Origin of the sequence: Mucilaginibacter sp. AK015 (assembly GCF_014200785.1) — a bacterium.
In the GTDB taxonomy this organism is placed as follows: Bacteria; Bacteroidota; Bacteroidia; order Sphingobacteriales; family Sphingobacteriaceae; genus Mucilaginibacter.
In genome coordinates this window covers 346029-403699 of the sequence record NZ_JACHCV010000004.1, presented here as the reverse complement: position 1 = coordinate 403699, position 57671 = coordinate 346029, and the positions used below count along the sequence as shown (strand labels likewise).

Genomic DNA, 57671 nt, shown 5'->3' with positions numbered 1-57671 from the left:
CTATGCGCAACCAGCAGTTTGCCATGACCAGTATGAATAATTTGGCATTGCTATTGAGCGAAGCGCTTGATCAATTGCAAAAGCAGCAAAATAAAAGCGGAAAGGGAAAGGGGAAGCAGCCGTCGCTATCGCAGTTAAGCAAAATGCAGGAGCAGTTAAATAAGAACATGCAAAAAGCACGCGATGAAATGCAAAAAATGGGTAACCCGCAGCAGGGCAAAAACGGCAAACAAGGCATCAGCGAGCAATTTGCTAAAATGGCCCGCGAGCAGCAAATGATCAGGCAATCGTTACAACAGCTAAACCAGGAAAACAATAAAGACGGAACAAACAGTTTGGGAAATTTGGATAAAATTGCAAAAGAAATGGAACAAACTGAGAACGATCTCGTAAACAAGAGAATTACAAACGAGGCGTTGAAACGGCAACAGCAAATACAATCGCGATTGCTGGAGGCTGAAAAAGCGGAACAGGAAAGAGAGCAGGACCAAAAGAGAGAAAGCCGGGCGGCAAATGATATGCCGCCGGGGTATATTAAAGCTTTGCAGGATTACGAGAGGGTTAAGACAAAGCAAACGGAACAGATAAAAACCGTACCGCCAGCACTTAACTTGTACTACAGGCAAAAAATTAAACACTACTTTGATCAACTTAATGGAAAATGATATGGAACAGGCAAATGTTCAAACAGCTCAGCTTTATACACTGCAACTTCCGTCGAAGCACGAAAGCATAACCTTGCTTGAAGCTTTGATAGAAGAAGTAGCGGATAGATACCAGGTGAGTGAGGATACATTTGCCAACATGATGACCTGCCTTAACGAAGCGGTGATGAACGCTATAATCCACGGTAATAAATTAGATCCGGAAAAAACCGTGTTTGTTAATGTAGACGTTGATGCTAAACGCATTGTATGGACGGTGACCGACGAAGGCGCCGGATTTGACTATAACAACCTGGCTGACCCAACCGCACCCGACCGCCTGGAAGAATTAACCGGGCGGGGAGTATTCATTTTAAAACACCTGGCTGACCAATGTATATTTAATGCTACCGGTAACGAGGTTGAACTACATTTTAAAATATAATGCCCGCAATTACCTTCCACGAAGAAGACATAACGTATAAATTAAAAAATAAAACAGCCGTACGCAAGTGGATAACCGACGCCATTGTTACCGAAGGTTACAAGCTGCGCGAGCTTACCTACATTTTTTGTACCGACGAATATCTGCTGCAAATAAATCGCCAATATCTTAATCACGATACTTATACGGATATCATCACGTTTGACAATTCGGATCAGGAAGGCTTTATTGCCGGTGATATATTTATTTCGATTGAACGCATACGTGATAATGCCGCTAAATTTAATGTTACCGAAGCCCAGGAGTTGCATCGCGTTTTGATACACGGAGCCCTGCATTTGGTTGGGTACAAAGACAAATCGCCGGCGGATAAGAAAAAAATGACATCTAAAGAAGATTTCTATTTGGAAAAAAGAAGTTTTTAATAATTAACTTTACATCTGTAAAGCAACTATCTGCGTAAATCACTCGTTACCAATTTAAAAACATGAAATTATTGACATTAATATGCGCCATGATGTTTATTACATCGGCCCCATCATCAGTTTATACATTTAAGCTGAAAACCATCGATGGTAAGGATTTTTCGCTTGCCAAATACAAAGGCAAAAAGCTTCTTATCGTTAACACGGCGTCTAAGTGTGGTTACACTCCGCAATACGCCGAACTGCAAAAGTTGGCAGATCGATACAAAGACAAAGTTGTTGTTGTTGGCTTTCCGGCAAACAACTTTGGCGGACAGGAGCCCGGCACCAATAGCGAGGTAAAAGAATTTTGCCAAAAAAACTATGGGGTTACTTTCCCGCTCAGCTCAAAAGTAAGTGTTAAAGGCGACGACATCGACCCGTTATTTGCTTACCTGACCACTACGGCCAATCCTGATTTTACAGGTGAGATAAAATGGAATTTCGAAAAATTCCTTATCGATGAAAATGGTAAGCTGATACACCGCTACCGCTCAAACGTTAAGCCTTTATCTGAGGATATTACCAGTGCATTATAACAAAAAAGGAGGCTTTCGCCTCCTTTTTTGTTTACTTATACAGCATCATTGTCAAAAAAAATGGTGTTGTGTGCTGATCTTTTTATTAATTATTCTTTTTCTTCTTCGCGGCTTCTTTTGCTGCCTTTTCTTTGGCTTCTTTTATCTTTTTTAGCGAATCTTGTTTGGCCTTTTCTTTTTTCTTAAAAAATCCCTTAAGCAAAAAGTTATTCTGTGCGGCTTTTAAATCCTCGTTCAATGTTTGGGTGGTAGCATGCACACCCTTAATTGTGGTTTTAGCCTGCTTTACAGTCCCTTCCAGGTCCTTAGCCATTTGTTCACTATTCAGCAGGCGCCCAATACTGCCTTTTCCGTTATTAATTTTGGCTACAATATCCGCAAGGTCGCCTGACAGGCTTTCGGCGTTATCCGCCACCTTAGTCAGCTTGGTTACTATCTTATCCACATCAACCGGGTTCACCGATTCCAGTTGGTTGCCCTCCTGAACCTCGGTGTTGCTTTTAACGCCTCCCGGTGCTATAACAACAAGCTTATCACCCATTAAACCGTCGCTGCCAATACTCATTTTCGAATCGGTTTTGATAAACTTTTTAACTGAGTTGTTTAACGTAAGGTCAACCCGTACCGAGCTATCTGTTACAATGTTTATTGATTCTACCACGCCTACATTTATACCGGCAAAGCGCACATTGTTGCCTACGGTAAGGCCGTTAACGTTTTTAAACGTTCCGTAAACTCTAAAGGTAGAGCTGAACATGCTTTTTTGGTTGCCGATGTAAAATACAGCAAGAAATAGTACCAGCATCCCCACTACGGTGAACGCGCCTATTCTTATTTTTTGTGATGATGTGGTTTTCATGTTGTTTCGTTAAAAAATGATCTTACCAATTCGTCGTCCGAGTTTTTTAGCTCATCAAACAAGCCTTCGGCTATATATGTCCCTTCGTTCATGATCACTACGCGGTCGGCCGTAATTTTGGCGCATTCCATGTCGTGGGTGATGATGATAGAGGATGTTTTGTACTTTTTTTGAATTTTCAGGATAAGCTCGCTTATTTCGCGCGAGGTGATCGGATCAAGTCCGGTCGTAGGTTCGTCGTAGAGCATAATTTCGGGCCGTACGATCATTGTTCTGGCCAGCCCCGCACGTTTGCGCATCCCGCCCGAAAGGTCTGATGGCAGCTTATCTATAGCATCCAGGAGGCCCACACCATCCAGTGCTTCTTCTACCCGCTTATCTAATTCGGCCTGATCCGTGATCTTAAGGATTCGGGTAAGCGGAAACTCAAGGTTATCCCTCACGGTCATAGAATCATACAGCGCCCCGCTTTGGAACAGGAAGCCCACCTTAGTACGCAGGTTTTTCAACTCATCATCGTTCATCAGGGCCACATCATCGCCAAAAACCTTCACAGTACCGCTATCGGGCGTAAGCAGGCCAACAATACATTGTATAGTAACGGATTTGCCCTGGCCGGATTTACCGAGCACCACTACATTTTCGCCGCGTTTAACCTTCAGGTTTATATCCTTAAGCACTTCCTTATCGCCGAACGATTTGGAAATATGATCGATATCCACCACTACCTCGTTTGCAGTTTCGGCCATGTCTGGATTAGTTTGTTTTATCTTTTCCATGGTTTACCTGTAAAATAATATGCTGGTGATCTGTACGGCAACCGCGTCGATAACAAATATCCACAGGGATGCGGTTACCACGGCCGAGTTTGCGGCGATGCCCACACTTTCGGTGCCTTTGTTAGAATTATATCCTTTATAGCAGCCCACAAATCCAATGGCGAAACCAAAGAACACGGTTTTGATAAGCGCTGGGAAAAAATCATAGAATTCAAGTGATGAGATGCATTTATGAAAATAAAGCGGAAAACTAACGTCATCGGTAAAGTTTAACGCTAAATAGCCGCCGAAAAGCCCTATCGCGTCGCCAATAAGTGTTAATAAGGGAATCATCAGGCTGGTTGAAATAATGCGGGTCACTACCAGGTACTGCAATGGGTTTGCTCCTGATACTTCCATGGCATCTATCTGCTCGGTAACCTTCATGCTGCCAAGCTCGGCACCAATGCCCGATGCTATTTTACCCGCGCAAATTATGGCGATGATAACCGGCCCTATTTCGCGCACAAAGGCTACCGCCAGCGTTTTTGGCAAAATGCTTTCGGCCCCCATTTCTAACATAGACGGCCTGAGCTGCAGGATGAGCACCAACCCCATGATAAACGAGGTGATGCCCACCAGCATCATTGAGCGATAACCTATTTCGTAACACTGGCGCACAAACTCCGACCATTCAAAACCGCCCCTGAAAATATTGCGGAAAAAGCCTTTGAAGAAAACGCCTTGTTCTCCTATGCCTTCAAGCCATCTTTTATATCCGGGAATTGCCTGTTCTGCCATAAGTTTCTTATTACTTGCCAGTTATAAACAAATCATCGCCAAATTGTTTTTGGCTACCCGAATTTTATTTTGATGCAGCTTACAGCATCGGTACTTCTATGATCAAAATCCGGCTTTCACTATTTGTTTCTATTGTGAAAGTATTTGTGTCATAAACACCAATAGCATCTCTTTTGTTTAAAACACTACCGGCAATTGTGGCGTTACCGTCAATCAAGAATACATAAGCGCCGTTCCCGGCTGTTTTCATCGTATAATCCACCTTTTGCCCCGCATCGAATTTCCCCTGCGAGAAGGTAGTATCCTGGTTCAACCAAAGCGTTTCCTCGCTTTTTACAGGCGATATCATGGTGGTAAACTGGTTCTGAACCATTACATCGCTAAAGTTTTTTTGGTCGTACCGGGGTTGTATATTGCGCAGTTTAGGGAATACCCATATCTGTAATGCTTTAGCAGGCTCGGTTTGCGATGGGTTATATTCTGAATGCACCACTCCTGTGCCGGCTGACATTACCTGCACATCGCCCGGTTTTATAATACCTTTGTTACCCATACTGTCTTTATGCTCAACCGCGCCTTCCAACACTATAGTAGTTATCTCCATATTGTCGTGCGGGTGGCTGCCAAAGCCCATCCCCTGGGCAATGGTATCATCATTTAATACCCTAAGCGCACCAAAGTGAACTTTGTCGGGGTTATGGTAAGGACCAAAACTGAATGAAAAATTTGCCTTTAACCAGCCAATATCATTGTGGCCTCTTTCGTTTGCGGGATGAAATACTGTTTTCATTTTTTTATCTTGTTGGCTATATAAATAAACGTTATGTAATTAAATACATGTTTAAACATACAATATTTATTCCACAATTTAATTATGCGTATTTTTGTGCGTAAAACTGACCATTAATGGCATATAGAGCAATTATAGCAGGCGCAAGCGGCCTTATTGGCAGTAATTTACTAAATATATTACTGGAGGCGCCCCGGTATAGCGAAGTTTTGGTGCTCGTACGGCGCCAACTGCCAATTCAGCATAAAAAGTTGACTCAATTGGTAATAAACTTTGACGAGTTAGAAAAGTATCACGCAGCAATAGCCGGCCACGCCGTGTTCTGTTGCCTGGGTACTACCAAAAGTCAAACTCCTGACGAAAAAAGATATCGGCAGATAGATCACGACTACCCGCTGCTGCTGGCTAAATTTGCACAGCAAAACCAGGTTGATCAGTTTCATGTGGTATCGGCTATAGGGGCCGATAAAACGTCGGTGTTTTTTTACACAAAACTAAAGGGAGAACTTGAAGACGATTTGAAGCAGGTGGGCTTAAAAAGCCTTCATATTTACCAGCCTTCAATGTTAACAGGCCACCGGGATAAACCCCGGCCGGCAGAAAAGCTTATCGGCGGCCTGTTTAAAATAATAGACCCGCTACTGCTTGGGCGATTAAAAAAATACCGCAGCGTTAACGGCGCTACGCTTGCCCATGCCATGTATAAAAAATCATTAGAAGACGCTGCGGGCATTTTTACATATACATCTGATAAAATAAATAAGATTTAGTGAGCACTTATATATCGGCCGAAAATTTAGGCCACTCTTTTCATGATAACTGGTTATTTAAAAACCTTACCATCGGTATAAACAGGGGCCGAAGGGTTGCGCTTGTAGGCATTAACGGTGCAGGCAAGTCTACCCTGTTAAAGATCCTCTCAGGTTCGTTAAAACCAACTGAGGGTAATGTTGCGCAAAGTAAAGACCTTAATGTTGGCTACCTGGAGCAGGACCCGCATTTTAAAGGGGCGGTAACCATAAGCGATTACATTTTTCACGCCGATAACATACAGCAACAGCTGATACGCCGGTACGAGGAGTTGTTAGAAAACGACCCCGAAAACATGAGGGAAATGGATAAGGTGATGGAAGCAATGAGCGAGATAGATGCCTGGGAATATGAATATAAGATCAAGACTATTTTAGGCCGGCTTGATATACATCATCTTAATCAGCACATTAGCACGCTTTCAGGCGGTCAGAAGAAACGTTTGGCTTTAGCTAAACTATTAATTGAGGATCCGGAGATCTACATTTTAGATGAGCCTACCAATCACCTTGATATTGACACTATTGAGTGGCTGGAAAAACTATTGACAGAAGGCAGCAAGACCATTTTGATGGTTACGCACGACAGGTATTTCCTGGATAACGTTTGTAACGAGATACTGGAGATAGACCGGGGCAAGATCATCCCCTATGTAGGCAACTACGGCTATTTTTTAGAAAAAAAAGCCGAACGCGAAGCAGTGGACGAAGCAACATTCCAAAAAAACGCCAATTTATTACGCAAAGAGCTGGAATGGATGCGCAGGCAGCCTAAAGCACGTGGCACCAAATCAAAATCAAGGATAGATGCTTTTTATGACCTGGAATCGAAGACGAAGAACAACGGGCCTAAACAAAATGTTGAACTAAGTGTAAAAACAGCGCGCCAGGGCAATAAGATAATGGAAATGCACCATATCAGCAAAGGCTTTAATGGCACCACCTATATAGAAGATTTTAGTTATGTATTTAAAAAGGGCGATCGCATAGGTTTAGCCGGTAAAAACGGAAGCGGCAAGTCGACGTTATTGAACCTGATCACTGGGGGGTTACCGCCGGATAGCGGGGAGATCGTAAAGGGAGAAACAACTGTTATCGGTTATTTTAACCAGGCCGGTTTAAGTTTTAAAGAGGATGAACGCGTAATTGATATCGTAAAAAATGTAGCTGAATTTATTACGATGGCCGATGGCAAGCTAATATCAGCTTCGGCGTTGCTAACCTTGTTCCTGTTCCCTCCTGCCAAGCAGTACGGCATGGTTTCAAAATTAAGTGGTGGAGAAAAGAAACGGCTGCACTTGATGAGCATCCTGATTAAAAACCCAAATTTTCTGATACTGGATGAGCCAACTAACGATCTTGACATTGATACTTTAAATGTGCTGGAGGAGTTTTTGACAAATTTCCCTGGAATTTTGATCATGGTATCGCACGACAGGTATTTACTTGACAAGTTAACCGATCAGTTATTTATTATGGAAGGCCAGGGAAAGGTTTTAATTTATAACGGTAATTATACTTCGTACCGGTTAGAACTTGAGGAAACCAAGCAACAAAACAAGAAACCTATCGCCCCCGCTATGGTTGCATCGCCACAGCCGGCACAAAAAGTTAAGTTGAGTTTTAAAGAAGAAAAAGAATTTGAGGGGCTTGAAAAAGAGATAGAAGACATTGAAGCGAAATTGAAAGAAACGGCCGATGCATTGAATACAATAAACATCGACCCGAAGGAGTTGAATAAGCTTACCGACAAGATCGCTTATTTAAATAAACAACTCGATAGCAAAACTGCCCGGTGGATGGAATTGGGAGAATTAAAAGGGGCTTGATCATGAAAGAATCAGACATCATAGCATCAGTTGGCGTTATTATTTTATTGATCGCATTTCTGTTAAATATGTTTAAGAAAACTTCGGCACAAAGTCGTTTATATACAGGCATGAACTTTATTGGTGCCGGGACATGCTGTTTTGCGTCATTTTTGATCGATTTTTACCCATTTGTGGTATTAGAGGGCATTTGGGGCTTATTTGCTTTATACTCGTTTATAAATGTTCCACGTGGAACATCTAAATAAGAAAATACATAATGTTCCACGTGGAACATGGAGGTTATATGTTTAAAAAATATAATGTAATAGTTGTTGGCGCGGGGCACGCCGGCTGTGAAGCTGCTGCTGCCGCTGCAAATTTAGGCTCGTCTGTTTTACTTATCACCATGAATATGGGGACAATAGCACAGATGAGCTGCAACCCTGCTATGGGTGGCGTAGCCAAGGGACAAATTGTTAGAGAAATAGACGCGTTAGGAGGTTATTCAGGAATCATTACCGACAAGACCTCGCTACAATTCAGGATGTTGAATTCGAGCAAGGGCCCTGCTATGTGGAGCCCACGGGCACAAAGCGACCGTATGCGTTTTGCAGAAGAATGGCGGATAGCCTTAGAGAAAACCCCAAATGTCGATTTCTGGCAGGATACCGTTACCTCCCTATTGGTTAAAGGCAATACTGTGGTTGGTGTAAAAACATCAATAGGTATAGAAATTGAGGCAGATTCGGTAGTACTTACAAATGGCACATTCTTAAACGGCGTTATTCATATAGGTGAAAAGAAGTTTGGCGGCGGCCGTACGGGCGAAAAAGCCGCAACGGGCTTGACCGAGCAATTACTAACCCTGGGCTTTGAATCGGGCAGGATGAAGACCGGTACCCCACCCCGCGTGGATGGCCGAAGCCTTAACTACTCGTTAATGGAAGAGCAATGGGGCGACAAAGAACGCGGCCGTTTCTCATATACCGACGTACCATTAGCAACCGACCAGCGCTGCTGTTGGATCACCTATACAAACACCCACGTACACGAAACATTAAAAGAAGGATTCGAAAGATCGCCCATGTTTACCGGTCGCATTAAAGGTTTAGGCCCACGCTACTGTCCGTCTATAGAAGACAAAATAAACCGTTTTGCAGAGCGCGACCGCCACCAGATATTTGTTGAGCCTGAAGGTTGGAACACTGTAGAAATATATGTAAATGGCTTTTCAACTTCGCTGCCCGAGGATGTACAGTACAAAGCGCTGACACAAATACCCGGCTTTGAGGCTGCAAAAATGTTCAGGCCCGGCTATGCGATCGAGTATGATTTCTTCCCGCCTACCCAGTTAAATTTAACCTTGGAGACTAAATTGATAAGCAACTTATATTTTGCCGGACAAATTAACGGTACTACCGGTTACGAGGAAGCTGCCTCGCAGGGTTTTATCGCAGGCATTAATGCCCATCAAAAAATCAACGATAAACACGAATTAATATTAAAAAGGTCGGAGTCATATATTGGTGTACTTATAGATGACCTGGTAACAAAGGGAACAGAAGAACCCTATCGTATGTTCACTTCAAGAGCCGAGCACCGACTGCTGCTTCGCCAGGATAACGCTGATATACGGCTTAGCCCACTGGGACACGAACTTGGTTTGATAAGCGACGAACGACTGGACAAGGTAAGCCGAAAGGTCAAAAATTCTGACGAGATAGTTGCGTATACAAAGATCAAGAGTATTAACCCTGCCGAAGTTAATGGCTTGTTAGAAGAAAATGGCACCTCTCCTATTAATCAAAGCGCCAAATTATTCAACTTATTAACCCGGCCGCAGATTGGCTTTAATGAGTTAAAGCGGGTAGATGCCTCATTGCAAGATAAGTTATCGCTTCATGATAAAGAAACTATTGAGCAAGCTGAAATAAAAATCAAGTACGAGAGTTACTTTATTAAAGAAAGGGAAATTGTGGACCGGATGAAAAAAATGGAAGACCGGGAAATAAATCCGGATTTTAATTATCAACAGCTTGTTTCGCTTTCAAAAGAAGCGCGTGAAAAGCTGATGCGGATAAAACCCCGAACATTAGGGCAGGCATCACGCATTTCGGGCGTTTCGCCGTCTGATGTATCGGTTTTAATGGTCCATGTGTCCAGATAATATATAACACGTTGTAAATCAAATAATTATAAAATATTGGCTACAATGCATTTTTTCAGATTTTTAATATCACAATTCATCAAAACATAAAAATCGTTTATAGGGCATAAAAACAATGTTAAATCCAAAATCGGTTATTTTCAGCAAAAATTTCATTTTCATACTGGCGGTGTTAACGTTTGTTGGTTGTGCAAGCATCCAAAAACCAATGGGTGGCCCACGCGATCTCACCCCGCCAAAATTAATAAAGGCCACGCCCGAAAACATGACCCGTAATTTTAAGGCGAAAGAAATTATATTAGAGTTTGACGAGTTTATTAAATTGAGCAACGCTTACCAGGAAATAAGCATTAGCCCAGCACAGGAAAAACCGGCCGAGTATAAAGGAAACCGGAAAACCCTGACCATTGACTTTAAAGACTCGCTTGAAAAAAATACAACCTACGTTATCAACTTTGGTAAAGCTATACAGGATGTAAATGAAAGTAATGTGCTCACCAACTTTACTTACGTTTTCTCAACAGGCCCCCACATCGATTCGTTAAGCATGTCGGGAACCGTTATAAACAGCACAACCCAGGAAAAGGAAAAGGACGCAACAGTAATGATATTCCCGGTAAGTCAGGATTCGTTGATATTTGGCAAAAAGAAACCAAGCATTTTTACAACAACCGATTCGTCCGGTAACTTTTCTTTGAATAACCTTCACGACGGCGAGTACAAAATTTACGCGCTAAAAGAACAAAGCCCCAATAAAATATTTGATAACGATAAAGAGCTGATCGCCTTTTCAAACAAAACCATAAACCTTACTAAAGACAGCGCCAACATAAAGCTATCATTGTTCCAGCAAATACCCGAAAAATTCCGGCTCACGGAAAAGAAGTTTACGAATGATGGTATCCTTTCGCTAATATTTAATAAGCGCTTAGACAACCCTTCACTAAAAATAATTTACCCGCCGGCGCTTGATAATCAAAAGATTGTTGATATCAGCAAAACTAAAGATACCGCGCTGGTTTTTATGCGTAATATGGAGTTTGACTCGTTACGTGTGGCTATATATGATAATAATAAACCTATAGATACAATTTACCAGCTTAAAGGGCTCAAGGAAAAATTTGCACGTAACGTCACTTTTAAATATAACATAAACCGGGATAACAAATTAAGGCCTAACGCAGACCTGCGTATTACAGCTAATTTGCCTTTAGAAACGTTCGACCAGGGCCTTATAGTCTTAACACAAGATTCGGTTAACATTACCAACTTTACAATTCAAAAAGATACCGCAGATGCCCGCAGTGTTCTGCTAAAGTACCGCTTCAGACCCGGTAGTAAATATCAGCTGCTTTTAAATGAATCGGCATTTACCGACATCTACGGAGACAAAAATAAACGTACAGGGGCCAACTTTGAAGGCGATAAGCCGGAAAATTATAGCCAGCTCACCCTTAAAATAACGGTACCTGATACCAGTAAGCGCTATGTGGTAGAGCTGCTGAACGAGCAAAAGACCGTAATGCGCAGCGACCCTGTACGCGGTAATACTTCTGTTGTATATAAAAACTTTTTGACCGGTAAATACCGGGTAAGGGTGATATATGATGCCAACAGGAACGGCCGCTGGGATAGTGGGAATGTACGGTTAAAGGCCCAGCCCGAAAATATTTGGTTGTACGAAAAGGAAATAACTTTACGCCCAAACTGGGAAGCTGAAGAGCCTGTAAGTATCCCGAGGGAGCAGGCTAATCCATAAACCAACCCGAGTACATGATATAGTTTTGAGGTAACTTGTTCAATAAAGCCTTTTGCTCATCAGTAAGGGGCTTTATTTTTTTAGCGGGCGTGCCCGCATACAGGTATCCCGATTCGCAGATGGTCCTTTCCAAAACTACAGATCCTGCCCCAATAACCACATAGTCTTCCACCACGGCATCATCCATAACAATGGCGCCCATACCGATTAAAACATTATCTTTAAGTGTACAGCCGTGTACAATGGCATTATGGCCAATAGATACGTTGTTACCGATGTTAGTTGGCGCTTTCAAATATGTAGCATGTATAACCGCTCCATCCTGGATGTTGGTATTATCTCCTATTCTAATATAATGCACATCACCCCTGATAACCGCGTTAAACCATACCGAGCAGTTATTACCCATTACTACATCACCAACAATGGTGGCGTTCTCGGCAATAAAACAGTGGGTACCCCACTGAGGCGATTTATCTTTTACGGGTAGTATAACAGGCATGTTTATTTGAGCTAAAAGGTGAAAGGATAAAGGTAAAAGCTTTTGAAAACTTATCTCAAAAATTGTTATGTTTGGGGGCTATATAAGCGGAAATAGCTCAGCTGGTAGAGCATCAGTTTCCCAAACTGAAGGCCGCGGGTTCGAATCCCGTTTTCCGCTCTTTAAAATATCCAACTGTCATTGCTTTACCCGCTATGGCGTTCTTCCGTTAAAACACCGTATCCTCCAAAACCTCCTGATGTTCCGGATAATCAGTGGTATAATGCAAACCCCTGCTTTCGTGCCTGGCCATGGCCGATTTTACGACCAGGTAGCTCACCTGAATTAAGTTCCGTAACTCGCAAAGTTTCACAGAAAGCTTTGTTTTTTTATAAAAATCTTCAGTTTCTTCATATAATAACCGCAAACGGCGCATAGCCCTTTCCAAACGGAAATCAGAACGAACGATCCCCACATAGTCATTCATCAGCTTTTGCATCTCGCGTATGTTGTGGGTAACCAAAATATCTTCATTCAATAATTTTACGCCGTGTTCATCCCAGTCGGGTATATTAACTGGTATCTCCAGTTCGTTAAAACCGACGATGGCATCTTTATAAATACGATGGGCGAACACTAATGCTTCTAATAAGGAATTAGAGGCCAAACGGTTAGCCCCATGCAAACCTGTTGACGAGCATTCGCCGCAAGCATAAAGGCGGTTAATAGATGAGCGCCCCTGGTGATTAACCATTATTCCCCCGCACATATAGTGGCAGGCAGGTGCTACAGGTATCATGTCGCGGGTCATATCAATACCTATATCTAAACATTTAGCGTATATATTGGGGAAATGCGCTAAAATATCCTTCTTCTTTTTGTGGCGGACATCCAGGTAAACGAAATCCTCGCCCGATTTCTTTATCTCTGCATCAATAGCGCGTGCAACAATATCCCGCGGCGCCAATGATTTACGCGGATCATATTCCTGCATAAACTCCTCTCCATTGGTACGTCGTAATATTCCGCCGAATCCGCGTACGGCTTCTGATATTAAAAAAGACGGATACTCTCCGGGGTTATATAATGCAGTTGGATGAAACTGGATAAACTCCATATTACGCACTTTACCTTTTGCACGATATACCATAGCTACACCGTCACCGGTAGCTATAACGGGGTTGGTAGTTACCGAATAAATATGCCCGGCCCCGCCAGACGCCATAACAGTAATTTTTGATTCTATCCTTTCTACCTGGTTATCTTCGGTATTAAAGGCATAAATACCATAACACTTTATATTATTTGATGATTTATCAACAAACTCCCCGAGGTGATGCTGTGTGATCAAGTCGACCGCGAAGTAATGGGTCAGTATTTCGATATTGGGTTCGCGGTGTATCTCTTCTAACAACGACCGTTCAATTTCAAACCCGGTAATATCCTTGTAATGCAGTACCCTGAATTCGCTGTGCCCACCCTCTTTTGCCAGGTCATAAATACCTTCGTTGGTTTTATCAAAGTTTGTTCCGTAGTCAATTATTTCACGAATACGCTCCGGTCCTTCTTTAACCACAGCCTCCACAACTTCCTTATCACACAGCCCATCGCCGGCTATCAGCGTATCATTTATATGTTTTTCAAAAGAATCTTCTTTTTTATCAACAACCACAGCTACACCGCCCTGGGCATACTTAGTGTTACTTTCATCTTCGTTAGCTTTTGTAACTATCAGTACCTTACCATGCTTCGCGGCCTTTAGTGCAAAACTTAATCCGGCGATACCCGATCCTACAACAAGGAAATCAACAGTTCTGGTCATCTTTAATATATGTATTGTGTAAAATTAGCCTTTATGTTAATAAGGGGCGCAAAACATGTTAACTTTGTGTAAGTAATTTTCTAACAAATATTCAGATGGTTGATAACTCTTAAAACTGACTATTTTGACAGTTACTTTTGAGCAATTTGTAAGACGATTTTGAGAGATAACTAACATTTTATTGAGCAGCTAATTATTAACAAATAAGTATTTAAATTAAAACTTGTTTGGCATAGCAATCTTATAATCAATTAAATAAAAAATAAAATTGAATTGTTAAATGTTAGTAAACAGTGAAAAACAACATTTACCTTAAAACGTATTACAACTTTTAAACATAACTAACACCATAATAACAATAGTTTTATTTTATATATAAAAAGAAGTTATTATTAATTGATTTGTTGAATGGATATCTTCGAAGAAATAAAAGCGAAAGGTTTTGCTGACGAATATATTGATCCGTCGCTTGATCTGTTTGCCGAAATAGAAAGACTTAAAAAGGAAAAAAATGCTGTTATACTGGCCCATTATTACCAGGAAGGAGATATACAGGATGTTGCCGATTATATTGGCGATAGCCTGGGCCTATCTCAGCAGGCAGCAAAAACAGATGCCAGCATTATTGTGTTTGCCGGAGTGCACTTCATGGCCGAAACAGCTAAAATATTATCGCCCAACAAAAAAGTTCTTTTACCGGATCTGAAAGCCGGCTGCTCGTTGGCCGACAGCTGTCCACCGCATTTGTTTAAAAAATTTAAGGAGAATTATCCTGACCATTTGGTGATCACCTATGTAAATTGTACGGCAGAGTTAAAAGCTTTAAGCGATATTGTTTGCACATCGAGCAATGCGGTACAGATAGTAGAGAGCCTGCCGCCAGAGCAAAAGATAATATTTGGGCCGGACAGGAACTTAGGTGCATGGGTAGCAAAAAAAACCGGTAGGGAACTGGTACTTTGGAATGGTGCCTGTATGGTACACGAGATATTCAGCCGTGAAAAGATAACCAGGCTAAAGGAACGTTACCCCAACGCAAAAATACTGGCACACCCTGAATGCGAGGAAGTTATATTACAACTGGCCGATTACATAGGATCTACCACCGGTATTTTAAAATATGCTACACAAAGTAGCGAAAAAGAGTTTATTGTAGCAACTGAGTCAGGTATATTACACCAGATGCAAAAGGACAACCCGGATAAAATATTTATTCCGGCGCCGCCCAATAATACATGTGCCTGCAACGATTGCCCGCACATGAAGCGCAATACGCTTGAAAAACTGTACCTGTGTTTAAAAAATGAAACGCCCGAAATAGAAGTGCCTGCCCACATCATTGAAAAGGCGGTAAAACCTATTGAGCGCATGCTGGAGATATCGGCAAGATTGGGGTTGTAGGTGATTCCACTGCGTCATTGCGAGGTACGAAGCAATCTCTGAACTATACTTACCATTTATGCTTAAATGGAGATTGCTTCGTACCTCGCAATGACGATTTTATAAATAAAAGATAATCATGTTCGAGAACGAAGAAAAAACCAATATAGAAAGCTTAGGTGAGTTTGGATTGATAAACCACCTTACAAAAAATATAACGCTTACCCAAAAGAGCACCGTAAAAGGTGTGGGCGACGATGCCGCGGTGCTTGATTTTGGAGGTAAGAAAACACTCATATCAACCGATATGCTTTTGGAGGGTATCCATTTCGATCTGGCCTATACGCCGCTTAAACATTTAGGTTACAAAGCCATACAGGTTAACCTGAGCGATATTTATGCCATGAATGGTACAGCCAGTCAGGTAACAGTTTCTATAGGTATGAGTAGCAAATTTCCTTTAGAGGCTATAGAAGAACTATACGAAGGTATTTACCTTGCCTGTGGAAATTATAACGTGGATATTGTGGGCGGCGACACTTCGGCATCTAAACAAGGTTTGGTCATTAGTGTTACCGCTATTGGTTATGCTGAAGAAAACGAGATTGTTTACCGTAATACTGCCGAGGAAGGCGATCTGATATGTGTATCGGGCGACTTGGGCGGTGCTTACATTGGTTTACAATTGTTAGAACGTGAGAAACTGGTATATATAGAAAATCCAAATATCCAGCCTGACCTGGAAGGAAAGGACTATATTGTAGAACGCCAGTTAAAACCCGAAGCGCGTAAAGACATCATTGATCTGCTAAAAGAATTGAAGGTTAAACCTACTTCGATGATAGATGTATCAGACGGTTTGGCATCAGAGATATTGCATATTTGCAAACAGAGTAATAAAGGTTGTAAACTTTACGAAGAAAAGATACCTATCGACCCGATGACCTATGAAACCGCCCGGGAATTTGGCCTTGACCCAACCGTGTGTGCGCTAAGCGGAGGCGAAGATTACGAGTTACTTTTCACGGTAAAACAAGCCGATTATGATAAAATAAAGCATAAAATGGACTTCTCTATTATTGGCTACATAACCGAGCCAAATGAAGGGTGCAGTTTGATAACAAAATCAGGCAACCTGCATGAGTTGAAAGCTCAGGGTTGGAATGCGTTTAACGCGCCTGCCCCCTGAAGCCAGGGAAATTCTTATTTAAACAACCTTTAGTCCATACTTAGCTAGCAAGCCCTCTAAGCCCGATGTTGAAAACATTGCCTTTTTAAGCACATTCAATTCCGGGTCGAGGATGAAATTGTAGGCAGTAGTAAAATTTACGGCCGAAAGATCGGTGCGATTAAATACGGCATCCAGCAGGTCGCTTTCATCAAATACTGACCCGGCTAAATTGGTTTCGGTAAAACTTACCTCTTTTAACGATGACTTTTTGAAACGTGTTTTCACCATCTTCTTACCTGCAAAGGAAGCATAATCCAGTATGCACGCATCGAAGTTTACACTAAATAAAAAATCTTGGCAAAGGCTGAAATTTACAGCCAAAATTTTGCAGCCTTTAAAAAAAACATCATTAAGGGTCGATGCATCAAACTTGATCATCGACAGATTGCACTCTTCAAATACACAATCAAGAAATTTATTATGAGCGAAGTTGCTGTTGCTGAAATCGCAATTGCGAAACGTACAGCTTTGAAACTCTTTGCGGTTTATAAAGGCGTCGTTTAAGATAGTTTTATCAAAGGTTATATCGTCGTAATGTAGCTGATCGAACATGGATATAAAGTTAACACGTTTAATAAATTAACGCCAGCCCAATTTTTATTATATATGTTTATACCAAATAAAAACTTGAAAAATAATATATGAAGCCTGCACTGAAAACTAAAAGCAAAATAGTGCTTACACTGCTGATTATATTGTTGCTTGTATCGTTACTTACCGTGTTTGGGGCACCTGCCTATTATTTGTGGTTACTTGCCGTATTGGTAACCGGGTTTCCATTACTTTTTATAGGCGTTACATGCATTTTATTAGCCAGCCTGTTCTGGATAAAAAAATACCGTGTTATTTCAACAATTATAGGTGTATTGGCCTTAATATTTTTTTGTTCGCCGGTTATGCGTGCTTGTTTGGTTTCTAAGGTTATAAGAACGGAGTTTAACGCTGCTTTTGGGTTAGGCAATACCCGTTTCACTGGCGATAAGAGCCAGCCGGTGTTCAGCTTTTCCGGGCTATTTAAAACGTACGGCATAAAACCGGGTGATTACAAGACATTTGCTTACGGTGGCGGCTCTACCCAAACACTTGATTTTTACCCTTCCCGCGTTGCAGGTAAAAGGCCCTGTATTATTGTAGTACATGGCGGATCGTGGAGCAGCGGCGACAGTAAGCAACTGCCCGAATTAAACAGTTTACTTGCACATGCGGGTTACAATGTAGCCTCAATCAATTATCGCCTGGCGCCAAAATTTCAGGCGCCCTTAGCTATTGCTGATGTTGAACAGGCGTTTATTTACCTGCGTAAAAATGCCGGCACGCTGAGCATAGACACCAATAACTTTGTGTTATTGGGCCGCTCGGCGGGAGCACAAATAGCACTGCTATCCGCATATAAGTACCCTCAAAACGGATTAAAAGGTGTGATAGATTTTTATGGCCCAGCCGATATGGTTTGGGGGTACTCGGTGCCGGCCAGTAAACTGATTATGGATTCGCGCGCGGTTATGGAGCGCTATCTGGGTGGCACTTATAAGACAGTTCCGGATAAATATTTTGCCAGCTCGCCTATCGAGTTCGTAAACAGGCAATCTGTGCCAACCTTGATTATTCATGGCGATAACGATGTACTGGTATCGCCCGTTCATAGCCAAAAACTCAATAAAAAATTGAGGGATAATGGTATTAAACATTATTATCTTAAACTGCCCTGGGCAACGCATGGTTTTGATTATAGTATCAACGGCCCGGCCGGGCAACTTTCAACCTACCTGGTTGAGCGGTTTATAAGCACTGTTTGTAAGTAACTTTATAATCCCGAATAATAATCATACCCCTGTTCGGCCCAGTAATCGGGTGGGCGCTGGTCGCTGAAGGTGATGCTGCCAATCCGTTTCAGGTTTTTTATTCCATATTTTACAGGGATGATCAACCGCAATGGCTGCCCGTGTTTAGGTGGCAGCGGCCGGGCGTTTACTTCGTAAGCCAAAAGGGTTTGCGGGTGCATGGCGCTGGGCATGTCAAGGCCAACATAGTATTTTTTATCAGGCGTAGCCAGGCCAACATACGCCAGTTGGGTTTGATCTTCAAGATTAAAGTGTTTAATAAAGTCTGTGAACTTCACCCCGCCCCAGTACGATATCTGATCCCAACCCTCTACACATTTAAAATCGAAAACTATCTCGGTCTTGGGTAACGATTTGAGATCATCCAACGTGATATTTAGTATTTCACCGGATTGTTTTTTAACAACCAGTTTCCAGTTCTGCAGGTCGGGCTGTCCGGCCGACCCTATATCGCTATTATGGCGCACCACTTTTGCTGCCATATGTTTAGGGTAGGTTTTAACCAGGTTATTATTGCTGAAAAAGTTTCTGAAGAAAAGCTCGGTTTTATTAAGCGCCCTGCGCAGCGGGGCCTTTGCTCCGGCGGTTACCGTGCGCATTTCTTTAGGCGAATTTTTTAGCCAGGCCCAACCCCCGTATGCAGCTCCGGATAGCAGGGCGAATGTACCGAACGAAACAAAGGTTCGGCGGTTTATTTTCTGCTCGATGGTGAGCGGCTTTTTGGGTTTCTTATTTTTCATCGGCCGCGGGTGTATTTATATGCTTTGGTTTTTGGTTAATAACTTCGAAGCCGGTGATCACTGATTGAAAGTTTCCCCAGCCGGCAAGTATTACCTGTATAACGTGCACTAAAAAGAACAATACATAGCCAATGGTTAAAACAAAATGTTCAATGCGCGCGGCATGGTAACCGCCGCAAAGCCAGGTAAGCGTATTAAATTGCACGGGCTTATAAATAGCAAGGCCGGTAATGAGCGAGCCAAACCCCATGATGATAATAGCCGTGTACGAAATGCGCTGCGCGGCATTGTACTTATTTTGCGGCGGCGCAATCTTACGGATATGCAGATCGTGCAGTATCACCTGCCAGGCTTCTTTAAACGAGTTGCGTTTGGGCACCAGCTGGCGCCATTCTCCCGAAAAGAGCGTGTACAATACATATAATGCGCCGTTGATGGTAAAAAACCACATAAATAAAAAGTGGAAAGCCATACCCTCGGCCAAGCGACGCGGGATATTAAAAGTAGTGTAAAACCAGTTCGGGAAAAACTTGATATAGGTATGTCCAAAAAGCGTAATGGAGTAAGTGTCGCTGGCCCAGTAAATAAGCATTCCGCTCCATATCATAACGGTAAGTATTGGGAAGTTTACCCAATGGCACCACCGCATTGCTAATGAGTGTTTCTCTTTTATCGATTTCATTCTCATCAATTATTTGCCACAGCGGTGCCCGGGAACGGCGCGCGCGTAGCGGCTGTTATTTCTCCAGTCTTAGCGTTTTGTGTAAAAGCTATCAGTTCGTATCCACTAGGCACAAAATTAGCCGGAAGCTCCATCATTATTGTACCCTCAGGTTTTTTACCTAACCGGACGCTCTTAAAATTATTTACTATTTGCACGTGCGATAAAACACGCCCGCCGTTCTCTCCGCTTTTTACAGTAGTTTGCGCTTGATTTTGAACAAGGGCCACTTGCAGCAAGCCATCATCAATTACTCCCGCTGTTTTATATTGCAGGGTGGCGCTATAACCATTAACAGATACGCCGCTTAAAGTTACGTGGGTTTTTGTATCTGTTAAAAGACCGGCCTGTATGGCATTTCGCAACGAGCCTTGCGCCGATCCAACAAATTCGATTTTTCCGTTAACAACGACTTGGGGGGTATACACGCCGCGTAGGTTCAGCCATTTTGCATAAGCGCTTTGTCTCCGGCTGTATTCAGCCTTGCTGAACACGTCTTTCCAGCCTAAACGATTCCAATAATCAACATGGTAAGCTAAAAGGTAAACCGGTTTACCGGTGCTCTCCTTCCGTATCTTAGCAAGCAATTCGTCGGCCGGGGGACAGCTTGAGCAACCTTCAGAGGTGAATAGCTCGACTACCGCAAACCCCTGGCTGTTGCTGATGATAGCCGGTTTACCCGTGTTCTTATTTACGAATGCCAATACAAGCACTGCAATGGCAAGGCATAAGATAACCGCATATATTTTGTTGGGTTTCATTAATGTTTTTTTGCGTAGTCGGTTGCCGGCCTTAATCCTTACAATAAATATTTAAATTTAAATGGGATTTAATAAATATACTAAATGTTACGGTTAGGTGATGAACCGGAATAAGAGCATAGATGAAATAAGTTGTAAGGATGCTGAGATTTTCACGACTAACACGCGTTAACTATGGATAATATAGAACTAATTGCCGAAGCCGCGCCGCTTAAACCCCGGGAGTGGGTTAGCGCCCATGCTGATTATTTATACGCCTATACCATTACGCGCGTGAACAACGAAGAACAAGCCCGCGACCTGGTGCAGGAAACCTTTTTAGCCGCGCTGGAAGGCATAGACAAATTTGAAGGAAAAAGCTCGGAACGGACCTGGCTTACTGCCATATTGCGCAACAAGATCATCGACACCTATCGAAAAAAAACAAAGGGGCTTAAAACACTTAGTATAAATGATACAGGCGCCGGCGAAACCGAATTTTTTTGGGACCAGGAAGGACACTGGCACCAGGAGCACTGGCCGGCACCATTTGGCATAGATGATACAGACCCGATGCTTACCAAAGAATTTAACCACATACTGCAAAAATGCATGCATAAGTTGCCGTCGCTTTGGCTATCTGTATTTACCATGAAACATATGGATGACCAAACAACCGACGTAATTTGTGCCGAATTGAAAATAAGCGCGTCTAATTTTTGGGTGATCATCCACCGCGCTAAATTAAACCTGAGGGCTTGTCTTCAAAAAAACTGGGTATAAAATGAATAAGCTGACAAAAATACTTTACAACTGCCGCAAAGCCACTTTCATGATCGAAAAAAGGATGGAACAGCCGCTTAGCTTTCAGGAAAATTTTGAACTGCGCCTGCACTTAATTACCTGCGGCGTGTGCCGGCTATATATCAAGCAAAGCCGGAAGATAGATATAATGGTTAAGCAATTACTCAAAAGCCCGCCGCCGTCAAATATTCGCCTGGATGATAATTTTAAAAGAGAGTTGAAACTGCGGATAGACAATGAACTGAATAAAAGTTAACCCCGCTTGTAAGGTTTAGTAATTACCTGCGACAAAGCCGGCAAATTAAAAAACCATAACAATGAAAACGTACCACAGATCAATTTTAAAAGGCACCGTATTAGCGGCGGCCATCGCCTTATGTTTTAGCCTTAATCTTCACGCAGGCACCATCAATCATTCTTTACCATCACTTACCGCCGTTAGCGATACCGGCAAAATGCAAAAGATGGATAAAATGAAAAAGAAGGATATAAAAATGAAGAAAAAGAAATCGGCTGGCACGGAGAAGTCTAAAATGGAAGCTGAAAAAGCGGATAGCAAAATGTAATTAACGAGCGAATTTTTTGTTAAAAACGAGGGGGTGCCAACCCTCGTTTTTTTAAAACTGTCAATTTTTGAAATAATGAAGAAATATATTTTAGCAGCCCTGGGGCTTATGTTCTCGGTGCAGATAATGGCGCAAGCCGGGTTAAAAATCGGCGATACAGCCCCCAACTTTTCAGCAAAAGATAATTCGGGTAAAACGGTTGATCTGAAAGAATTGCTCAGATCGCACAAGTCGGTGGTGTTATTTTTTTACCGCGGGCAGTGGTGCCCGTATTGCAACAAGCAAATGCAGCACATCCAGGATTCGTTGCAGCTATTAACCGATAAAAAAGCTTATGTAATTGGTGTAACGCCCGAAACCTCCGAGAATATCACCAAAACTGTGGCAAAAACAAAGGCGGCTTATTCTATCGTACAAGATAAAGGTTATGCCATTATGAAAAGCTATGGCGTAAATTATGTAATGGACGAAGCCACAGTTGCCAAATACAAGGGTTACGGTTTAGACATGACCAAGGCTAATGGCAATGCCGACAATGTGTTGCCCGTACCCGCAACCTATGTAATAAACAGCGCGGGTAAAATAGCATTCGTGCATTTTGATAAGGACTACAGCAAGCGCGCAGCTGTAAAAGATATTTTAGCTGTGCTTTAGTTTTAACTGTATTTATAATTGCCCGGGGATAGTTAATATCGGCCGGGCAATTTATTATCTTACTTTAACACCTCTCCAATAGCGGTACCTACATTTCCGTCGGGTGCCTGTATATGTAATAGCTGGGCAACGGTTGGCGCAATATCTGTCATATGCGTTTCGCGCGTGAGGCTGCCATGTTTAATTCCCCAGCCCATAAATACTAATGGTATATGCGCATCATACGGGTTCCAGGAACCATGGGTTGTACCTGTTTGCCCGCCGCTGAACCATCCGGGTTTCAAAATGATCTGAATAGATCCGCTGCGCTCAGAATTATACCCGTTTTGGATGCGTGTTCTAAGTTCATCGGGTATGGTAGCGGTCTGTACGCGCTCCATATCTATGGCGTGAGCAATTTGTGGCTCCTGTTGCAAAAACTGAATACAGTCGAACTTTAGAGCATCCGTATTCAACTTTTCTGTCTTGACAATTGTATTGTTAAAATTCACCTGGTAATTGCCCAGGTTTAGTATTACGCCTTTAACTTTATATTTATCCTCTAACATTTTGTTTAAGCGCGTTTGCAGGTCGTTGCCGTTCCAAACTCCTGCCGGGATATTATGGTCCGTTAAAAAATTAGGGTTATGAGCAGCGCCATGGTCAGCACTCAAAAAAACGGTATAGTTTCCTTTACCCAATTTGCCATCTAAATAAGTAAAAAAAGCGGCCAGGTCTTTATCCAGGCGCAGGTAGGTATCTTCAACTTCCACGGAGTTTGGGCCAAATTGGTGCCCAACGTAATCTGTTGACGAAAGACTTACCGCCAGGAAGTCGGTAACCGTGCCTGCGCCCAGCTTTTCATTTTCGATAGCGGCTTTGGCCAAATCGAGTGTCATACTATTGCCGTAAGGTGTAGAGCGGATCATCCCGGCCTTACCCTTGTACAGTTCTGATGTTTTTATAGGAAATACAGGGGCCGCAGCGCCTGAAAACTTACCCTCATATTTTGGGCTGTTATCGGGCGCGCTTTGCACATAGGTATCTATCGGATAAAGTGTGTTCCAATCCTGTTTTAAATATCTTTCAGCCGGCTTGCCGGCGTTAAAAGTTTTTACCCAGGAAGGCAGGTCGGTCATATAATACGTGCTGCTTATCCACGCCCCGTTAGCATCGTCAAACCAATAAGCCGCATTTGCCGCGTGGCCTGCCGGCAAAATACCACCACGGTCTTTTAATGCTATGCCGATAACTTTTGAACGGAAGTTAGTAGCTAACCTTAGTTCATCGGTAACGGTGCTTACCAACAAATTGCGTGGCGACATCCTGCCCGCCTTTGAATCGCTGCCGACTGATCGTGCCGTACTATCATCTGTGCAGTACATTGATTTGCCGGTGGCCTGTACAATAAAATCATTACCGGCTATGCCGTGTATAGCCGGGACCGAACCTGTGTAAATAGAGCTATGCCCAATGGCAGTAACTGTTGGTATATAAGGTATCAGCGTGTTTTCGCAAGTAAAACCTTCGTTGAGCATGCGTTTAAACCCACCGGTCTGGTACCTGTCGTAAAAACGATAAAGGTAATCCCATCGCATTTGGTCAACCACAATACCCACCATCAGCTTAGGGCGGGGCAGCATACTATTTGCAATTACCGGCGATTTTGCCGCATTGGTATGATGTTTTTTGTTTTGCCCCCACACACCAAAAACGGCGGCGGATAACGTTAAGGTAAGCAGTATTTTTATCTTCATAACAGATGAGTTTAATGGGCAAATATCACCATTGCAGTATTTAAACCATGTGATATTTATGTTACTTAATTAAAAAGCAAAGCTAAAATTAATTAAGAAAAGTGAGTAAACTGTGTTGGCTGGCAGTGTGCAGGTCCCGCCAGGCCCGGTTTATCTCGCTATCGGCCGATGCCGCCTGCAGCCCGCAGTAAGGATATAATTCATCCACACATTTACGGGATATGTTAGCCAGAACGCGGCTTGTGCTGCTTACAGCAGCCATGTTTTCTTCATTTTTTGGGTCGTTCCAGGAATTTTCAACGGCTGAAAAAAATGTGGCGCGCGCCTGGTCGTGCAATCCTATCGCATATCGCATCATCTCATTCATTACCGCCACATTTTCCGGTTTTATCCTGCGGATATTGTTGATCCGGCTTTCAAAAGCAGAAGCACACAGATCCATAAAATGAATGGCCATGCCCGAAAGATTTGCCGCCAGCGTAGCTTCGGCCAGTTGCAAAAACGGGTAAGTATACAATGGGGCATCTATTACAGTGGCTTCTGGGTCTATTTTAAAACAACGGGCTTTATCAACCCGTAAATCATTTACCATATAAGCGTCGCTGCCCGTAGCAATCATGCCCATATATTTCCAGCGGGGCTGTAGCGTTACATCTTTCCTATCCAGTACAAATGGTAATATCAAAGGTGTCCCGTCTTTATTCAGCACGGGGCTACCGTCATTCAAAATATCACAATTAACCGTAATATAGGTGGCATGGTGCACGCCGCTGGCATATTTCCAGCTGCCGTTTATAATGTACCCGTCGCCGGTAATGGTGGCGGTGCCAGTGGCCGCCCCACTACCCGCCAGGCACACGCGTTTATCGCTATAGATCTGTCGCGCGATGGCCGGCTCCATAAATCCGCCGAACCAGCCTGCACCGCAGCAAAGGGTTATCACCCAACCCAGGCTGCCATCGGCCCAGGCCAACGCTTCTTCCATTTTGACGAGTTGCGGCAACGGTGTTTCCGCGCCACCATACCGGTGTGGTGCCAACAAGTTAAACCACTGCTGCTCATAAATAAGCTGCAATTGTGCCGGATGCAACTTGCCCAACCGTTCTGCCTCCGGTGCATACTGCCGGATGATTTTAACCCAGTCTGTTTTTAATAACGTCGATGGATGTTCCATACTAAGCCTCCCAACCTCCACCAGTTGGCGGCGCGGTTTTTAAAGTTGTTAAATTCTCTTCCCCCTTCAGGGGTTTAGGGGGTTGCGCCATCTTTCGCCAATCAAAATAACCAAATACCGCTACTATGAACAGGATAATCGTAAGCAGCGCGAACATGGCCAGATTTTTATGATACAACAGTGGTATAGCAAACAGGTTGCTTATGTTTAGCAATATCCAATTTTCCACCTTGCGCCTGGCCAAAAGCCACATACCCGCCCATGCTGTTGATGATACCCACGAATCCCAGACAGGTACGGTCGAAGGGGTAAAGTTAACCAGCACCAGGGATAATATGCCCCACCCAACAAATACAATAAGCAGCGTTGTTATCCATTCGTGCCGTGTGGCGTAGCTTACCTTTACGGGGGGCTGGTCCCGTTTTTTTATCCAGTGGTACCAGCCGTAAACGCTCATTACCACATAATAGCCGCTCAAAAGGCATTCGGCATACAGGGTAGCATTCAGTAGCAGGTAAATAGAAATTAAAGTGGCGGCTATACCCGTTGGGTACAGCCACACTTTGTTTGCCTTTGCCAGTATCACTTCGGCCACACCCAAAATCACCGCGGTCCATTCCAGCCAGGTTGTCGCTTTTATCTGCTCCAGCAACAGGTCTATCCAGTGCTGCATCGGCCTAAAAACTAAAAGTTACCGATGCCAGGAAATTGCGCGTTGCCTGCGGGAAAAAGTAATTATAGTTAACCAGTGTCCCGCTATCCACTTCGGGGTAGGTAGCGCCGTTAGCCTCGTATTTCTTGCTGAAAACGTTGTTTACAAGCAAGCCGAGGTTTATGTTTTTGATAGCCTGTGTATGAATGTTGTAGCTTAGCCTTACATCATTTACAAAGTACGCTTTTAGCAACCGGTTAACCGCGTATGGGTTATTGGCAACATCGGGCGAGGTGCTGTAACCCACCGGGTTAATATTCCCGGTATTATCCAGGTATTGCTTGCTTACGTATTTGCTGATAAAGGCAATGCTGCCATTTTTTACCGGCGAATAAGCGATCTCGCTCCCCACGATCAACGAGGGCGAGTAGGCGATATCTGTTTTTTTAAATGATTGCGTAACCGGGGCAAGCGGGTTATAGTCGTCATCGTAGCTGGCCAGGGCAATATCCAGATCTTTAATTTTATTGGTGCTCAGGGTGGCATTAGCCGCCCAGCTTAATTGTCGGGTAATGTTTAGTCGTCCGTCGAGCTCGATACCCGCTCGGTAGCTGTTATCAACGTTAATGCGTGTGGCTCCGCCAACGTCGTTTAAAGCCCCGGTTAATATCAGCTGGTTTTTATACAGCATGTAAAACAGGTTGATACCGCCTTTAAATACATCGCCACTGGTGCGGTAACCGGCCTCAAAATCCTTCAGATTTTCGGCTTTGGGCCTACTTGCGGGGGTGCTTTCGGTATAGTCGTTACGGTTTGGTTCATGGTTACCCACCGCTATGGAAGCATAAATATTGTTATGTTCATCAAACTCGTAAGTGATGCCGGCCTTGGGGTTAAAAAAGTTCAGCGTGGCATTCTGCTGCACGTTGTTCAGGTTCCTGTCGAACCCTAAAAAGGAATAGTAAACCCTGCGGTACTGCATATCGGCAAAGAGGGTTGTGTTGCCCACTTTATATTCGCCGCGACCAAAAATGTTGAAGTCGTTCTTATCGGCATCATCGCGGTAATACTCGTAATTTGGCGGTATGCCCGCGCTTTGTTTGGTATAAATAATATTGCCGTAGTGCGCGCCGCTATAACGGTTATAAGCGCCGCCCAAAGTAAAATTGAGGTTGCTTTGTGCCTGGTATTTTAAGGCATAGGTTATGCCATAAAAATCATTATTCAGCCAAAGGCGGCGCACCAGGTCGGTACTGGTAATGGCTGTGCCTCCGATAATCATAGGCGTCAGATTATAGTCGGCAACATCAGCATCATTCTTATATTCCTCGTAATAACCAAACCCTTTTGTATAATGCAGGGCACCGCTAAAGGATAGCTTGTCCGACAGTTTTTGATCGTACAGTAACTGGTAGTGGTTTTGCTGATAGTTGTCTACCTGGTCTTTATAAAAAGTACCGTCGGTCATCAAACCCAGTTCGTTATAGGTGCGGTTATCTTTGCGGGTATCATCGCCGATAATATAATCGGGCACACCGTTCCACGCCTGGTAGGTGCGCTCGATACCCGAGAACACGTTAAGCCTTAACGTGCTGTTTTTGCCATAGTAAGCCCCGGTCAGGAAAAACGACCGCAGGCTTGACGACGCCCTGTCGATATACCCGTCAGACTTGATCCTCGACAAGCGGCCATCCACACTAAAATGCCCGCCCAATAAACCTGTGCCCAGGCTTACCGTGTTTTTCATGGTATTATACGACCCGACGGTTGTGCCGATATCCGCATAGCCGGTATCGCGGCGGGTAGCGGTTTGTATATTGATGCTGCCGCCGAAAGCACCCGCGCCGTTGGTTGATGTACCCACGCCGCGTTGCACCTGTATGTTGTTTACTGATGACGTAAGATCGGGCAGGTTCACAAAGAACGAGCCCTGGCTTTCGGCATCGTTTAACGGAATACCATTAATGGTGACGTTCACCCGTGTACCGTCGCTGCCGCGGATGCGGATGCCGGTGTAGCCAATGCCCGTGCCGCCATCAGAGCTTACCACTACCGAGGGTGTTTGGGCAAGCATGTACGGCAGGTCCTGCCCGAAATTGTTTTTCTGCAGGTCTTTTTTGCTGAGGTTGGTAAAAGCCGTTGGCGAGTTTTTGCCCGCGCGGGTGGCCGTTACCGTAACCTCTTCGGCGCTAAACGTAGTGTTGGTAAGAGCGAAGTTAATTATCCGGCTGCCGTTTAAAGTAATAGTTTGCGTGGTGGTTTGATAGCCGACATAAGTGGCCTTAATGGTGTAGGTGCCATTTGAAAGATCAGCAATCTGATAATTACCTTTTACATCGGCTTGTGTGTTAATGGCCGGGCTGGTAATGGTTACGGTTGCGCCGGGCAAAGCTTCGCCGGCTTGATTGGTTACTTTTCCGCTGATGGAAAATTGGGCCGATGCCAGGACAGGCAGCAGCAGGGCGCTCAGCGCCGCAAATAAGTTTTTCAATTTGTTGAACAATAAATTAGTTAAACCATCTGCTCACCAGGGTACAATGGCAGTACACTTAACTTGTTACCTCTCCCTACGCCGGCATTACCCGGATCAGGTGCATATTTAAGTCGTTAGTCGTAAGTTCTTAGTCCGAAGCCGATTTTTCGACTTAAGACTTAAAGCTTTAGACTTTGTACTCAAATAATGGGTTTGATCTCAGCCTGTCTTTCAGTTTTGATTGCTCAAAGCAAGGCACCCCTTGAGAATTATGTGGCAAATATAGGATTTGGTTTGAAAATATGATAAATAATTGTTTGCGACGGTAATAATAATGTAATGAAGTGCGCTTTAGCGAGCTGGATTTAAAGCGTATTACCACATCATAGCGCGTGTAAAATTATTATATTTTGAAGTGAGGATAGTTAATCTGGTTGCTTATATTTTGTATCTATGCAGCATGAAACATATATACCAAACATTATCCCTTGTATCTGCAATTGCGCTTGTGTTATTTGCCAATGCGTGTAAAAAGGATGGTGATAAAAAGCCTACACCTACCTTAACAACAAAAGAAGTAACATCTGTAACTACTTCTACAGCTATATCCGGCGCTGAAAATATAAAAAGTGGGCCCTCTGAAGTTTCTGACAAAGGTATTTGTTGGGCCGAATCGGGGCTACCTACTATTTCAGATAGTAAGAAGTCTGAAGGGAGTGGCGCAAGCAGCTTTAATAGCCAGCTTACAGGCTTAAAAGAAAACACCACCTATTATGTAAGAGCTTATGCTATGAATGCCTCCGGGGTATCATATGGCCAGCGGGTGTCATTTACTACGCTTGCCCATGCAACAGTTTCAATTGACCCGCTTGTTAGTAGTACAACCAATGAGATAACCGTAAAAGGGAGTGTAGAATCAAAAGAAGGGAATGATATAATTAGTAAGGGATTTTGCCTGGCAAAAACACCAATCCCCACAATTAACGATATAAAAAGCATAGAGTCCCTCGACACAGATCCTATGAACTATACCTTTAAAAATCTGACTCCCAATACCACCTATTATATACGTGCTTATGCTATCAACGCTGCCGGTATTTCATATAGTGACGAAGTAAAGGTAGTAACAGATGTAATTGACATTGATGGTAACATATACAAAACTGTAAATATTGGAAATCAGGTATGGCTTGTGACAAATTTAAAAGTTACTCACTACAGAAATGGGGATGCTATCCCTAATATTACGGATGATAATGACTGGCCGCAAACCAATCAAGGGGCTTACTGTAACTATGATAATAATAATAGTCTCGCTGAAATTTATGGACGCCTATATAATTTTAATGCTGTAAAAGATACCAGAAATATTTGTCCGGTTGGCTGGCGCGTGCCAACAGATGCCGATTGGAAAGCGCTTTATCAATACTTGGGCACAACAAATATTTCTGGCGGTAAAATGAAAGAAGCTGGAACAGCGCATTGGAGGTCGCCAAATACAGGCGCAACCAACAGTAGCGGCTTTACGGGCTTGCCAGCCGGATACCGCTCTGGGGTCTATTACGGCATAGGTTCAACTACAATTTTTTGGTCAGACGCTACATCGTCGTATACCGCTGTTTTAAGTTTTGATACTGAACTAGCCGGCGGAAGCGCCAATAAGGGAGGTATGGCAGGCTTCTCTGTTCGTTGTATTAAGATAAATTGACAGCTATAATTAACAATATTAAAATTTTTATACTGGCACTATGCTCTTTGTGGAATGTGTAGATTTTTAACGTAGAAGATAGTTATATCACGTGCTTTTACCTTTCGCCTCAAAACAGTACTTTTGCAACCTTTTAACAGAAGGAACTATGCTTAGAACACACACCTGCGGGCAATTAAATATCAGCAATTTAAGCGAAACGGTAACCCTGTGCGGCTGGGTGCAAAAATCGCGCGACCTGGGGGGCACCACATTTATAGATGTGCGCGACCGTTATGGTTTAACCCAACTGGTTTTAAATACCGATACCGATGCCAGCCTGCGTGAAGCCGGTAAGCAACTGGGCCGCGAGTTTGTTATAAAAGTAACAGGCACCGTACTGGAGCGTTCTAATAAAAATACAAAAATACCAACCGGCGAAATTGAGATCGCCGTTACCGCGCTTGAAATTTTGAACGCGGCCAAGATCCCGCCGTTTTTGATAGAGGATGAAACTGATGGCGGCGAAGAATTACGCGCCAAATACCGTTACCTTGATCTGCGCCGCAACCCTATTCGTAACAACCTGGTCCTTCGCCATAAAATGGCGCAGGAGATACGCAAATATTTAGACGGGCTGGATTTTATTGAGGTGGAAACCCCGGTACTGATTAAATCCACCCCCGAAGGGGCACGCGATTTTGTGGTGCCAAGCCGCATGAACCCGGGCGAGTTTTACGCCCTGCCGCAATCGCCACAAACCTTTAAGCAATTGCTGATGGTGAGCGGTTTCGACCGTTACTTCCAGATCGTAAAGTGCTTTAGGGACGAGGACCTGCGTGCCGACCGGCAGCCGGAGTTTACACAGATAGACTGCGAGATGTCGTTCATCACCCAGGAAGATATCCTGAATATATTTGAAGGACTTACCCGCCACCTGTTCCGCACTGTTAAAGGCTTGGAGCTTGGGGATTTCCCGCGCATGCAATATGCCGATGCCATGCGTTTGTATGGTTCTGATAAACCGGATACCCGCTTTGGGATGCAGTTTGTGGAACTGAACGATGTGGTTAAAGGCAAAGGTTTCAGCATTTTTGATAATGCTGAGCTGGTTGTGGGTATCAACGCCAAAGGCTGTGCTAACTACACGCGTAAACAGATCGACGAGCTTACCGAGTGGATGAAACGCCCGCAAATTGGCGCTACAGGCTTGATATATGCCCGCCATAATGAAGACGGCACGCTTAAATCATCGGTAGATAAATTTTACAACGAAGAAGAACTGGCCAAATGGAGCGCCGCTTTTGAAACCGAGACGGGTGACCTGATCTTAATTTTAGCCGGCGAAACCGATAAAGTGCGTAAACAGTTGAACGAATTACGCCTTGAGGTTGGCGGACGTTTAGGTCTGCGCGATAAAAATAAGTTCGCGCCGCTTTGGGTGCTTGATTTTCCGCTGCTGGAGTGGGATGAGGAAACAGAGCGCTACCACGCCATGCACCACCCGTTCACTTCGCCAAAACCCGAGGATATTGCATTGCTGGATACCGACCCTAAGAACGTACGCGCCAACGCATACGACCTGGTTATCAACGGCACTGAAATTGGTGGCGGTTCTATCCGTATCCACGACAGGGAATTGCAATCGCTGATGTTTAAACGCCTTGGCTTTTCGCCCGAGGAAGCGCAAAAACAATTTGGCTTTTTAATGGATGCCTTTGAATATGGTGCACCTCCACACGGTGGTATCGCTTTTGGGTTCGACAGGCTTACGTCTATCTTCGCAGGATTAGATTCGATCCGCGACGTTATCGCTTTCCCTAAAAACAATTCTGGCCGCGATGTGATGATCGATTCGCCATCAACCATTGCCGATGCGCAACTGAGCGAATTAAAAATCAAAACGACTGTATCGCCGTCGTAACTTTACACGTATCTATATTATGAAAAAACATTTCCTGATACTAAGCTTGGTTCTGCTTGCTTTTGCATCGTGCAAAAAGGACGAGGCGGCGTTTGATGCCAACGCGCAAGCCGCTAAGGATGAAACGGCGATACAAGCTTATTTAACCGCACACCCCGACATTAATGCCACCAAAGATGCCAACGGCATATACTACCAGGTAATTACCGAAGGCACAGGCCCAACTGCCACAGCTACAAGTACTGTTACTGTAAATTACTTTGGTAAATTATTAGATGGCACCCAATTTGACACGGGCACCGGCTTATCGGTAGATTTAAGCGGCAACATTATCAAGGGTTGGAAACTCGGGTTATTGCATGCAAAGGCAGGCGGGCGCATTTTGCTTATTGTGCCCTCGGCGCTTGCGTATGGCAATAAGGCGTCTGGTGTAAAGATCCCTGCAAATTCGGTGTTAGTATTTACCATTGATATTCTGGGAATTAGTTAGTAATATATTTGAAATTTAATCGTTAACTTTAATAATTATGAAAAAATATTTCTTTATACTAAGCGTGTTGGTTATAGGATTAGCCTCGTGCTCAAAAAACAGCGAACCCGAGCCTATAGTTGACCCGGCGGTGCAGGCAAAAACCGATGATGATGCTATTGTTGCCTACTTAAGCGCGCATACCGATATCACCGCTGTTAAAGACCTTAATCACCCTGAACTTTATTATCAGGTATTGGCAGAAGGTTCGGGCGATCCGATAACCGAAAACTCTCAGCTTGTGGTAAGCTATACCGGTAAAACCCTTAGCGGTGCCACATTTGACGCCCGCGATGATTTCTCGCTCAAGCTTTCTCAAAACATTATTGCGGGTTGGAAGATCGGTGTCCCTAAAATAAAAAACGGCGGTAAGATATTATTGATCATTCCTTCTGCCCTGGGTTATGGCCCGTATGCTAACGGTCCGCTTCCAGCCAATACGGTTTTAGTATTTACAATTACTATAAAATCGGTGGATGGTCATACCCCATCTGTTGATCCTATATAAAAATACTATCCTTTAAATTTTAGGGTTAAAAGCTTATCTTACTGCACTAAACCGCAGTAATGAAAAAGCTTTTAACCCTTCTTTTTTGCCTGTCCGTTTTATCAGGTGCAGCACAAAATCCTACGTTAAAAAAAGCAGTAAGTGCTAAAGCCGATGCCTTGCAGGATAAAGTAATAGCCTGGCGGCGCGACTTTCACGAACACCCGGAATTGGGCAACCGTGAAGTGCGCACATCGGCTATTATTGCCAAACACCTGCAATCGTTAGGCATAGCGGTACAAACCGGTATTGCCACTACCGGTGTGGTAGGTGTTTTAAAAGGCGACCTGCCGGGCCCCGTGGTTGCATTGCGTGCAGATATGGACGGGCTGCCGGTTACCGAGCGTGTAAACCAGCCCTTCGCTTCAAAAGTAAAAGCACAGTATAACGGGCAGGAAGTTGGCGTAATGCATGCCTGCGGCCACGATTCGCACATGGCGATATTGATGGGGGTAGCCGAAGTGCTGTCTTCGATGAAGAAGGACTTGCACGGCACCGTAAAATTCATTTTTCAGCCGGCCGAAGAGGGTGCCCCGGTTGGCGAAAAGGGAGGTGCCGAAGAAATGGTAAAGCAAGGGGTGATGGAAAACCCAAAGGTTGATGTGATTTTTGGCCTGCATATCAATTCGCAAACCGAGGTTGGAAAGATTGTTTACCGCCCGGGCGGCACCATGGCCGGTGTAAAAGACCTTCAAATAACCGTAAAAGGCCGCTCGGCACACGGGGCCTATCCCTGGAGCAGCGTTGACCCGATAGTGGTTTCGGCACAAATTATCAGTAGTTTGCAAAGCATCGTAAGCCGGAACATAAACGTTACCGAAAACCCCGCAGTGGTAACCATCGGCTTGATCAATGGCGGCTCCCGCTTCAATATTATTCCCGAAAGCGTGAAGATGCAGGGCACCGTACGCTATTTTACCGAAGCGGATGAAAAACTGATAACCGAAAATGTAAAACGCATAGCCACCAAAACGGCCGAAGCATACGGCGCAACTGCCGAGGTGCTGATCCCGTTCAGTAATAAATATCCCGTTACCTTTAATGACGTCGCCCTTACTGCCAAAATGCTGCCCACGCTGGAAGCTACCGCCGGCAAAGAGAATGTATTGCTGCGCCCGCCGGTAACCGGGGCCGAAGATTTTAGCTTTTACCAGCAAAAAGTGCCCGGTATATTCTTTTTTTTGGGCGGCATGCCAAAAGGCGGCAATAGCATAACAGCGCCATCGCACCATACGCCCGATTTTTACCTGGATGAAAGCGGCTTTACCCTCGGTGTTAAAGCGCTGTGTAATTTAACGTTGGATTATATGAACGGGAGGGGCAAATAGTTTATAGAGTATTCAGACAAAGTAAGTTTACATAGCCATTTGAAATTTTTATATAATCATGTTGCGTTAATAGAAGAAACATTTGACTATTCAAGGTATCTTGAATACCCCGCGACAGAAGATGAACGTCTTTATCTGAGCAATTCGCATGTGTTTGATTTATTTAAAATAGCATTATGGAAAGAAACTTGTGTAGAATTAGCAAAGATTTTTAAACCGAAAATCGAAGGCAATATCAATATTAATAAGACAATTCCGCCGAAAAAGTCGAATAATGAGTTAAAAGATTTCACAACATTGATTTTTCAAATGAAAAGCGGTGATTTTGGGGAAAATGCAAAGATGACTGAAAAAATTCAAGAATGGGAAATTACATTTGCAGAGTATAAAGGGCAAATTCAATTATTGAAATATTATAGAGATAAAGTTTACGCGCATACAGATTTAAATAGAAAACATTCAGAAGAAATTGAAATTCAGTATCAAGACGTAAACTCCTTAATAGTATTTGCTAAATCAATTATTGATTTTTTATCTAACGAAGTCTTGGAATGGCCAATTAATATTGAAGTGCCGAAATTTAACCCAGAGAAATTTGACATAATAAAAAAACTCATTAATTACGAAAAGTTTTCTTCCCTTTCCCACCCTACTACTAATCTGCAGTAAAAACCAGTGGCGCAGCCCCACGGCGGAGTTGCTCTTTAAGGGCCACCAGTTACATAGCGCCCGCAGCGCCGGCACAAGCGACAAAGCACGTATCCGGCTCAACCAAAAGTTAATGGACTGGGCGGATGTGGTATTTGTGATGGAAAATAAACACCGCGACCTGGTAAAGCAGCGATTTGCCTCCAATAGCAAACAGCTTGTTGTGTTAAACATACCTGACGACTATCGCTTTAATGACCCCGAGCTTATTGAGATGTTAAACGCTGCACTGGGCGAATGGCTATAATATATACAGGCGTAACATAGCCCGTTTGGCGTTCAGATGTGTTAAACGAGAAAGCCGTTAACACAACTTACCGCTCCACCTTCCTGAAATCGTAAGCGTTGTACTCCACAAAGTCGGCTACCTTCACCCGTAGCCCCGTTACCTTACCTTCCCTAACTGTAAAAGTGAATATGGCTTTGCCAAACACAGGATCGGAAAAGGTTACGTAAAAACGGTTGCCGCCAAGCGGCTGTAGCTTAGCGTACATTTTGGGGTGGTGCTCAAAGCGTATCTCCAGGTCGTTGCCGTTTTCGCCGCGGGTTATTTCAAGGCTGCCGTAAAAATCGTTTACGTACTTGCCGGTATATTTATTTGCCGATAACGCCGGCTTGAGGTTTAAGAGCGTGCTGTCTCGCAGTTTTTTATCGGCCGCCAGTTCCGCGTCGGTATTGCGTTTGTTACTGGCCAGGTACACATCGTTATAATGGTAATCATTGTTTTTAAAGTATGCGTCCATAATATCCCAGCGCAGGGCTTCGTAAAGGGCGTTCTGGTCCGTATTGGTCAGGATGATAATGCCCAGGTTCTCTTTAGGTACCAGCGTTACCGATGATACATACCCGCTTACGCCTCCATCGTGCATAATTATACGGCGCCCGGCATAGTCCTGTATAAACCATCCCAGCCCGTAAAGCTGAAAGCCGCTATCGCCGTTCAAATGGTTAACATTGCCTACTACATCCTGCGGCTGTCTCGTTGCCGCTATGGCCGATGCAGGTATCACCTGCTTATTGCCAGCCTTGCCGTTATTCAGCAAAGCCATTACCCATTGGCTCATATCATTTACAGACGAACAGATGCTGGCTGCCGGTGCCAATCCGTCGGTATTACAGTATGGGATGGCGGTAAGGCGGCCGTCAACAAGCGTGTGTGGCGCCGTGCGGTTTAGCGCTTTGGGCATATCAGCTGTTAAGGCCAGGGTGTTTGTCATGCCCAGGGGGGTAAAAATATTGTCTTTTAAAAACACCTCCCATTGGTTGCCGGTAACCCGCGGGATGATTTCCCCCGCCGTTAAAAATGCTGAGTTGGTATACCCCCACGTAGTACGAAAGGGATAGGTGGCTTTCATCTTACCCAGTTTTTCTATTACCTCGTGGCGGCTTAAGTTGGTGTTATAAAAAGTAAAATCGCCCTGAAACGTACGGAAGCCCAGCCGGTGGCAAAGCAGGTCTTTTACAATAGCCATATCGCCCGCGGCCTTATTTTCCAGCTTAAATTCGGGTATGTATTTGGTTACCTTTTCATCAAGTGATAGTTTTTTTTCGGCCTGCAGCATAGCCAGGGCAGTGGCGGTAAAGGCCTTGGTATTACTGCCTATCATAAACAGCGTGTTTACATCTACCTTGTTGGGCAGGCCAAGTTCTTTCACGCCATAGCCCTTCATCAGCACAATTTTGCCATCCTTAACAATACAAACGGCCGCGCCCGGAATACGCCAATTGGTAAGCGCCTTATTTATATAATTATCAAGGCTGTCCGTAATAAACTTACTCCTGTCAACAGTTTGTGCATTAGCGGTCACAACTACCATCAGGCATATAAGCAGGATGTATAATTTTTTCATAGGATGTTATATCAAGGGCTTTAAAATGCTAATTTAACGCAAAATTTACAGCAGCATTATTTATTTAATAAATTAAGAGGACAATAATCAAATCAAATTATTCATGAGTAAATATTACCGTTCTGGGTTGTTTGCCATTGCGTTTATGCTTTGTACGCTGGCACAAACCGCCGTTATGGCACAAATACCATCAACCCACTGGGCAAAAGATGGCTACCAGTATTATAAAGTTCAAAGCGGCGAAATTGTTGTGCTTGATGCACGCGACGCCAACAAAAAATCCGTTTTGGTAAACAAAGAGATGCTTACCCCGCAAGGGCAAAAGCCCATCGCGGTACGTAACTTCTATCTGTCAAACGACGGGCAAAAGGTTTTACTGTACACTAACGCTAAAAAAGTATGGCGTTATGCTACCCGCGGCGATTACTGGGTATATGACTTCGCCGTCAAAAAACTAACTAAACTGGGCTCAGACCTGCCGGCGTCATCGCTGATGTTTGCCAAATTTTCGGCCGATGCAAGTAAGGTTGCTTATGTAAGCGGGCACAATATTTATGTGGAAACCCTTGCCGATGGTAATGTTAAACAATTAACTACGGATGGTACCGAAAAATTGATCAACGGCACGTTTGACTGGGCTTACGAGGAAGAGTTTTTTTGCCGCGATGGCTTTCGCTGGAGCCCGGATGGTAACCAGATAGCTTACTGGCAGATAGACGCCAGTAAAACAAAGAATTACCTGATGCTAAACACAACCGATTCGATATACCCCTATGTAAAACCGGTTGAGTACCCGGTAGCCGGCGAGCCGCCATCACCTTTCAAAATAGGGGTGGTAAGCGTTGCCGGCGGCGCAACCAAATGGATGGATATTCCCACCGACCCTGTTTTGCAATCGTACGTTCCGCGGATGGAGTGGGCCGCTAACAATACAGAACTGATCATTCAGCACCTTAACAGAGCGCAAAACCAAACAGAGGTAATGCTGTGTAACGTACCAAGTGGCAAATCAAAAACCATTTACCAGGAGAAAGATGCGGCATGGATAGATATTTTACCCGAGTGGGAAGAGCACTATTACTATGGCGGTTGGGACTGGTTTAAAAACGGCGCCGACTTTTTATGGGCAAGCGAAAAAGACGGTTGGAGACATTTATACCGCATAAGCCACGATGGTAAGAAGGAAACCCTGGTTACCAAGGGCAACTACGACGTAATGCAGATAAACGCAATTGATGAAAAATCGGGGTATGTATATTTTTCGTCTTCGCCGGATAATGCTACGCAGAAATACCTATATCGTACCAAACTTGATGGCAGTGGTAAGGCCGAGCGTTTAACGCCCATGAACCAGCCGGGCACCCACGATTATGATGTATCGCCCAACGGGAAGGCGGCTACCCATAGCTTCTCTAACTACTACACCGAGGCCGTTAACGAAGTGGTTTCGCTGCCGGAGCATAAAACTTTTGACGGATCTGAAAAAGCAGCAAAAGCTGTAGCCGCATCGGCTGCTAACAAAGCACAATCGAACGTTGAGTTTTTTAAGGTAAAAACAGAAGATGGTGTTGAGATGGACGGCTGGATGGTAAAGCCTGATAACTTTGATGCCACTAAAAAGTACCCGGTGGTTTTATACGTATACGGTGAGCCCTGGGGCCAGAATGTAAAGGACGAAAACGGTAGCAGCTATAACTTTATGTATACCGGCAATATGGCTAAGGATGGTTACATCTACATGTCGATAGATAACCGCGGCACACCTGTACCAAAGGGGCGCGAGTGGCGTAAATCTATCTACAAAGGCATCGGCACGCTAAACATCCGCGACCTGGCAATGGGCACCAAGCAGTTGCTGAAAGAGCGCTCATATCTCGATACTTCGCGGGTGGCGGTTTGGGGATGGAGCGGCGGCGGATCATCAACCCTGAACCTGATGTTCCAATATCCCGAAATTTTTAAAACAGGCATTGCTATTGCTGCAGTAGGTAACCAGTTATCATACGACAATATTTACCAGGAACGCTATACAGGCGTACCTGTTGATGCCGAAGGACGGGCGGCTTATTTAAAAGGATCGCCTATTACCTATGCCAAAAACCTAAAAGGTAATTTATTGTACATCCACGGCACCGGGGACGACAACGTTCATTATCAGAACGCCGAACTGTTGATTAACGAACTGGTAAAATACAACAAGCAATTTCAGCTGATGCTGTATCCAAACCGTACCCACAGCATATCAGAGGGGCCGGGTACCGGGATGCATTTACGCACACTGTACACCAATTATTTAAGGGAACACTGCGCTCCGGGAGCACGGTAAGGCCTCTCCCCGGCCCTCTCCAAAGGAGAGGGAGATAAAACGGCCTCTTAAAGCCCTCTCCTTTGGAGAGGGTTTGGGTGAGGCAAAAGGAAAAGCCCCGCGGTTACACTGGCGGGGCTTTTATATTAAATCAAATTTATAATTGGTTAAAATGGAAGGTCGTCTGCATCGTTGTTGCGGTAGCCGTCGGTGTCGGCTGTTTTTAAAACCGGGCGCTGAGCATTCTCGCTTTCAAAATCGGTTTTGCGGCCCAGCATGGTAAAATTTTCAGCAACTACCTCGGTAGTGTACTTTTTGATCCCCTCTTTATCCTCGAACGACCGGGTACGCAATTTTCCTTCAATATAAACCAGTTTGCCTTTTTGTAAAAACTTAGCGGCCACGTCGGCAAGGCCCCGCCACATAACTATATTGTGCCATTCGGTTTGCTCTACTTTGCGGCCATCCTTGTTAAATGTTTCCGAAGTTGCTAATGGGAAACTTGCTACAGCAACGCCGCCTTCTAAATGCCGTACTTCGGGGTCTTTTCCTAAATGCCCTACCAGTATTACTTTGTTAATTCCAGACATGGCCTAAATTAACGGAGAATTATTTAGAAATTAAAAAAATATTTTATAAATATAAAAATAGCTTTCGGGAGCGCTAAATTTTTAATGTTATCTACATCGGTATAAAACCAGCCCTTTTCCAATTTATCAGGAAATTTCTCTAAAACCAAAAACCGGATAAATAATTGTTGGTGTGTTAAAACGTGTTTGATTATAGCCGAATTATCCTTTAAAATAATATTATCACCAAAAACTTTTGCCTGGGGCAGGCGCAGCAATTCAAGCGGGTCCAATAACCCGGCGGTTTCAATAAGCGGCAGATCATACATATTTGCCCATATATCGCGTTCGTCGCGCTTATTCATCAGGATAACCTTCCCATCGGTTATTAACAAATAGTTAAAATATCGCGTGCGTACTTTAACTGTTTTGAGTTTTACCGGCAAATACACGGTTGCATTTGTTTTAAAAGCAACGCAGCCTAACCTAACCGGGCACACGCCGCAAGCGGGGTTGCGGGGCTTGCAAAGCATCGCTCCAAATTCCATCATGGCCTGGTTATGCAGCGCGGGGCGGGCCTTATCAAGCACATCATCGGCTATTTGCTGAAACATCTTCTTTCCCTTTGGTGAATTTATTGGCTCGTCAATCCCAAAATATCGCGCCAGCACACGGTATACATTACCATCAACCACGGCCCTCGCCTCATTGCTCGAAAACGATGATATAGCTGCCGCGGTATATTCACCTATCCCTTTTAACTTTATCAGTTCTTCGTATCTAACCGGGAATATGCCGTTGTGCTGCTGCTGTACCAATTGAGCGGTTTTTAACATATTGCGGCCACGCGAGTAGTAACCGAGACCCTGCCATAACTTTAATATCTCATCTTCGTGCGCTGCTGCAAAGGCTGTTACGGTTGGGTACTTTTCAACAAAACGGTAAAAATAGGGCAAGCCCTGTTCTACTCGGGTTTGCTGAAGTATAATTTCGGATAGCCAGATAATATAAGCATCCGTTGTTTTGCGCCATGGCAGGTCGCGTTTATTATCGTTGTACCAGGCTATTAGTTGCGCCGAAATATCCATTAATTGCAAAGTAACACCATATCATCTCTGTATCATAATTTCCGGCAAAAAATGCGGTTGCAGCGCCCCTGCAAAAAAAATCTTCTATTTATTTTATTCTTTAATTATAAAGCGATACTTTTGCAACCCCAAAACAGTTAAGTATTTATACATTTAAATAAAAGAAAACAGGATATGACCAAGGCAGAAATAATAGCTGAAATCTCATCTAAAACAGGAATAGAAAAAGTGGACGTGCAGGAAACTGTTGAGGCGTTTTTCAAAGTGGTTAAAACCTCGATGGTTGGCGGCGAAAACGTTTATGTTAGAGGTTTCGGAAGCTTTGTTGTAAAAAAGAGAGCAAAAAAAACAGCCCGTAACATCTCAAAAAATACTGCCATCATTATCCCCGAGCACTTTGTGCCAAGCTTTAAACCGGCTAAAACTTTTGTTGAAAAAGTACGAAGCGGTAACAAAGCAGCTAAAACAAGCAAATAATAAGTATGAAAGTTAAACAAATAGTTGTAGGCGTAGCAGTAATTGCTATTATGGGCTATTTGTATTCGTTACCGGTTAAGGGTTTAACCAAACAGGCAGAGGCAACCCGGGGCAATGCTGCCGCAGGCGCTGCGCCAATGGCAAAAGCCAATGCTAATATAAACGCGGCTTCGGTGTCGGCACTGGCTAAACCCAATATCGACGCTGCCCTGTCGCAGGAGATCACCACGCTTGAGGGCAAGCTAAAAACCGCCGGCCAGGCCGATAAAGTTACTCTGGAAAGGCAATTAGCCCAAGCTTGGGACAGCGCTACACAGCCCGCACCGGCTGCCTTCTATTACCTGGATGTTGCGCATAGCAGCAACCAAATGCAAGATTGGTTAAACGCGGGTAACCGTTTTAACGCGGCTTACAGGGTATCAACAGATACGGCGGCACAGGCCGCTTACGTAGCAAACGCTGTTGAGGCCTTTGACCACGCTACCAAATTACAGCCGGCCAGCCTTGAGGCAAAAACGGGCCTTGGTGTTGCTTATGTAAATGGCGGCGCAATGCCAATGCAGGGGATAGCGCTTTTGCTTGAGGTGGTTAAAAAAGACCCCAAAAATCATGATGCCGTGCTAAACCTGGGCATGTTTGCTATGAAAAGCGGGCAGTATGAAAAAGCGGTTGACAGGTTTAAAACCCTTATAGCGCAAAAAGAAGAAGTTGAGCCTTATTTTTATTTGGCGGAAAGCTATAAACAGTTAGGCAAAAAACAGGAAGCAATTGCAGCTTACCAAAAATGCAAAGATTTAATGGGCGACCCGGTTGCGGGCCAGCGCATAGACGAGTATATAAAGGAATTAAAGAAATAAATTAATCACATTTAAAAATTATTACTATGCCAAGCGGTAAAAAACGTAAGAGACATAAAATGGCTACCCACAAACGCAAAAAGCGTTTAAGAAAAAACAGACATAAGAAAAAATAAGCTGCTGTAAAGCAGGTTATACCCCGCTTAGCGGGGTTTTTATGTGTGTATTTTACCCACTTATTAACTTGCGGCGCAATTATGCGCCGTTTTAAGAAATGGAGTAGCAGTTGATAAAAGAATTAATTATCGATTCATCCCCCAACGGGGCTACTATTGCACTATTACAGGACAAACAACTTGTAGAACTCCATAAAGAGCAGATCACTAACAATTATACTGTTGGCGATATTTACCTGGGCCGCATTAAAAAAATTATGCCCAGCCTTAATGCTGCCTTTGTGGATGTTGGTTACGAGAAGGATGCCTTTTTGCATTATCTTGATTTGGGGCCGCAGGTGCAAAGCCTGCTTAAGCTTACCAAACAAGTACGTAGCGGTGGATACCAATCGAAACTTTTAGATAATTTTAAGCCGGAAGCTGATATAAACAAAGGGGGCAAGATCTCGGATGTTTTATCAAAAAGCTTGCTTGTACCCGTACAAATTGCCAAGGAGCCGATTTCTACAAAAGGCCCACGCTTAAGTTCCGACCTGTCGATAGCGGGGCGGTATGTTGTTTTGGTGCCTTTTTCTGAGGTAATATCTATCTCAAAAAAAATAAAGAGCAATACCGAACGCAACCGCCTGCGTAAGGTGGTTGAAAGCATTAAGCCAAAGCATTTCGGCGTTATTATACGTACCGTATCTGAAGGTAAAGGGGTGCAGGAATTGCAGAAGGACCTGTTGGACCTGATATCTAAATGGGAAACCTTTGTAACCAAGCTTCACGGTACCGAGCCATCTAAAAAGGTGCTGGGCGAAATTGGCCGTACATCAACTATCCTGCGGGATATCCTTAACCCCGATTTTCAGCATATTTATGTGAACGAGCAGAGTATGTATGAGGAAGTGCGGTCGTATATACACGAGATATCTCCAGACCTGGAAGGCATTGTACGCCTTCATAAGCACAAGGAGCCTATTTTTGAGCATCACGGTGTCGAGAAGCAGATAAAATCGACCTTCGGCAAAACGGTTAATCTTGCCGGCGGCGCTTACCTGGTTATTGAACATACCGAGGCCCTGCACGTTATTGACGTAAACAGCGGTAATCGTACGGCTAATAAAGAGAACCAGGAAGAGAACGCCTACCAGGTAAATAAAGAGGCGGCTAAAGAGATAGCCCGCCAGCTGCGCCTGCGCGATATGGGCGGTATAGTGGTTGTCGATTTTATCGATATGCACAAGCCTACCAACCGTAAAGAGCTTTTTGATTACCTGAAGGCACAAATGGCCGACGACCGTGCCAAGCACACCATATTACCGCCAAGTAAATTTGGGCTGATACAAATTACACGCCAGCGTGTAAGGCCCGAGATGAATATTGTTACCAGCGAGGTTTGCCCCGCTTGCGGCGGCACAGGTACCATCAGGCCAACCGTATTGCTGATAGATGATATTGAAACAAACTTCAATTACATCCTTACCGAGCAAAACGAGAAAAATATTACACTTTGTGTACACCCGTACATCGAAGCTTACATCAAAAAAGGGGTGTTTAACCGCCAGATGAAATGGTACTTTAAATATGGCCAGTGGATAAAGGTTAAAAGTAACCCCGCCTACCAGATAACCGAGTTCAGGTTTTTCTCGAGTAAGGATGAGGAGATAAAATTGTAGGTGCAGATTTTAAATTTGCAGATAAGAAAAGAGCGGATGTTGAATTACTTCCGCTCTTTTTGTTTGAAAAATATTTTATAGTTTACAGCATTAAACCTAAATCCATATGAAAAGAGGCCAAATTATTTTTATTGTTATTATCCTGGTATTTATTGCCGCAGTATTTACCAACCCAAATCAATCACAGCACAGGGACGCTATTAAACAAAAGCTTAACGAATACATTCAGAAAAATGTCCGTAATGAGGGTGCGCTTAGCTTGATGATTGGCACTGCATTTTTAGAACGTGTGATAGATACAATAGTAAGTAGCGATAATTATCTGGTTTTTTCGCTCACCAAAGCCACTTGGCAAGGTGAATCAAGCGTGGTAGGAATAGGGATATTTGGCAATGTGTTTACTTTTGGAAAAATAAATGAATTAGCTAAAGCGGGACGCTAAAGCTATAAATATCTTACGACGCCCAAATGCTAATATTATTGGCAAATTATCCGCATATTTGCACTACTCATATCTGCACATCAACAAACAATGGCTAAAACCAAGATCGCATATTTTTGCCAGAGCTGTGGCTACGAATCGCCTAAATGGCTGGGTAAATGCCCAAGCTGCCAGCAATGGAATACTTTTGTTGAAGAAATCTTAGAGAAATCGAGCGCATCGGTGCCAAACTGGAAAAGCAGCCCCGCCTCGTCGCAGCGGGCTAATAAGCCGGTTGAAGTGACTGATATCACCTTTAAGGAAGAGCATCGCCTGCTAACGCCCGATAAGGAGTTTAACCGGGTTTTGGGCGGCGGCATTGTTGCGGGTTCGCTGGTGCTGATAGGCGGCGAGCCGGGCATTGGTAAATCGACGCTGATGCTGCAGCTTGCCCTGAACATGCCAAACGTGAAGGTGCTGTATGTATCGGGCGAGGAAAGCGACCACCAGATAAAAATGCGGGCGGAGCGTCTCGCCAGTGAAAAATCCGAAATCCGAAGTCCGAATCCCGATAGCCATCGGGACGAAATAAACAAGGGCTGCTACATCCTTACTGAAACATCCACCCAAAACATATTTAAGCAGATAGAAGAACTGCAGCCGGATATTTTGGTGATCGATTCTATCCAGACGCTGCATTCATCGCATGTGGAGTCGACACCCGGAAGCGTATCGCAGGTGCGGGAATGTACGGCAGAACTGCTGCGTTTTGCTAAGGAAACATCTACCCCGGTTTTTTTAATTGGCCACATCACCAAAGATGGGATGATAGCCGGGCCAAAAATATTGGAACACATGGTAGATACTGTGCTGCAGTTTGAGGGCGACCGCCACCACGTATACCGCATTTTGCGCACTATCAAGAACCGATTTGGCTCCTCATCCGAACTGGGCATTTACGAAATGCTGGGCGAAGGGCTGCGCGAAGTATCAAACCCGTCCGAGATCTTATTATCACAACGCGACGAGCCTTTAAGCGGCGTCACCATATCGGCCACTTTAGAGGGCATGAGGCCCATGCTGATAGAAACCCAGGCGTTGGTAAGCACATCGGCATACGGCACGCCACAACGCACCGCAACGGGCTTTGATACCAAACGGATGAGCATGCTCCTGGCAGTGCTGGAAAAACGTTGCGGGTTCAAGCTTGGCGCACAGGATGTTTTCCTGAATATTACCGGGGGTATCCGGGTGGAAGACCCGGCCATTGACCTGGGCCTGGCCGCTGCTATTATATCATCGCATGAGGATATTCCTATCCCGGCTAAAACCTGCTTTGCCGGCGAGATTGGCCTGTCCGGCGAAATAAGGGCGGTAAATAGAGTAGAGCAGCGTATAGCCGAGGCACAGAAATTGGGGTTCGACCAGATATTTATTTCTAAATACAATATGCCCACTGCCGCCAAGGACAAAAAGCGGCTCGACCTTTCCCGCTATACGATTGATGTGAAAGTTGTGGGGCGTATTGAAGAGGTATTTGGGTTGCTGTTTGGTTAAGGCTATGATATCCTCAACGTAAGCAGGGTTATATCGTCAATGGGTTTGCCTTTAACCACCTGGTTAATGTAGTTCATCAGCGCCTCGTTAAAGCCGTCAGGACTTTGTTCACCATTATGGGCCACAAATTCCAGCAACTTATCCTCGTCCCATGCTTTGATATTTTGCGCATCGTAATCCATTAAGCCGTCTGTGTAATTAACTATCAGGCTTCCTGGTTCTACATCTATTTCTCCCTCGTTTAAAAAAGGCAATTCTTCAAAGGCGCCAATCATGGTTGTGCCAAGTTTAAGCGGCACAGCCTCCCCTTCAGAATAGAGTATACTGGGGTTGTGTCCGGCGTTTATATAATTAAGCTTCCGGGTTTTTTCGTTGTACTTGGCCAAAAACAAGGTAATAAAACGCTCCCCTTTGGTATTATCTATCACAATTTTATTAAGTCGCTCCACAACGGTCGTTAGCTCGTCTTCTATGGCGGCTAAACCGTGCAGGCTGGCCTGGAAGTTTGCCATCAGCAACGCTGCAGAGATCCCTTTGCCCGATACATCAGCTATGCACCATAAAAACTCGTTTTCGTTCAGCCGGAAGAAATCGAAATAATCACCTCCGATATCCTGATGCGGCAGGTATTTGGCCCCGATCTCCACCCCCTCTTCCTTGTGTTCCCTTAGCGGGATCAGCATGTTCTGCACTTCAACGGCCAGTTCCATTTCCCGCTGAAACCGCTCGGCCTGTAACCGCTCCCGGAAAAGTTTTTTGTTCTCTAAAGCCACTACTATAACATTTATCAGCGTCTGAATAAAATTCAGGTCGTTGTTTAGCATGTCGCCCGAGGTGTTGAAGTCGCCGATGAGCGCGAATGCAAGGGCCTTGTTTTTATGGTAGATGGGTATAAAATAATTGTAACGGCTAAGCGTGTCGTCGGCATGGCCTGTAAGATCAGCCGGCGATCGTAATTTGTTTAAGTGCGACCATGTTTGATTGAGTGTGGCCGCTGTTTCCATATCCCCGCCGTATTTCGAGATACAGTTATATGCGCCATCCTTTTCGATCAGGAAACGGAATTTACCAACCTGTAAATAATTTTTTAGGATCACCTCCAGCATTTGTATCAATGTGGGGGTTGGAGTGTTTTTATTGATAGCCCTTGTAACTTCCAATAACGAGTTTAACTCCGACTGCCTTTTAAGTAACAGCCTGATTAATTCATCTTCACCAGAACTATCGTTGTTATTTTGCATTTATATTTAGGTAGCCTAAAGTAACTAAATATTCTTTTTTAACGTCAGCGAACTGCTCTTTTTTTAGCGGACAGTATTTATAGCTTACTTACCTCACAATACGGCCCTTCCACGCATATTTGCGGGTATTCCCTATCAAACCAACATACACAAAGTAAATAATATGTATAGGAGCAAGCACTATTAACAGGCCTACCAAATTTGCGCGCTTAAAAAAGGTGGTTATAGGTAATAAAAAGGCCACTTCTATCAGATACTTTAACAGAAACTGAACCAGAAAAAGTTTAAGATAAAAAATATTATAAAAACCCAACCCTGCGTTTACCAACAGCGAAAGATTAAACAGCCATATACAAACCGCAAGCGCCACTACCTTTTTATCTTTATACCGGGTAGATTTTGACGCCCAGCGCCTGCGCTGTTGCAAAAACTCCTGCAGGGTATGCTTGGCGTGGGTAAATACTACCGCGTCCCGGTTTTTAAAAAAGCCTATTTTATGCGGGTAAATCTCGGCAACTTTTTGCAGCAGCAGCTCGTCATCGCCCGATGCCAGGTCATCTATCCCCTTAAACCCTCCCACCTCATAAAAAACATCTTTACGATAAGCAAAATTTGCCCCGTTACAGGTTGAAGCCCTGCCATTGCCAATAAAGGCTGCACCAATACCTATCAGGTACGAGAATTCAAGCGTTTGCAGCCGCTCAAATAACGATCGTTCCTCAAAATAGGTAACCGGCGATGATATCATTACCGGGCCGTGCGTTTCATAATAACCCACAATTGACGAAAGCCACCCGCTTCCCATGCGGCAGTCTGCATCGGTACAAACCATTAGCTCGCCGGTTGATAAATTAATAGCCTCGGCAATGGCTTTCTTTTTATATGAGTTTAACGGCTTATCTTCGTTTAGTTGCAAAAGCTTTACGCCGTGTACCGCGTAGCTACTTATAATGGCGGCAGTATCGTCAGTAGAGTGGTCGTCTACAATTATTATTTCTGTCAGGTGTTTGGGATAATCCTGCGCTAAGATATCATCAATGGTGTAGCGTATGCGTCCGGCCTCATTTCGGGCGGCTATCAACACGGTTACTTTTGTGATTGATGGCGCTGCGCCAATGCCCGGGGGCTTTAACGCTGCCCAACCTTTTATTAAATAGGCAACCACCAGCAGATATAAGCCTGTTAGCAATAACGAAATGGTACTATGCAGTGCGATCAAAAAACTTAAGTTTAAAAACAAATACTGAACCGATAATGGCAGGGATAATAAGGTTGACCAGCCAGATGGATGATACCGCTGCAATTATAGCTATTTGCTGGTTGGTTACATATAAAAATAAATGCATCGCCGTAACACTGCGTACACCAATGTCTAAAAGATCGAGCGATGGCAGGGCCGACTGGATAAAGATAAAAACAAACACTGTCATCATCATGCTGAAAAAGGCGATATCGGGCAGTAGAAGATCTATTACGAGATAATACTGAAACGAGAACACAAAAAACCGGGCAAGGCTATAACCAATAACAACAAGTAACTCATCCCTGTTATAACGGCCCATGATCTCAAAAAACCGGTGATACTTTTTTAGGAACCTGATACGGTCAAGCAGGGCCACCAGCCATTTTATATTTAAATAGAATACCAGCAATAACCCTAAAAAAGCCAGTGACAGTGCCGTTATGCCCAGGTACAGCCAAAAGTTTAAGTTAAGGAAATAATAAATAAACCATAACGAAGCCAGTATGCCAACCGTATTGGTGATCACGTTTTGAGCAAAAGCACCCACCGCCATAGCGAAAACGCCATGCACCCTTTTACGGTTTGGCAAAAACATTACGCGCCCGCCGTACTCGCCAATGCGGTTTGGCGTAAAAACGGCCCAGGTGAGGCCGCAAAAAACAGCCTCAATAGCAACCCACACAGATATATTGGTAAGCTTTTTAGCCAGGTATTGCCATTTAAGGCTTTCTAAAAACCAGTTCAAAATCATCAGCAAAACAACAGCCGACAGGGTAAATATCACCTGATTGCGGCTAATAACAGCAGTTAGTGCTTCAAACTGTTTAAGGCTATCGTTCTTGGTTAAAAACTTATTGTATATAAAAAGAAAGGCTAAAACAAGGATGCCTGCTTTAAGAAGGTACGAGAATATTTTTTTGGCCGCGGCTGTCAATCTTAAAATTTGTGCAATGTTACAAAAAGCAAGTTAAAAGCCGGGAGCAATAAGGCTTTCTGCGTATATTTTAGTGTTGCCCACAAATGTGATAGCTGTTTTGTTTGATTAAGCTAATTACAATATTGCTGTGCTTTTGTTTGATAAAGAAAGTTTTAGGACAGAAAAGGCTCTATATTTGTATAACCGTGCCCAATAAATATTTTGTATGTTACAATACAACTTGTTTGCTTCTAAAACTACGATATTTCTAAACTCAAATACATCATCATGATAACACCTAAAAACATCTTGTTACTGGCCATAGGTATTGCTATAGCTGCCACCGCCTGTAACGCGGCCGAACCCGCGCAGCGGGACACCCTGCCGGCGGTGGAAACGCAAAGCCCCAACACCAATTACAAACCAGCGTTTAAAGGGCAAACCCGCATTGGCGGTGTAAAAACCAAAACACCGGTTACAATCACCGTTATAAACAGCAGCCTTAAAAACCCATGGGGCATACATGTACTGCCTGACGGGCGTTTCCTTGTAACAGAAAAAGCAGGCTCGATGCGTATATTAAAAGCCAGCGGCGAATTTGACAAACAGATCACCGGTTTCCCGGCGGTGCTTTTTCGCGGACAGGGCGGGTTATTGGATGTTACTATTGACCCCGACTTTGCAAAAAACCACATGATCTATTGGGCATTTGCAGAGCAGGCCGAGGGCGGATCGCTGCTGGCCATCGCCAAAGGTAAATTATCGGCAGATGAAACCGGGCTTGAAGGTGTAACCGTGATATACCGGGCAACCCCTGCGTATAAGGGCACCCTGCAATACGGCGCGCGTATAGTATTTGACAAACAAGGCAACCTGTTTATAAGCACGGGTGAGCGAAGCGGCAACGATATCCGCATGAAGGCGCAGGATCTTAGCGCGGCCATCGGCAAGATCATCCACATCACAAAGGCGGGCAAGGCTGTGCCGGGCGGGCCGTTTGCCGGTAAAGCTAACGCGCTGCCCGAGGTGTACGCGTATGGTATACGCAACCCGGATGGATTGGCATGGAACCCGGTAACCGGCGAACTTTGGGAGGCTGAGTTTGGCCCACGCGGCGGCGACGAGATCAACATTATCAAACCCGGGCGCAATTTTGGCTGGCCGGTAGTTACTTACGGGATTGAGTACAGCGGCGAAAAGGTTGGCGACGGCATACAGCAAAAAGAGGGTGTAACCCAGCCAATTTACTACTGGGACCCTACCATATCGCCCGGGGGCATTACCTTTTATACAGGCAATATTGCCGAGTGGAAGAATAACTTGTTTGTAGGGGGGTTAAGCGGTTCGCACATTGCCAGGCTGGTGATAAAAAACAACAAAGTTGTTGGCGAAGAACGCCTGCTGCGCGATAGAAATGAACGCTGGCGCGCTCTTGTAACCGGTAAGGATGGTGCCCTTTACGGATTAACTGATAGCGGGAAACTGTACAGAATAGCTAAGAAATAACCAAAACGGCTGATGTTTCATCACGTTTTGGTTGAAATATGGCCGGTAAACCACTAAATAGTTTTAATTATTTAAACACGCAGTGGTGACAGAATGGTGTCACCATGCATTTTTTTAACCAGCTGATTATGAGGCGTTCACGTTTGTTCACGGTGTTCACGTGCGCCGAACGTGAACACTTTGCAGGGAGTTAAGCTTCAGATTGGCCGGACCGCGCTATCCCAGGATCTCCTTAATATCCTCGGCGGTAAGCGATTTAATAAAGCTGTCTTCGGTAGTGATGAGGGCGCGGGCTACGCTTAGCTTGCGCTGCTGCAAAGCCAGTATCTTCTCTTCCACCGTATCTTTGGTGATGAATTTATAAATGAACACATTTTTGGTTTGGCCGATGCGGTGCGTGCGGTCAATGGCCTGCTGCTCAACCGCGGGGTTCCACCATGGGTCGAGGATGAAAACGTAATCAGCCTCCGTTAAGTTCAGCCCTACGCCGCCCGCCTTTATTGATATCAGGAAGACCCTTGTTTTGGCGTCCTCCTGAAATTGCTTAACCACATCGCCGCGGTTTTGCGTACTGCCGTCAAGGTAAACATAGGAAATATCTTCCCTGTCAAAATAATTGCGGTAGATGCTAAGCTGTTTTACAAACTGCGAAAAAATAAGCACTTTGTGTCCGCCGTCAAGTACGTTGGCAAGTGTGTGTACAACATTTTCGAATTTGCCGCTGTCGCCCTCGTATTCAGCGTCTATCATACATGGGTGGTTTGCTATCTGGCGCAGTTTTATAAGCCCCTGCAATACCTGTATCTGTGTTTTAGCGTAGGTGCCGTCCTCAATACTGCGCAGCAGTTCGTTGCGATATTCGGATTTTACTTTGTCGTACACCTCGGCCTGTTCTTCGCTCATCTTGCAATAAAAAAGGTTCTCGGTTTTTGGAGGGAGTTCTGTTGCAACCTGTTCTTTGGTGCGCCTCAGTACAAACGGCTTAATAATGGCCTGCAGCTTACGGGCTTTATCCTCGTCCTTCTTTTTTTCTATAGGTGTTACAAACTCGTTCTGGAAAAACTGTTGCGCCCCTAACAACCCGGGGTTGATGAACGACATTTGTGTCCACAGGTCATTAACCGAGTTTTCTACCGGGGTACCGCTCAATATCAGTTTGAAACGCGATTTTAACTGCCTGACAGATTGGAAAGATTTTGATGATGGGTTTTTAATATTCTGGCTTTCATCCAATATTACATAGTCAAAAAAGTAAGCCTTAAACATCTCGATATCTATCCGGCTGATGCCATAGGTGGTTATCACCACATCGTAATTGGCAAACACCTCCGCCGATTTGTAGCGGAACGCCCCGGTATGCACCATCAACCTCAATTGCGGCGCAAATTTACGTGCCTCGTTCAGCCAGTTGTAAATTAGGGAGGTAGGCATAATTACCAGTGATGTGGCTTTGCTGCCCGCTGCCTCCGAGTCTTCTTTATGTTTTTGAAGCAAGGCAAGGGTTTGTATGGTTTTCCCCAAACCCATATCGTCAGCCAGGCAGCCCCCAAAGTGATACTCCTTTAAAAAGTGGAACCAGTTATATCCCGCTTTTTGGTAAGGACGCAGGCTGCCGGCAAAATTTACGGGCATGGCAACATCTTCCGTTTCCTCAAATCCAGCGAGCTTTTGCAGTTTGCGGTTCATAGCCACTTCGGCCATCTCACCGCCCGCCAAATCGTTAACCAGGCCAAGGTGGTGCCTGCGCAGTTTTAAATGGTCGCCACCCTCGGCAAAATGCAACAGGTTGCCGTATTGCGAGAACCAGCTTTCCGGAATTACGGCAATCTCACCGGAGGGCAATACAAATTCCTTTTTATGATTAAGGATATGGTTTTTTAACTGGATGAACGGGATACGGTATTGGCCGAAATACACTACCGCGTTAATGTCAAACCAATCGTTGTTCTCGCTTATTTCAAGGTCAATTTTGGTGTTCCCAAACACATACCGCTTTTGTCCGTCGGGCTGCTCCAGCTCAAAGCCTTGCTCTACCAGCTCGTCGTGGTGTTGGTTAAGCCATTCAAAAATTGGGAAAGAGCGGTCGCCCTCATCATTATTATGCGCAGCTACTTCCAGGTTTTGAAACAGTGACGATACCGTTTTCAGCCCCATAACTTCTAACTGCTGTAGCTTCCCTTTCTCCCACGCAACAGAGCGCTTAATGCGATGAAAAAGGTAATCATCGCCAGTTTTCTCCATCCTTACCGATACATGTCGGCCATCGCCGTACGGAAAGATATACCCGGCGTACTTAAAATATAATTGCAGCTGCGACGTGCCGCCCTCAACATAAATAGGCTTTAAAAAGGCTGTTGCCTCGTACTTTTCGGTATTGATAGTAAAACCTTCGGCGTAAACGTTATGCTTCTCTATCAGCGGGCCAACAAATTTTTCGAAGTACGATTGCTCCGATGACTTTGGTATGGATATATAGCGCTTGTTAAGAAAAGGCTGTAGCTTTTTGCCCTCTATCTCTTTATCAAAATAATACAAGGTATCATCCAGCAGCATCCAGGCCGGGTGGTTGCAAATCACCTCGGCATCCTTAAACATAAACTCTATACGCATACCCTGGTACTTAATGGTCGGGAAGTACCTGATCTCGTCATCCCCTCTCCTGAAATGAAAAAGCACAGAGGCGGGTTCATCAGCGATATGAAGCTTACGCCCGGCCGGGTACCCTTCCTTACTCATCAAGTAGATCGGTTTTTTACTGATGCCAAGCAACGCAAGCGCTTCTACTAATTTTTTTTCGATCTTGGGGCGAATAGTATCAAAAAGCTGGTCGTTAAATATTTTGGCAAAAAACTCGAACGGACGGATAGGCTTTTTATAGAACTTTTTAATAATGTTACCCTGTTCTATATCCTCCAGTATCTTTATAAGCTTGCGGTCGGTATCGTCAATACAGTGCATAAACTCTTCGGCGGTATTACTGAACAGGCGTTGATGGGTAAACGAAAACTCGCCGTTGGGGTTTAACTGCACGATGTGCGGCTCTATTACGTACGACAGGAAATCGTGCCTGGCAATGGCATAAATAATTTGGCAAGGTTTACTGCTATCTACGCGTAACATGAACTTTCTTCAGGTAAAAAATTAAAGAAAGCTACACTGAGAAAAAATTCAAACGTAATGTAAAAAAATGATACCCGAAAATTTTCGGGTATCATTTTTTATAGTGAATAATAACCAGTGGCTAAATAAGCGATGTTTCTTCTCCGGCAATTAGCAGTAAGCCTGGAAATACTTAAAGGGCTATCCGGCCCTCAAAAACCAGTTCTGTAGGTCCTTCTAAAAATATATTGCTAAATTTTTCGCCGTCATGATCAAAGCGGATATTAAGATCGCCGCCTAATACTTTAACGGGGGTATTTATGCTACCGGTTTGATGATGGTGCTTAGCCATTGCCAGCGCAACTGCAGTAACACCTGTGCCGCAGGCATATGTTTCGTTTTCAACGCCCCGTTCAAATGTGCGTACAAAATATCCATCGCCACTTTTTTCAACAAAGTTTACGTTGATCCCCTCTTGCTTATACGTTGAATTGTTGCGGATGGCGTAACCTTCATTATAAACATCTTTGGCTTGCAGCCCGGTTGTTAATTTAACATAATGTGGCGATCCGGTGTTAAGCACATAAGCCTCACCATCCTCGTTGATAATGGATACGTCTATCATTTGCAAACTAACCCAATCACCCGCTTCTGAAATTTTGGCATGATGCGCTCCGTCGCTCGCGAGAAATTTTGTCATATCAGTTATTATGCCCAGATGTTTGGCAAAAGCTACAATACAACGGCCGCCGTTACCACACATACTTCCTTCCTTTCCGTCGGCATTGTAGTATACCATTTTGAAGTCGAATCCGGGTTCGTTCTCCAATAGCATCAGCCCATCTGCACCTATGCCGAAACGCCTGTCGCAAAGCCTTGCAACCTGCTGAATATCAGTGAATTTTACTGATAAATCACGATTGTCGATCAAAACAAAGTCGTTTCCCGCTCCCTGGTATTTATAAAAGTTTATCTGCACAACACTTTGTTATATTTATCCGTTAAATAATAGTGCAAATATACCGCCTCCCCGGTGGCTATTTAACACTTTTTAACATTATTACTTATACCTTATTATTGATTATATCGTCTATATGGTATTAAATTTGAATTTCGATATATAAAGTAAAACAGAAAGTGGATAAAAATATGAAAAAAATTGGTTTAACATTATTAACCGCCTTTGCAGGCGGTGCTATGGCGTTAGGCGTATATAAATTTGCCGAAAAAAAGTACGCCGATAATATGAGTTTGGAGGATAAACAGAAAGTTTATTTTGCCAGCAACAGGGCCAACGCTCCGGTTACTTCATCTGCCGGTTCGGTAGATTTTACCCAGGCAGCGGCCGATGTAACGCCTGCGGTGGTATATATCCGCACAACCTTTGCTGACAGAAGTAACGACCAGCAGGACCAGATGGAGCAAATGTTTGGGCAACTGTTTGGGCAGCGTATGCGCCCGCAGGGTCCGCAAATGGCATCAGGTTCGGGTGTTATCATCTCTCCCGATGGCTATATCGTAACGAATAACCACGTGGTGGCCAGAGCCGAAAAAATCCAGATCGTTACTAATGATCACCGTAACTTTGAGGCTAAAGTAATAGGTACCGACCCTAATACAGACCTCGCCCTTATAAAAATTAATGCAACCAACCTGCCGATTGTGAAGCTTGGTAACTCCGACGCTGTTCGCGTTGGCGAATGGGTATTGGCTGTAGGTAATCCATTTAGGCTTAATTCAACTGTAACCGCGGGTATTGTGAGCGCCAAAGGAAGAAGCATTAATATTATTGGCCGCGATGAAGACGAAAGCCCATTCCCGGTTAGGCAAAACGAAAACCCTACGCTTAGGAAGGGCATCGAATCGTTCATCCAAACCGACGCGGCTATTAACCCTGGAAACAGTGGCGGCGCATTGGTTAATACCGCCGGCGAACTGATCGGTATCAATGCGGCAATCGCTTCCCATACAGGCAGCTATGAGGGTTATGGTTTTGCTATCCCTATTAACCTTGCAAAAAAAGTTCTTAATGATATAAAGAAATACGGCGCTGTTAAACGTGGCTATATCGGCATCAGCTTTGCCGACCTTAGCGACCCTGATGCAGCGAAGCAAGTTAACAGCGATAAAACAAATGGTTTATACGTAAGCAGTTTGCTAACCGGCGGAGGTGCAGAACAGGCAGGTCTTAAAACTGGCGATATAATTACAAAGGTTGAAGGTAACCCGGTTTATGAATCATCTGATTTACAGGAACGCGTAGCCCGCTTACAGCCAGGCGATAAAATTAACCTTACCGTATTGCGCGGTGGCAGCGAAAAGAATTTCAGCGTTACCTTAAAGCCGGAATCTGCCATAAGCAACCGCACAGCATCTGTAAATAAATCGGCAGCCGAGCTCTTTAACAAACTGGGGGCAAGTTTCCAGCCGTTAAATGCAGATCAGAAAGCCAAGTTTCATGTTAATTCTGGTGTGATGGTTACCCAGGTACGCCCGGGCGGTATATTTGATGATACCGAAATACCGGTGGGGTCAGTAATTACCTCTATTAATAAGCAACCGGTAAACAGCGTTGCCGATATGGACAAGGTAATAACTTCGTTAAAAAATGGCAGGCTCATCATTACGGGGTACTATCCTGATGGCGGTAGCTTCAGCAACGTTTTTGCAGTTCAATAATTATAAGTTCAATTCCAAAAAAAAACCGGCTAAAGAGCCGGTTTTTTTTGCATCATTCCATTAAAAAGTAACGCTTACACCGGTTGTAAATAAAAAGTAGATGCCATTCCGGGCATTTTCATTTACATAATTAACCTGTTTAACAGGTTTGATAAAATAAGGCGTAAAGTTGATTTGCCATTTGTTTATGGCATAAACTATGGGCATAGAGCCCGTAACCGCAAGCAAATTATAACCTTCAACCTCCCGTTGATGTTCCTCTGTTACCGTTTGGTTAATAATGGTTTGCTTTGGCTGCTTTGGAAACAAGATATTGATAGGTGACGTAGGTGTTGGGTTATCTACCGCGCGTTGAACCACCGAGTTGGTGTAATAGGTTTCGGTGAAACGCTGCGTACCGCTGTATAGCGTAAATGTTGGTGTTACTTTCAATCCGTTTGTTTTTTGCGCGCCGGTTTTAACAACCGCTATCTCTTTGGATAGTTCCGCTGTGTTAACAATA

Annotated in this window: 54 protein-coding genes and 1 tRNA gene (2 of these 55 cut by a window edge); 32 read left to right on the top strand and 23 right to left on the bottom strand. The window is 44.2% G+C overall.

The features are described 5' to 3' along the window. The 4 genes from HDC91_RS16730 to HDC91_RS16715 form a co-directional block, all read left to right on the top strand. A protein-coding gene (locus HDC91_RS16730) for a DUF4175 family protein (RefSeq protein ID WP_183554110.1) crosses the window boundary here: on the top strand, positions 1 to 665 show its 3' portion. Its footprint begins 2650 nt before the window's first position; 665 of the gene's 3315 nt are visible here — the last part of the coding sequence; its start codon lies beyond the left edge, outside the window; its stop codon occupies positions 663 to 665. After that, a complete protein-coding gene (locus tag HDC91_RS16725) occupies positions 655 to 1089 on the top strand; it encodes an ATP-binding protein (RefSeq protein ID WP_255476766.1) in 435 nt (144 codons plus the stop codon). Before HDC91_RS16730 ends, HDC91_RS16725 begins: the two co-directional genes overlap by 11 nt. Then, a complete protein-coding gene (gene ybeY, locus HDC91_RS16720; protein WP_183554108.1) occupies positions 1089 to 1514 on the top strand; it encodes an rRNA maturation RNase YbeY in 426 nt (141 codons plus the stop codon). The genes HDC91_RS16725 and ybeY overlap by 1 nt, the downstream gene beginning before the upstream one ends. Positions 1515 to 1576: 62 nt before the next feature. Continuing rightward, on the top strand, positions 1577 to 2092 hold the full coding sequence (locus HDC91_RS16715) for a glutathione peroxidase (RefSeq protein WP_183554102.1): 516 nt from the start codon (positions 1577 to 1579) through the stop codon (positions 2090 to 2092). Positions 2093 to 2177: 85 nt separating this feature from the next. On the opposite strand, the gene HDC91_RS16710 is transcribed toward HDC91_RS16715, so the two are convergent. The 4 genes from HDC91_RS16710 to HDC91_RS16695 form a co-directional block, all read right to left on the bottom strand. After that, positions 2178 to 2951 carry an MlaD family protein gene (locus HDC91_RS16710; protein WP_183554100.1) on the bottom strand — a complete coding sequence of 258 codons (774 nt, stop codon included), beginning with the start codon at positions 2949 to 2951 and terminating at the stop codon, positions 2178 to 2180. Beyond that, complete coding sequence (locus tag HDC91_RS16705) at positions 2948 to 3730, bottom strand: ABC transporter ATP-binding protein (RefSeq protein ID WP_255476765.1); 783 nt, start codon at positions 3728 to 3730, stop codon at positions 2948 to 2950. Before HDC91_RS16705 ends, HDC91_RS16710 begins: the two co-directional genes overlap by 4 nt. Positions 3731 to 3733: 3 nt before the next feature. Beyond that, positions 3734 to 4510, bottom strand: coding sequence for an ABC transporter permease (locus HDC91_RS16700; protein WP_183554098.1), 777 nt, complete (start codon positions 4508 to 4510; stop codon positions 3734 to 3736). Positions 4511 to 4589: 79 nt separating this feature from the next. Continuing rightward, positions 4590 to 5300 carry a pirin family protein gene (locus tag HDC91_RS16695; RefSeq protein ID WP_183554096.1) on the bottom strand — a complete coding sequence of 237 codons (711 nt, stop codon included), beginning with the start codon at positions 5298 to 5300 and terminating at the stop codon, positions 4590 to 4592. A 116-nt stretch (positions 5301 to 5416) separates the two neighbouring features. Between HDC91_RS16695 and HDC91_RS16690 the strand changes: the two genes are divergently transcribed. From HDC91_RS16690 to HDC91_RS16670, 5 genes are all read left to right on the top strand, one after another. Continuing rightward, positions 5417 to 6070 carry an NAD(P)H-binding protein gene (locus HDC91_RS16690; protein ID WP_183554094.1) on the top strand — a complete coding sequence of 218 codons (654 nt, stop codon included), beginning with the start codon at positions 5417 to 5419 and terminating at the stop codon, positions 6068 to 6070. Continuing rightward, positions 6070 to 7938, top strand: a complete 1869-nt coding sequence (locus HDC91_RS16685) for an ABC-F family ATP-binding cassette domain-containing protein (protein WP_183554092.1) — start codon at positions 6070 to 6072, stop codon at positions 7936 to 7938. Before HDC91_RS16690 ends, HDC91_RS16685 begins: the two co-directional genes overlap by 1 nt. 2 nt (positions 7939 to 7940) lie before the next feature. Further along, the gene (locus tag HDC91_RS16680; protein WP_221262208.1) at positions 7941 to 8186 is read left to right on the top strand and encodes a hypothetical protein; all 246 of its coding nucleotides are present in this window, start codon (positions 7941 to 7943) and stop codon (positions 8184 to 8186) included. 38 nt (positions 8187 to 8224) lie between these two features. Further along, positions 8225 to 10087, top strand: coding sequence for a tRNA uridine-5-carboxymethylaminomethyl(34) synthesis enzyme MnmG (gene mnmG / locus HDC91_RS16675; RefSeq protein WP_183554334.1), 1863 nt, complete (start codon positions 8225 to 8227; stop codon positions 10085 to 10087). Positions 10088 to 10202: 115 nt separating this feature from the next. Beyond that, positions 10203 to 11846: an Ig-like domain-containing domain gene (locus HDC91_RS16670; protein WP_183554090.1), complete on the top strand. Its 1644-nt coding sequence runs from the start codon at positions 10203 to 10205 to the stop codon at positions 11844 to 11846. On the opposite strand, the gene HDC91_RS16665 is transcribed toward HDC91_RS16670, so the two are convergent. Then, a complete protein-coding gene (locus HDC91_RS16665; protein WP_183554088.1) occupies positions 11836 to 12348 on the bottom strand; it encodes a gamma carbonic anhydrase family protein in 513 nt (170 codons plus the stop codon). The two genes, HDC91_RS16670 and HDC91_RS16665, sit on opposite strands and share 11 nt — an antisense overlap. A gap of 86 nt (positions 12349 to 12434) precedes the next feature. Here HDC91_RS16665 and HDC91_RS16660 point away from each other — a divergent pair. Then, positions 12435 to 12507: transfer RNA gene (locus tag HDC91_RS16660), tRNA-Gly, on the top strand. A 49-nt stretch (positions 12508 to 12556) separates the two neighbouring features. Here the strand turns inward: HDC91_RS16660 and nadB are convergent. Further along, positions 12557 to 14149, bottom strand: a complete 1593-nt coding sequence (nadB, locus tag HDC91_RS16655) for an L-aspartate oxidase (protein ID WP_183554086.1) — start codon at positions 14147 to 14149, stop codon at positions 12557 to 12559. Between the two features lie 408 nt (positions 14150 to 14557). Here nadB and nadA point away from each other — a divergent pair, with 408 nt between their 5' ends. Then, complete coding sequence (nadA, locus tag HDC91_RS16650; protein ID WP_183554084.1) at positions 14558 to 15550, top strand: quinolinate synthase NadA; 993 nt, start codon at positions 14558 to 14560, stop codon at positions 15548 to 15550. 118 nt (positions 15551 to 15668) lie between these two features. After that, positions 15669 to 16718 (top strand): thiamine-phosphate kinase, encoded by a 1050-nt coding sequence (gene thiL, locus HDC91_RS16645; RefSeq protein ID WP_183554082.1) that lies wholly within the window; start codon positions 15669 to 15671, stop codon positions 16716 to 16718. An 18-nt stretch (positions 16719 to 16736) separates the two neighbouring features. Here the strand turns inward: thiL and HDC91_RS16640 are convergent, their stop codons facing one another. Beyond that, positions 16737 to 17312, bottom strand: coding sequence for a pentapeptide repeat-containing protein (locus HDC91_RS16640; protein ID WP_183554080.1), 576 nt, complete (start codon positions 17310 to 17312; stop codon positions 16737 to 16739). 89 nt (positions 17313 to 17401) lie between these two features. Here HDC91_RS16640 and HDC91_RS16635 point away from each other — a divergent pair, with 89 nt between their 5' ends. Next, positions 17402 to 18562, top strand: a complete 1161-nt coding sequence (locus HDC91_RS16635; RefSeq protein WP_183554078.1) for an alpha/beta hydrolase — start codon at positions 17402 to 17404, stop codon at positions 18560 to 18562. A 2-nt stretch (positions 18563 to 18564) separates the two neighbouring features. Here the strand turns inward: HDC91_RS16635 and HDC91_RS16630 are convergent, their stop codons facing one another. Genes HDC91_RS16630 through HDC91_RS16620 form a run of 3 tightly spaced genes read right to left on the bottom strand, consistent with a single transcriptional unit; the run spans position 18565 to position 20823 of the window. Continuing rightward, the gene (locus HDC91_RS16630; protein WP_183554076.1) at positions 18565 to 19341 is read right to left on the bottom strand and encodes a molybdopterin-dependent oxidoreductase; all 777 of its coding nucleotides are present in this window, start codon (positions 19339 to 19341) and stop codon (positions 18565 to 18567) included. Next, on the bottom strand, positions 19331 to 20023 hold the full coding sequence (locus HDC91_RS16625; protein WP_183554074.1) for a cytochrome b/b6 domain-containing protein: 693 nt from the start codon (positions 20021 to 20023) through the stop codon (positions 19331 to 19333). Before HDC91_RS16625 ends, HDC91_RS16630 begins: the two co-directional genes overlap by 11 nt. Before the next feature lie 5 nt (positions 20024 to 20028). Further along, positions 20029 to 20823 carry a thioredoxin family protein gene (locus tag HDC91_RS16620; RefSeq protein ID WP_183554072.1) on the bottom strand — a complete coding sequence of 265 codons (795 nt, stop codon included), beginning with the start codon at positions 20821 to 20823 and terminating at the stop codon, positions 20029 to 20031. 174 nt (positions 20824 to 20997) lie between these two features. Here HDC91_RS16620 and HDC91_RS16615 point away from each other — a divergent pair, with 174 nt between their 5' ends. The 4 genes from HDC91_RS16615 to HDC91_RS16600 all read left to right on the top strand — a co-directional run bounded on the left by HDC91_RS16615 (position 20998) and on the right by HDC91_RS16600 (position 22826). Beyond that, positions 20998 to 21585 carry a sigma-70 family RNA polymerase sigma factor gene (locus HDC91_RS16615; RefSeq protein WP_183554070.1) on the top strand — a complete coding sequence of 196 codons (588 nt, stop codon included), beginning with the start codon at positions 20998 to 21000 and terminating at the stop codon, positions 21583 to 21585. A gap of 1 nt (position 21586) precedes the next feature. Continuing rightward, complete coding sequence (locus HDC91_RS16610) at positions 21587 to 21862, top strand: hypothetical protein (protein WP_183554068.1); 276 nt, start codon at positions 21587 to 21589, stop codon at positions 21860 to 21862. A 61-nt stretch (positions 21863 to 21923) separates the two neighbouring features. Beyond that, complete coding sequence (locus HDC91_RS16605) at positions 21924 to 22172, top strand: hypothetical protein (RefSeq protein WP_183554067.1); 249 nt, start codon at positions 21924 to 21926, stop codon at positions 22170 to 22172. Between the two features lie 75 nt (positions 22173 to 22247). Further along, positions 22248 to 22826, top strand: a complete 579-nt coding sequence (locus HDC91_RS16600) for a peroxiredoxin family protein (RefSeq protein ID WP_183554065.1) — start codon at positions 22248 to 22250, stop codon at positions 22824 to 22826. 59 nt (positions 22827 to 22885) lie between these two features. On the opposite strand, the gene pafA is transcribed toward HDC91_RS16600, so the two are convergent. From pafA to HDC91_RS16580, 4 genes are all read right to left on the bottom strand, one after another. Further along, on the bottom strand, positions 22886 to 24562 hold the full coding sequence (gene pafA / locus HDC91_RS16595; protein WP_183554063.1) for an alkaline phosphatase PafA: 1677 nt from the start codon (positions 24560 to 24562) through the stop codon (positions 22886 to 22888). An 88-nt stretch (positions 24563 to 24650) separates the two neighbouring features. Then, positions 24651 to 25736: an acyl-CoA dehydrogenase gene (locus HDC91_RS16590; protein ID WP_183554061.1), complete on the bottom strand. Its 1086-nt coding sequence runs from the start codon at positions 25734 to 25736 to the stop codon at positions 24651 to 24653. A gap of 1 nt (position 25737) precedes the next feature. Further along, positions 25738 to 26409 (bottom strand): nicotinamide riboside transporter PnuC, encoded by a 672-nt coding sequence (gene pnuC, locus HDC91_RS16585; RefSeq protein WP_183554059.1) that lies wholly within the window; start codon positions 26407 to 26409, stop codon positions 25738 to 25740. A gap of 4 nt (positions 26410 to 26413) precedes the next feature. Next, positions 26414 to 28879, bottom strand: a complete 2466-nt coding sequence (locus HDC91_RS16580; RefSeq protein WP_255476764.1) for a TonB-dependent receptor — start codon at positions 28877 to 28879, stop codon at positions 26414 to 26416. A 442-nt stretch (positions 28880 to 29321) separates the two neighbouring features. Here HDC91_RS16580 and HDC91_RS16575 point away from each other — a divergent pair, with 442 nt between their 5' ends. From HDC91_RS16575 to HDC91_RS16545, 7 genes are all read left to right on the top strand, one after another. Then, positions 29322 to 30569, top strand: coding sequence for an FISUMP domain-containing protein (locus tag HDC91_RS16575; protein ID WP_183554057.1), 1248 nt, complete (start codon positions 29322 to 29324; stop codon positions 30567 to 30569). 148 nt (positions 30570 to 30717) lie between these two features. After that, positions 30718 to 32472: an aspartate--tRNA ligase gene (aspS, locus tag HDC91_RS16570; RefSeq protein ID WP_183554055.1), complete on the top strand. Its 1755-nt coding sequence runs from the start codon at positions 30718 to 30720 to the stop codon at positions 32470 to 32472. A gap of 19 nt (positions 32473 to 32491) precedes the next feature. Beyond that, positions 32492 to 32962: an FKBP-type peptidyl-prolyl cis-trans isomerase gene (locus tag HDC91_RS16565; protein WP_183554053.1), complete on the top strand. Its 471-nt coding sequence runs from the start codon at positions 32492 to 32494 to the stop codon at positions 32960 to 32962. 37 nt (positions 32963 to 32999) lie between these two features. Continuing rightward, the gene (locus HDC91_RS16560) at positions 33000 to 33509 is read left to right on the top strand and encodes an FKBP-type peptidyl-prolyl cis-trans isomerase (protein WP_183554051.1); all 510 of its coding nucleotides are present in this window, start codon (positions 33000 to 33002) and stop codon (positions 33507 to 33509) included. A 59-nt stretch (positions 33510 to 33568) separates the two neighbouring features. After that, on the top strand, positions 33569 to 34876 hold the full coding sequence (locus HDC91_RS16555) for an amidohydrolase (RefSeq protein WP_183554049.1): 1308 nt from the start codon (positions 33569 to 33571) through the stop codon (positions 34874 to 34876). A gap of 39 nt (positions 34877 to 34915) precedes the next feature. Continuing rightward, positions 34916 to 35545 carry a hypothetical protein gene (locus tag HDC91_RS16550; RefSeq protein ID WP_183554047.1) on the top strand — a complete coding sequence of 210 codons (630 nt, stop codon included), beginning with the start codon at positions 34916 to 34918 and terminating at the stop codon, positions 35543 to 35545. A 112-nt stretch (positions 35546 to 35657) separates the two neighbouring features. After that, the gene (locus HDC91_RS16545; protein WP_255476763.1) at positions 35658 to 35831 is read left to right on the top strand and encodes a hypothetical protein; all 174 of its coding nucleotides are present in this window, start codon (positions 35658 to 35660) and stop codon (positions 35829 to 35831) included. A 67-nt stretch (positions 35832 to 35898) separates the two neighbouring features. Here HDC91_RS16545 and HDC91_RS16540 read toward each other — a convergent pair whose 3' ends face one another. Next, a complete protein-coding gene (locus HDC91_RS16540) occupies positions 35899 to 37434 on the bottom strand; it encodes a serine hydrolase (protein ID WP_183554045.1) in 1536 nt (511 codons plus the stop codon). Positions 37435 to 37537: 103 nt separating this feature from the next. Here HDC91_RS16540 and HDC91_RS16535 point away from each other — a divergent pair, with 103 nt between their 5' ends. Then, a complete protein-coding gene (locus HDC91_RS16535; RefSeq protein WP_255476762.1) occupies positions 37538 to 39760 on the top strand; it encodes a S9 family peptidase in 2223 nt (740 codons plus the stop codon). A gap of 146 nt (positions 39761 to 39906) precedes the next feature. On the opposite strand, the gene HDC91_RS16530 is transcribed toward HDC91_RS16535, so the two are convergent. Together HDC91_RS16530 and mutY are read right to left on the bottom strand one after the other, a co-directional pair. Beyond that, the gene (locus tag HDC91_RS16530; protein ID WP_238395302.1) at positions 39907 to 40329 is read right to left on the bottom strand and encodes a single-stranded DNA-binding protein; all 423 of its coding nucleotides are present in this window, start codon (positions 40327 to 40329) and stop codon (positions 39907 to 39909) included. 23 nt (positions 40330 to 40352) lie between these two features. Beyond that, positions 40353 to 41396, bottom strand: a complete 1044-nt coding sequence (gene mutY, locus HDC91_RS16525) for an A/G-specific adenine glycosylase (RefSeq protein ID WP_183554043.1) — start codon at positions 41394 to 41396, stop codon at positions 40353 to 40355. Between the two features lie 174 nt (positions 41397 to 41570). Here mutY and HDC91_RS16520 point away from each other — a divergent pair, with 174 nt between their 5' ends. The 5 genes from HDC91_RS16520 to radA all read left to right on the top strand — a co-directional run bounded on the left by HDC91_RS16520 (position 41571) and on the right by radA (position 46485). Then, positions 41571 to 41873: an HU family DNA-binding protein gene (locus tag HDC91_RS16520; protein WP_162430020.1), complete on the top strand. Its 303-nt coding sequence runs from the start codon at positions 41571 to 41573 to the stop codon at positions 41871 to 41873. 5 nt (positions 41874 to 41878) lie between these two features. After that, the gene (locus HDC91_RS16515) at positions 41879 to 42730 is read left to right on the top strand and encodes a tetratricopeptide repeat protein (RefSeq protein WP_183554041.1); all 852 of its coding nucleotides are present in this window, start codon (positions 41879 to 41881) and stop codon (positions 42728 to 42730) included. 226 nt (positions 42731 to 42956) lie between these two features. Further along, positions 42957 to 44507 carry an Rne/Rng family ribonuclease gene (locus HDC91_RS16510; RefSeq protein WP_162430018.1) on the top strand — a complete coding sequence of 517 codons (1551 nt, stop codon included), beginning with the start codon at positions 42957 to 42959 and terminating at the stop codon, positions 44505 to 44507. A gap of 106 nt (positions 44508 to 44613) precedes the next feature. Further along, on the top strand, positions 44614 to 44949 hold the full coding sequence (locus HDC91_RS16505) for a DUF4359 domain-containing protein (RefSeq protein WP_183554039.1): 336 nt from the start codon (positions 44614 to 44616) through the stop codon (positions 44947 to 44949). Positions 44950 to 45039: 90 nt separating this feature from the next. After that, a complete protein-coding gene (radA, locus tag HDC91_RS16500; RefSeq protein WP_183554037.1) occupies positions 45040 to 46485 on the top strand; it encodes a DNA repair protein RadA in 1446 nt (481 codons plus the stop codon). 2 nt (positions 46486 to 46487) lie between these two features. Here the strand turns inward: radA and HDC91_RS16495 are convergent, their stop codons facing one another. The 3 genes from HDC91_RS16495 to HDC91_RS16485 form a co-directional block, all read right to left on the bottom strand. Continuing rightward, positions 46488 to 47726, bottom strand: coding sequence for a PP2C family protein-serine/threonine phosphatase (locus HDC91_RS16495; RefSeq protein WP_183554035.1), 1239 nt, complete (start codon positions 47724 to 47726; stop codon positions 46488 to 46490). 88 nt (positions 47727 to 47814) lie between these two features. After that, positions 47815 to 48945: a glycosyltransferase gene (locus tag HDC91_RS16490; protein ID WP_183554033.1), complete on the bottom strand. Its 1131-nt coding sequence runs from the start codon at positions 48943 to 48945 to the stop codon at positions 47815 to 47817. Next, positions 48929 to 49903: a lysylphosphatidylglycerol synthase domain-containing protein gene (locus HDC91_RS16485; RefSeq protein ID WP_183554031.1), complete on the bottom strand. Its 975-nt coding sequence runs from the start codon at positions 49901 to 49903 to the stop codon at positions 48929 to 48931. The genes HDC91_RS16490 and HDC91_RS16485 overlap by 17 nt, the downstream gene beginning before the upstream one ends. Positions 49904 to 50173: 270 nt before the next feature. On the opposite strand from HDC91_RS16485, the gene HDC91_RS16480 reads away from it, so the two are divergent. Next, positions 50174 to 51391 (top strand): PQQ-dependent sugar dehydrogenase, encoded by a 1218-nt coding sequence (locus tag HDC91_RS16480; protein WP_183554029.1) that lies wholly within the window; start codon positions 50174 to 50176, stop codon positions 51389 to 51391. Positions 51392 to 51607: 216 nt separating this feature from the next. On the opposite strand, the gene HDC91_RS16475 is transcribed toward HDC91_RS16480, so the two are convergent. Together HDC91_RS16475 and dapF are read right to left on the bottom strand one after the other, a co-directional pair. Then, positions 51608 to 54511 (bottom strand): DEAD/DEAH box helicase, encoded by a 2904-nt coding sequence (locus tag HDC91_RS16475; RefSeq protein WP_183554027.1) that lies wholly within the window; start codon positions 54509 to 54511, stop codon positions 51608 to 51610. A 172-nt stretch (positions 54512 to 54683) separates the two neighbouring features. After that, a complete protein-coding gene (gene dapF, locus HDC91_RS16470; protein ID WP_183554025.1) occupies positions 54684 to 55469 on the bottom strand; it encodes a diaminopimelate epimerase in 786 nt (261 codons plus the stop codon). A 170-nt stretch (positions 55470 to 55639) separates the two neighbouring features. Between dapF and HDC91_RS16465 the strand changes: the two genes are divergently transcribed. Then, a complete protein-coding gene (locus tag HDC91_RS16465; protein WP_183554023.1) occupies positions 55640 to 57169 on the top strand; it encodes a Do family serine endopeptidase in 1530 nt (509 codons plus the stop codon). Between the two features lie 60 nt (positions 57170 to 57229). Here HDC91_RS16465 and HDC91_RS16460 read toward each other — a convergent pair whose 3' ends face one another. Further along, a protein-coding gene (locus HDC91_RS16460) for a hypothetical protein (RefSeq protein ID WP_183554021.1) crosses the window boundary here: on the bottom strand, positions 57230 to 57671 show its 3' portion. It continues 494 nt past the right edge of the window; only the last 442 of its 936 coding nucleotides appear in the window; its start codon lies beyond the right edge, outside the window — the gene reads right to left on this strand; its stop codon occupies positions 57230 to 57232.

What these genes read in the sequence shown, in the direction of transcription:
- HDC91_RS16690 (WP_183554094.1), top strand. Translation starts at nt 5,417, where the DNA reads ATGGCATATAGAGCAATTATAGCAGGCGCAAGCGGCCTTATTGGCAGT.
- HDC91_RS16635 (WP_183554078.1), top strand. Translation starts at nt 17,402, where the DNA reads ATGAAGCCTGCACTGAAAACTAAAAGCAAAATAGTGCTTACACTGCTG.
- HDC91_RS16615 (WP_183554070.1), top strand. Translation starts at nt 20,998, where the DNA reads ATGGATAATATAGAACTAATTGCCGAAGCCGCGCCGCTTAAACCCCGG.
- HDC91_RS16630 (WP_183554076.1), bottom strand. Translation starts at nt 19,341, where the DNA reads ATGAAAAATAAGAAACCCAAAAAGCCGCTCACCATCGAGCAGAAAATA.
- HDC91_RS16520 (WP_162430020.1), top strand. Translation starts at nt 41,571, where the DNA reads ATGACCAAGGCAGAAATAATAGCTGAAATCTCATCTAAAACAGGAATA.
- ybeY (WP_183554108.1), top strand. Translation starts at nt 1,089, where the DNA reads ATGCCCGCAATTACCTTCCACGAAGAAGACATAACGTATAAATTAAAA.
- nadA (WP_183554084.1), top strand. Translation starts at nt 14,558, where the DNA reads ATGGATATCTTCGAAGAAATAAAAGCGAAAGGTTTTGCTGACGAATAT.
- HDC91_RS16530 (WP_238395302.1), bottom strand. Translation starts at nt 40,329, where the DNA reads ATGTCTGGAATTAACAAAGTAATACTGGTAGGGCATTTAGGAAAAGAC.
- HDC91_RS16590 (WP_183554061.1), bottom strand. Translation starts at nt 25,736, where the DNA reads ATGGAACATCCATCGACGTTATTAAAAACAGACTGGGTTAAAATCATC.
- aspS (WP_183554055.1), top strand. Translation starts at nt 30,718, where the DNA reads ATGCTTAGAACACACACCTGCGGGCAATTAAATATCAGCAATTTAAGC.
- HDC91_RS16625 (WP_183554074.1), bottom strand. Translation starts at nt 20,023, where the DNA reads ATGAAATCGATAAAAGAGAAACACTCATTAGCAATGCGGTGGTGCCAT.
- HDC91_RS16545 (WP_255476763.1), top strand. Translation starts at nt 35,658, where the DNA reads ATGGACTGGGCGGATGTGGTATTTGTGATGGAAAATAAACACCGCGAC.
- HDC91_RS16700 (WP_183554098.1), bottom strand. Translation starts at nt 4,510, where the DNA reads ATGGCAGAACAGGCAATTCCCGGATATAAAAGATGGCTTGAAGGCATA.
- HDC91_RS16695 (WP_183554096.1), bottom strand. Translation starts at nt 5,300, where the DNA reads ATGAAAACAGTATTTCATCCCGCAAACGAAAGAGGCCACAATGATATT.
- HDC91_RS16705 (WP_255476765.1), bottom strand. Translation starts at nt 3,730, where the DNA reads ATGGAAAAGATAAAACAAACTAATCCAGACATGGCCGAAACTGCAAAC.
- HDC91_RS16715 (WP_183554102.1), top strand. Translation starts at nt 1,577, where the DNA reads ATGAAATTATTGACATTAATATGCGCCATGATGTTTATTACATCGGCC.
- HDC91_RS16480 (WP_183554029.1), top strand. Translation starts at nt 50,174, where the DNA reads ATGATAACACCTAAAAACATCTTGTTACTGGCCATAGGTATTGCTATA.
- HDC91_RS16605 (WP_183554067.1), top strand. Translation starts at nt 21,924, where the DNA reads ATGAAAACGTACCACAGATCAATTTTAAAAGGCACCGTATTAGCGGCG.
- HDC91_RS16515 (WP_183554041.1), top strand. Translation starts at nt 41,879, where the DNA reads ATGAAAGTTAAACAAATAGTTGTAGGCGTAGCAGTAATTGCTATTATG.
- HDC91_RS16555 (WP_183554049.1), top strand. Translation starts at nt 33,569, where the DNA reads ATGAAAAAGCTTTTAACCCTTCTTTTTTGCCTGTCCGTTTTATCAGGT.
- HDC91_RS16465 (WP_183554023.1), top strand. Translation starts at nt 55,640, where the DNA reads ATGAAAAAAATTGGTTTAACATTATTAACCGCCTTTGCAGGCGGTGCT.
- mnmG (WP_183554334.1), top strand. Translation starts at nt 8,225, where the DNA reads ATGTTTAAAAAATATAATGTAATAGTTGTTGGCGCGGGGCACGCCGGC.
- HDC91_RS16725 (WP_255476766.1), top strand. Translation starts at nt 655, where the DNA reads ATGGAAAATGATATGGAACAGGCAAATGTTCAAACAGCTCAGCTTTAT.
- HDC91_RS16495 (WP_183554035.1), bottom strand. Translation starts at nt 47,726, where the DNA reads ATGCAAAATAACAACGATAGTTCTGGTGAAGATGAATTAATCAGGCTG.
- HDC91_RS16475 (WP_183554027.1), bottom strand. Translation starts at nt 54,511, where the DNA reads ATGTTACGCGTAGATAGCAGTAAACCTTGCCAAATTATTTATGCCATT.
- HDC91_RS16575 (WP_183554057.1), top strand. Translation starts at nt 29,322, where the DNA reads ATGAAACATATATACCAAACATTATCCCTTGTATCTGCAATTGCGCTT.
- HDC91_RS16565 (WP_183554053.1), top strand. Translation starts at nt 32,492, where the DNA reads ATGAAAAAACATTTCCTGATACTAAGCTTGGTTCTGCTTGCTTTTGCA.
- HDC91_RS16505 (WP_183554039.1), top strand. Translation starts at nt 44,614, where the DNA reads ATGAAAAGAGGCCAAATTATTTTTATTGTTATTATCCTGGTATTTATT.
- HDC91_RS16620 (WP_183554072.1), bottom strand. Translation starts at nt 20,823, where the DNA reads ATGAAACCCAACAAAATATATGCGGTTATCTTATGCCTTGCCATTGCA.
- HDC91_RS16680 (WP_221262208.1), top strand. Translation starts at nt 7,941, where the DNA reads ATGAAAGAATCAGACATCATAGCATCAGTTGGCGTTATTATTTTATTG.
- radA (WP_183554037.1), top strand. Translation starts at nt 45,040, where the DNA reads ATGGCTAAAACCAAGATCGCATATTTTTGCCAGAGCTGTGGCTACGAA.
- HDC91_RS16560 (WP_183554051.1), top strand. Translation starts at nt 33,000, where the DNA reads ATGAAAAAATATTTCTTTATACTAAGCGTGTTGGTTATAGGATTAGCC.
- HDC91_RS16535 (WP_255476762.1), top strand. Translation starts at nt 37,538, where the DNA reads ATGAGTAAATATTACCGTTCTGGGTTGTTTGCCATTGCGTTTATGCTT.
- nadB (WP_183554086.1), bottom strand. Translation starts at nt 14,149, where the DNA reads ATGACCAGAACTGTTGATTTCCTTGTTGTAGGATCGGGTATCGCCGGA.
- pnuC (WP_183554059.1), bottom strand. Translation starts at nt 26,409, where the DNA reads ATGCAGCACTGGATAGACCTGTTGCTGGAGCAGATAAAAGCGACAACC.
- HDC91_RS16610 (WP_183554068.1), top strand. Translation starts at nt 21,587, where the DNA reads ATGAATAAGCTGACAAAAATACTTTACAACTGCCGCAAAGCCACTTTC.
- HDC91_RS16540 (WP_183554045.1), bottom strand. Translation starts at nt 37,434, where the DNA reads ATGAAAAAATTATACATCCTGCTTATATGCCTGATGGTAGTTGTGACC.
- pafA (WP_183554063.1), bottom strand. Translation starts at nt 24,562, where the DNA reads ATGAAGATAAAAATACTGCTTACCTTAACGTTATCCGCCGCCGTTTTT.
- mutY (WP_183554043.1), bottom strand. Translation starts at nt 41,396, where the DNA reads ATGGATATTTCGGCGCAACTAATAGCCTGGTACAACGATAATAAACGC.
- HDC91_RS16665 (WP_183554088.1), bottom strand. Translation starts at nt 12,348, where the DNA reads ATGCCTGTTATACTACCCGTAAAAGATAAATCGCCTCAGTGGGGTACC.
- HDC91_RS16670 (WP_183554090.1), top strand. Translation starts at nt 10,203, where the DNA reads ATGTTAAATCCAAAATCGGTTATTTTCAGCAAAAATTTCATTTTCATA.
- HDC91_RS16710 (WP_183554100.1), bottom strand. Translation starts at nt 2,951, where the DNA reads ATGAAAACCACATCATCACAAAAAATAAGAATAGGCGCGTTCACCGTA.
- thiL (WP_183554082.1), top strand. Translation starts at nt 15,669, where the DNA reads ATGTTCGAGAACGAAGAAAAAACCAATATAGAAAGCTTAGGTGAGTTT.
- HDC91_RS16640 (WP_183554080.1), bottom strand. Translation starts at nt 17,312, where the DNA reads ATGTTCGATCAGCTACATTACGACGATATAACCTTTGATAAAACTATC.
- HDC91_RS16600 (WP_183554065.1), top strand. Translation starts at nt 22,248, where the DNA reads ATGAAGAAATATATTTTAGCAGCCCTGGGGCTTATGTTCTCGGTGCAG.